Source organism: Variovorax guangxiensis, assembly GCF_003952165.1.
Classification (GTDB): Bacteria; Pseudomonadota; Gammaproteobacteria; order Burkholderiales; family Burkholderiaceae_C; genus Variovorax; species Variovorax guangxiensis.
The window spans coordinates 392622-450292 of record NZ_RXFT01000005.1; the positions used below are offsets into that span (position 1 = coordinate 392622).

Consider the following 57671-nt stretch of genomic DNA (forward strand, 5'->3'; position numbering starts at 1 on the left):
ATGTCGTTGACACCGTTCATAGAGTCCCTCACGGACGGATGGCCCAGAACTCCATGGCCAGACCGGGAAAGTCACCGGCCAGGTGCATCGCCACGCCGCCCGATTTCTCGAGCTGGCGCCACATGTCGCCGCTCTTGTCGAGTTCGAAATAGTGGTAGCCCGCGTTGTACGGAATCTGCCGCGGCGCCACCGGCAGCGGACGCACCACCACGCCCGGCAGCTGCAGCTGCACGAGGTCGCGGATGCGCTCGACCGAGCCGATCTTCACCTGCGTGGGGAAGCGCTGCTGGATGGCGTCGGCCGGCAGGTCGGCATGCACCGCGAGCACGAAGCCCGCGTTGCGCACCAGCACCGGGTCGGGCATGCGGCCTACGCGCACGCCGTGGCTGCGCTCCTCGAGCTCGATGGCGATCGCGCTCTGCTCGAGCACGGCGGAGAGCGAACGCCGGAGCTCCTCGAGCAGCGGGCGAATGCATTCGTTGAGGTTGTCGTGGTCGTAGATCGGCCACAGCACCGGACGGCGCGTAGGCGACGTGTGCGTGGCCAGGTGGCAGGCCAGCTTGAGCCAGTCGACGAAAAGCTCTTCGGGGTGCACCTGCACGGCCTGCTGCGCATGCCAGGTGAGCGCGAGATATCGGTTGACCAGCTCGAGCAGAAGGAAGTCGGAAACTTCGCTCACGCCGCCGCGGCCGGGTTGCGAGAGGCGCGAGGCCAGTGCCTCCGAGCGCTGCGTGAGCAGGCCGTGCAGCTCCGCGATCATGCTGCGCAGCATGGCGTGCGCGGAGGCGTCGAGCACCGGCGGGATGTAGTTGGCGTCGACCACCAGCTTGTGGTCGGTGCGGCGCTCGATCACGCGGACCGCGCCGATGGCCTGCCATTCGGCAGTGAGGGAAGACGCACGGGCAAGGCGCAGGCGTGGTGACGCGAGCTGCAGCACGGCCGGGCCCAAGGCGACGGCATTGCCGTCGTTCACCTCGCGTTCGATCACGCCGAAGCGCGCGGCGGAGCCTTCGTCTTCCGAAAAGATGACTTCCTCGCTGCCGGGCCTGCGCAAGGGCAGCGCGAGAACGATGAGTTCGTCGGTGAGATCGCTGGGCACTTCATAAGGAAGCGGCGCGTCTTCGGCGCCGAACGAGAATGGCGTGCCGTCGGGCATCACGCCCGCGCCGCCGAGCAGCGACACGCGGCCCAGCGCGTAGGCGTCGCGATCGATGTCCAGGTGCAGCCAGCCCCAGTAGGCGCCTTGCAGGCCCGCGGTGCGCCGGGTCACGTACTGCTCGACATAGCGTTCCATTTGCTGGAAGTGCTGTGGGCGCAGGTACATGCCCTCGGACCACACAACGCGATTCGCCAATGCCTGCGGATGAGCGCCGTTCTTTGCGGCGCCCCGATTGCGAACTGTCACCAAAAAGTCCTCCTGGGGAGTGCTCACGCCGGAGCGGGAGATGCGCTGGAGAGCGGCCTCCCGGTCCACTTGTTTTGCTCTCGATGCTACACGTCGAGTCTTACGTTTTGCACCGCATTTCGCTTGTGAATTTCTCGCACTTTGGTACTAGCGAATCAATACCTTCGGTCCAAAGTTAACGACTTGGTAGCAGCTCTATGCCTGTCTTGCGCACAGCGACATGCACGGCCTGCTCGCTCGGCGAGAACTGCCACACCTTGTACAGGTTGGTTTGCTTGGGCTCCTTCAGCGGCAGCACGATGCGCCAGCGAGCGGCCTCCAGCTTGCGATAACCGGCGATGATGCCTATGGCGCGCGAGTCCAGACCGGCCTCGCGCTTGAATACCCGCTCTTCGCCGCTGCGCATGATCGCCTGGTCGGCGTTGACCAGTTCCGTGCTCAGCGTTTCCCTGTCACGGTCTTGTAATGCGAAGTAGTCTGCTGTCTCGAAGTTACCGGAAGATTTCAATTCGAAGACTTTCACCAGGATGGGAGCGGCCTGTCCTCGTCCGTCCGGGTTGACGCCGTCGTCGATCCTGATGGTGACGGCGTAGGGCGTGGGCATTGACTTGGCCGTCGATGCGCATCCGCTGATGAGGCCCGCAAACAACGGTGTGGTTGCGAGTGCGCCTTGTAGCAAGCTTCGTCGATGCATTGAAATCTCCCGAGGGTTCGCGGCTTATATTATCGAAGTCATGCGCCCTTACGATGGTGCATGGCGTGCATGTCGCGACTGAGCGGCACACTATCTCAAGCATTGCCTTTTCATTGCCCTTTGCAAGGTAGGAGAGAAGATTGAAGTCATGTCTGCCTGCTCTGGCGTTAGCTCTTCTTGCGGTCGCCGGTTGCACGACCACACCGCCGCCGGAGCCCGCGCCCCAACCCGAACGACTGAGCCAGCAAGTGGCGCGCACCACGCTCGAGAAGGCGCAACAGGCGTATGACGAAGGCGACTATGCCAAGGCACTCAGCACGCTCAAGAGCGGCGGCGTCTCGGTGTTCGAAGCCGCGGAGCCGGGCACGCGCCTCGATGCGATGAAGCTCGAGGCCTTCAGCTACTGCGTGGCCAACCAGATCCCCGAATGCCGGCTGCAGTTCCGCAAGATCCTCGATGCGTTCCCGACCTTCGAGCTCAATGTGGCGGAGCGCAAGCATCCGGTGTGGGGCCCCGCGTTCGAGGCCGCCAAGCGAATGAAGCGTTGATGAAGAACATCGCGGCCGCACCGGCACCGCGGCGCGAGAAGACCAACACGGAGAAGCCATGCGTTGGACAGTGATCGAACACGCGGGCAGGCCGGTGGCCACGGGCCCCTCGGCATTGCTCGCCGCGCCCGGAGGAACGATCGGACGCAGCCCCGACAACAATCTTGTGCTGCCTGACGAGCAGCGCCAGATCTCGCGCCTGCAGGCCACCGTGCGCTTCGACGACGATGGCGCCGCGGTGCTGCGCAACATGAGCGCGGTGCTGCCCATCAGCGTGAACGGACGCCCGCTTGCGCACGAGCAGGAATCGCGCGTGGCCGATGGCGACCGGGTGACGATCGGCAGCTATGTGCTGGAGGCCTCTAGCGCTCAGCATGCCGCGCGCCCTGTTGCACCACCACCCCCGCCCTTTTCCCCACCACCGGCAGCGGCGCCGGCTCAGTACATGCCACCGCCTCCGATGGCCGCGCCACCGATATCGGCAGCAGGCCCCATCGATGCGCTGCTTCCGTCTTCCGGCGCATCCGACGTCTTCTCCGACCTGTTCGGCGAAGGGGCCCTGCCCATCGGAGACACGCAGCCCACGGTGGCAATGCCATCGCCGCCGCGCCAGGCGGTGCCGGCGCCGCCGCCACCTGCTGCTTTCGCCCCGTCGCCACCCAGCCCGGCTTTTGTTCCCCCGCTGCAGCAGCAATACCAGCAGCCGCCTGCGCCCGCACCCGCGCCTCAGCCCGATCCCTGGGCGACGCTTTCGCAATCGACTCCGCCCACTCGGAGCCCGGGCACGAACGCCAGCTCGTCGCAGATGCCCTCCGCGGCCGACTGGGACGCCATCCTCGCCAACGCACCGCGCCGTGTCGACACAACGCCCGCGCCGATGCCCGACCCGATGGCGCACGAGCCCTTCGAGCTGCCGTCGCAGGCACGCCGCAATCCGGTCGACCCGCTCGCCGAGCTGAATCCCGACGCGACCAGGGACATGTCTGACGTTGCGCTCAAGCGCGGCGTCGATCCACTGTCCTTCTTCGCGTCCGACGAGAGCGCGCATTCGCCGCTCTCCGACCCGCGCCCCACGGCACTGACCCATACCGATCCGCTGCTGCCGGGCGACACGCACCCGGCGGTCGACCTGCTGCACAACAACAGGCCGGCCGCACCGGGCTACAGCCATTCGAACCATGCGCGCGAAGTGGCGGCGCAGTTCCGTCCGCCGAATCCGGTGGCGATGCCGGCACCTGCGCCGGCACCTGTCGTCGAACCGCCGCGAGTGGAAGCAACGCCCTCGCCTCCACCCCCGCCTCCGCCCGCGCCGGTTCCGCCCCCACCACCTCCGCCGCCCTCTCCTCCCGCGCCACCGCCTGCGCCCGTGATGCAGGAGACAAGACCCGAGCCGCCCCTCTTTACGGAGCCGCCGCCGGTGGCAGAACCTGTCCCGGCACCCGAAGCGGCGACGTCAGCACCCTCGCCAGCAAACACGCCGCAGCCCGGGACAGCAGCGCTTCCATCGTCTTCATCGGAAGCCCTCTTCAGGGCTTTCCTCGAGGGCGCCGGCGTTCCGGAAGTCGCCGGCCAGCAGCCGCTCGACATCGAAGCCATGCAGCGGCTCGGCCGCATCATGCGTGCCTTCACCGACGGCACCATCGAACTGCTGTCTTCGCGCGCCATGCTCAAGCGCGAGGTGCGCGCCGAGATCACGATGATCGTGGACGAGGAGAACAACCCCTTCAAGATCCTGCCCAATGGCCGCGCCGTGCTGATGCAGATGTTCGGTGCGCGCATGCCCGGCTTCCTGCCGCCCGAGGCCGCCGTGCACGACGCGCTCGGCGACCTGCAGTCGCACCAACTCGGCATGGTCGCGGGCATGCGCGCCGCGCTGCTCACGCTGCTCAAGCGCTTCGACCCCGCCGCTCTCAGCCGCGACACCCCTCACGACGGCAGCCTCGGCGAGAAGCTGCTGCCCGGCGGCCGCGAAGCGCGCCTGTGGCGCGAGCTGCAGCAGCTGCACACCGAGACCACGGCGGCCGTCGAGGACGACTTCCAGGCCGTGTTCGGCCGGGCCTTCCAGCAGGCCTACGACAAGGAGATGGAACGGCTGAAGGAGATGCGCCGTGCTTGAAGCCACACGCTCTTCCTCGTCCTCCTCCTCGTTCGCCGTGCCGATCTCGACCTCGCAGTTCTCCTGCGTCGGCGAGCGCAGCGGCAACCAGGACGCCATCGGCTACCACCTCGACGAACGCAACGGCTGCTTCGTGGTGAGCGACGGTGTCGGCGGCAACGCGGGCGGCGAGCTGGCCTCGCGCATCGCGGTCGACACCGCACTCGACACCTTCGTCGCTGCGCCCTCGCTGGCGGCCGACAACATCCAGCGCTGCGTGAAGGCGGCGAACGACGCCATCCTTGCCAAGCAGCGCGAGCTGACCGAGCAGAGCCGCATGAGCGCGACCTTCGTGTCGCTGTTCGTCGACCGCATCACCAACCAGGCCTGCTGGGCGCACGTGGGCGACAGCCGCCTCTACTGGTTCCGCCGCGGCGCACTGATGCAGCGCACGGAGGACCACAGCCTGTCGGAGCGCTCGGGCGATGCGGCCGCGAGCCATCAGAACGGCGGCGAGCGGCTGGTGAAAACCAATCTGCTGTACCGCGCGCTCGGTGCGCGCGCGACCGCCGAGGCCACCATCACCGCGCCGCAGCGGCTGGCCGATGGTGATGCATTCCTGCTTTGTACCGATGGGCTTTGGCAGCTGATCTCGCAGCAGGTGATGGAGCGCTCGCTGCAGCTGGCCGACAGCGCGGAGGAATGGCTGGCACTGATCCGCCGCGCGGCGGAAGCCAAGGCCGATGATTCGCAGGACAACTACTCGGCGCTGGCGGTGTGGGTGGGGTTTCCGCAGCAGGTGACGCTGGCGGGCGCGGCGTCACCGCGCAACGGCTGAGCCTCTCGCCTCAGGCCGCCAGCACGAGGATCTTGGGCTGGCTCGGCACGATGCGCATGCCGAAGGCGTTGCCGCCGTTCTGGCGCGTGAGGCTGGTCACGCGTGTCTGCGGCGAACCCTTGATGCGCAGCGTGAACGCGCCGATGGTGTGCCGCGACTCCGACATCACGCGCGGCACCACGACGCCCAGGCCCACGCCGGCGTTGTCGCCGTTGGTCAGCGGGGTTGTGGTCGCGAGGTTGTGCGCGGGCGTGCACAGGTAGAGGATGTTCCAGGCCTTCGGAATGGCGGTGCATCCCAGCGCGAAGTTCGGCCACGGAATGGGAACCACGGGCGATTTGCAGACATCGGGAAATGCGATGTCGATGCCCATGAGCTGGCAGTTGGCAAACATGCGGATTCTCCTTTGCGGGTTCTTTGCGGCTTTCCGGAATGCGGTCAGCCCATGTGGATCTGCTTGGCATCTGCCTTGACGAGATCGCGCGCCGTGATCACGGTGTTCTTGCCGTGCAGCCGGGTCATCTCGCTGGCGCGGTAGTCGATCTGGCCGGCCTGCACCTGGTCGATGCCTTCGGTCATGCGGAAGGCGCTCTTGCTCAGCTGCACCAGGCGGTCCACCACGACCTCGTAGACACGCCCGATCACGCGCATGCTGAACACGGTCGCCCGTGCTTCCTCGCCGCTGTAGTCGAGCCGGCCGATGCGGCAGCGCGCCTCGTCCGCGTCGATCTCGAGCTGAGGCCCGCTCAATGTGGTGCCATGGCCTGCCCGCAGGCTCAGCTGCGTGGCGCTTTCCATGCTGACCGCCCCACGGGCCGAGGCGAGCATCAGGTCGCCATCGACTTCGACGCGCGCCACGCCGGGCTGGGCCTGCTCGGCCACCGCGGTGAGATAAAGGCGGCGTTCGTCGGGCCCGCTGACCAGCACCATGTCGCCGATCTCCGGACGCAGCAGGCAGCTGGCAGCGCGCAGGCAGCGCAGCACGCGGCCGTCGCTCTCGACGCCGTAGATGCCGCCCGGCAGCACCGAGGCGACCACGCCCAGCGCGTTGACCACCCCGCCCGCCGCAGCCGCAGGCGGCGTGCCCTCGACGGCCGCGGCGGGCCTGTGTGTTGTTCTCAGCGAAGCGACTGTCATGAGGAACCTCGTTTCGTCGTCGTCAATGGTTCGAAGCGGCGGCGCGCGGAAAACTCCTCGGCCGCGAAGAGTTCGGGCTCGTTCGCCAGCAGGCCGCCCCGGTCGGGAATGCGCGTGCCTTCGAGCAGCGCACGGTGCACCTTGGTGCGCATCAGCGTAGCACCGTGGAAGTCGGCGTCGTGCAGGTCCGCGTAGGAGAAATCCGCATACGTGAGCCGGGCCTGCGTGAAGCGGGCCTCGCCGCAGCGCGCGCGGTGGAAGATGCATTGCTCCAGGTCGGCCGAGGAGAAATCGGCCTTCTCCAGCTTTGCGTCGATCCAGATGCTCTGCGTGAAGACGCCGGCCGTGCAGGCCGCGCCCGCGAACTGCACGAACGGAAAGAGGCACTGCTGCGCCTGGACGCGCCGCAGGTTGGCGCCTTCCATCAGGGCACCTTTGAAGTTGCAGCGCGCGAGCGATGCGCCTTCGAAATCGCAGTGCCGAAGATCGGCGTCGGTGAACTGGCATGACTCGAAGCGCAGCCCGCGCAGCACCTGCCCCGACAGGTCGCACTCCGTGAAGATGGCCTTGTCGAAGTCGCAGCCGGCGAACACCGCGGTGCGCAGGTCGGCCTGGTAGAAGGTCGCCTTCGGCAGCGCAGTGCCCGTGAAATCGGTGCGCTCGAGCGTGCAGCCGTAGAAGATCAGCGATTCCGACACGGCACCGCGCAAGGACGCGCCATCGAGCGCGCAGTGATCGAAGCTGGCAACGCCGGCATCCACGCGCTGCATGCTCGCGCCCGACAGGTCGCAGCGATGGAAGGTCACGTCCCGGAGCACGGCATCGTCCAGCCCGGCGTCCGCCGCCTCGCAGGCATTGAAGACGCAGTCGGCCAAGTTGGCGGAGCCGAGGGCGGCGCCCTCGAACCGGCATTCGTCGAACACGCTCCCCTCCAGGTTGGCGCCCTCCAGCTCGACGCCGGTGAAGTCGCTGTGCGCGAACAATCCGCCGGAGAGGTCGAGCCCGCGCAGGTCGAGGCCCCGCAGCGACCGCTCCCTGATCTCCTGTCCGCCCTTGACCATGGCCTGCAATCGCGTGGGTGTCATGCGGTCTTCTCTTCGGGCTTGCGCCGTGGCACCGTCTTGACCTGCTCGGTGTAGGCCTCGTCGAAGCGGGTCGTGTCGTCGATCAGGCACTGCCCGAGGTCGGCCTGGAACAGGTTGGCCCGAAGGAAGTCGGCCGAAACCAGCACGGCCTTGTCGAGGTTCGCGGCAATGAGGTTGATGTCCACCAGCGAAGCCGCGGTGAGGTCGGTGCGAACGAACATGCAGTTCATGGCGTCCGCACGGTGCAGCACGGCGCCGCGCATCGATGCGTTCGAGAAGTCGCTGTTGTCCAGCTTCGCCTGCGTGAAGTCGGCTTCGTCGAGCCGCGCGTCGCGCAGGCTGCAGTCGACCAGCGAGGCATCGCGGAAACAGGCATGCCGCAGCACCGCCTCGCCCACGAAGCAGGTGCTGTCGATCCGCGCTGCCGAGAAGTCGATGCCGCCATCGCAGCGGGTGTCGGTCCAGTCGCAGGTCTCGAGCTGTGCGCCGATGAAGCTCAGCTCCTGTACCGCGCATTCGATCCACGATGCCTTGTACAGGCGCGCGCGGTCGAAGCGCACCACCCGCAGTTCGGTGCCGTCGTCGAAATCGACGGCCGAGAGCCTGGCATCCTCGAAGCTGCAGCCCTCGATGCGCGCCTGACTCAGCACCAGGTTGTCCATGGCCGCTTCCGCAAAATCGCAGCCGCTCGCATGGAGCTGGTCGAGCGTGGTTCCGTCGAAGCGGGACCGGCTGAAGTCGGCCGATTCGGCATGCACAAGCGCCATGTTGGCCTTGGCGAAGTTCGCGCCCTGCAGCGAAGTGCGCACGAACATGGCACGCACGAGCAGCGCCTGCGACATGTCGGCGTCGTCGAGGCAGCTGCCGGTGAAGTCCGCGCTTTCGAGCAGGGTCTCGTGCCAGCGCGTGCCGCGCAGGTCCATGCCGGAGAGATCGGCACCTGTCAGGTCCATGCCCGAAAAATCGCGCGAGCCTGCAAGGATGGAGGCGACCTGCTCGCGCACCCGTTGCGCCGCTTCCGAGGGCATGGGGTCGGCGGCATCCTGGTATTGGGCCGTGCGCCGGTAGTTCGCGAGCAGCTTCTCGTCCGCCCCCTCGATCATCCGCTTCATCTGCGCCCTGGCTTCGGCCGTCATCGGGGTCGCCCCGCCCGCATGGTTGTCGCTCGCCATTCGCTCGACGCGCGGCCACATGTCGAAGCGCGGCGGGCCCTTGGGCTTCGTCGAGGCGGCCTCGGCGACGAACGTGGATGTATCGAATCCGGCCTTGCGCGACTCGGGAGCATTGGCCTTTGCCGCACGGTCGATTTCCTCGCGGGCCTCGTCGAGCTTGCGGCGCTGGTCGGCGATCGACTGGCGCATCTTCGCGATGAAGGCGGGCAGCTCGCGCAGCGTCGGCAAGGCTGGGTCGGCGGGCACGGCCTTCTCGTATTCGGAAGTGTCCACGCCGGCCGCGCGGGCCTTCGCGTCCAGCTCGGCACTCAGTTGCTTCGCGCGTGCCTGCATGTTGCGCTTGAGCGGACTCGGCGGCGGCATCGCCGCGTCGAGATCCGGCCACGGGCCGATGATGCGCTCCGGCATCAGCTGCTCGTCGCGCATGAAATAGAGCGCGCGGTCTTCCGACTCGCAGCGCGTGACCAGCGTCTCCCGGTAGCCTTCGAGCGGAAGCGGCGCCTCGACGCCCTCCTCGAGCGCGACCATCGCATGGCTGATGTCGGCCGCGTCGTCCTCGGCGATCGGAGTCACGCCGTGAAAGATCAGGGCAACGCGTTCCAGGTGCGGAAAGAACCAGGCCGTGCTCAAGGCGAGCGGAAAGTCCTCCAGCGCCGCGCCGTCCAGCGGGCGCGGATGATGCGCGCCGCGGACCACGAAGCCGCGCACGCGCCAGTCGGGCAGGCGTCCCGACAGCACGGGATGCACCGGGTGCATGTTGACGATCTCGAACGCGGCGCCCTCGAGGCCGCCTTCCGCCGGGGTGAGCCACTGGTCTTCGGGCGCGACGTTGAAATAGCGCCAATCCATGTCGGAGGCATAGCCGGGAAACAGGTGCTGCTTCCAATGCTCGTCGTAGTTGCGCCCGAGGCGCGCCGCCCTCGAGGGACGGGTTTCGTCCAGGGCACCGAAGCCCGCGGGCGCGCGGACCTCGTCGGGCCGGTTCAGGCGCTGCGCAGGCAGCTCGATGTTCGGCAGGCGCCGCGTGCGAAGCCCGTTGACGACCTCGTCGTGCAGGCCGATGCCGACGGGGTTTTCCGCATGCCCGGGTCCGCCGAAGGCATGGCGCCAGTCGATGGGCATCGCATCGAAGGGCCGCGGCGCGGTGGCCCGGCCGTCGAGCCAGAACCGGTCGCCCGATACGTGCAGCGTCTTGCGCCGGCCCTGCAGCTGCACCGAGACTGCGCACTGGGTCTTGTCCTGCTGGTGGTGCGTGTAGGCGTTGCCCGTGACGAGGAATTCGGGTCCGGCCTTGGGCATGCCCGCATCGAAGGCGAAGTCGTTGCCGAGCTCCGCGGCGAGGGTCTTCCAGATCTCGGGCTCAGGCACCAGGCGCGCGTCGGCGGCGAGGCCGTCCGCCATGGCGATGGCCGTCATCGAAAGCCAGTGGCGCTGGTCCTTCGGAAAGGGGCGGGTGAGCATGCTGACGCGCAGCGGCTTGATGATCTTCATCAGTCGGTACTGGGTATCTCGAGTTGCGTGCGATCTCGGTCGATCGCCACCTGAGGCGGCTCGTCGTCGGAATGGACCACGTGGACCTTGCGCCCCGCAGTGAAGTTGGCGATCAGCTCGGTGTCGATGAAGGTGCGCACGCTGGCGTCGCGGCGCTGGCCGGCGGCGTCGCTGAACGTCAGCCGCAGCTCCGCGGCGGCCATGTCGGCCGCATGACGCCCGCGCATGATGAGGCGGTCGGGCGGGCGCGCGATGCCGAGGATCTCGGCCTCGGTGCGCCGCCCATGGGCGCGCAGCTGCTCCCACAGCTTCTCCTCGCCGCGAAAGCGCGCGCTGGTGACCACGCTGCCGCCGATGAGCAGCACGGCCAGCACGACGGCGGCCAGCGCCACGAGGTCCCCGACGCTCATGCCGAGGATGTCGGCCCACTGCATGCGAGCATCCTTTCGATCCGGGGCGTTGCGCAGCCGGGGTGCGAGCGCCTCATGTGTTGTTCTCCAGCCCGGTGCTGGTCGATTCGGTTCCGCCGGCGTTGGCGGTGACGACGCTCTTCTTCCTCTTCAGCGCCTTGAGCTTGGGCCTGTACTTGGCCTCCAGCCAGTTGACACCGGAGATGTTCACGAACAGGCTCTGGATCAGCCAGTTGATGCCCGAGAACTGCATCTTGTTGCCATACCGGTCGAAGCTCCAGGCATAGGCGAGCGCCTGGCGCTTGGTGCCCTCCATCAGCATGCGCTGCCACCAGTTGTCGGTGTCGCCCTTCATGATCTGGGTGGGCGTGTTGTAGACGCTCACGGTCGCGTTGAGCTTGAAGTTCGTCACGTTGATCTCGGACGTCGTGCTGTTGTAGGTGATGTCGGGAGCGGTAACCGTCTTGGGGCCGGTGACCACCGTGTTGTCGGGACCGAGCACCAGCTTGCCGTCGATGGCATTGATGATCTCCACGCGGCCCGCGCACGTGATGCGGATGTCGGCACCTGTCACGAGGCGCAGCACCGCGCCATTGACGGTGACGATCACGTCGCCGTTGACGGTCTCGTCGATGCCGCCGGTGACCGTGCGCCGCTCGCCGCCGCTGATGATCTCGGTGGCGCCGCCGGTGATGGTGCGCTTCTCGCCGTCCGATACGCTTTCGATCGCGCCGCCGGTCACGGTGCGCGTCTCTCCGCCATCGATGGTCTCCACCGCGCCCTGCGTGATGTGGCGCTCCTCGCCGGACTCGAAGGTGGAAGACTCGTGACCCTTGATCAGCGTGGTGCGCGTGCCGCCGGTGGTGTGGGTCTCGTCGGCCTCGACCTCGGTGTCGAGGTTGCGCTGCGCATGCAGCAGCACCTGCTCGGCGCCCATCCTGTCCTCGAACACGATGGCGTTGGCGTCCGCGGGTGTGCCGCCGGGGGTCGAGCGCGACACGATGCCGCTCTTGGTGGCTTCCGCTGGCAGGTCGAAGGGCGGCATGCAATCGGTGTTGTAGACACGCCCGATCACGATGGGCCGGTCCACGCGCCCGCCGATGAAGTCGACCACCACCTCCTGGCCCACGCGCGGCACGTGCACCGTGCCGAAGCCGTCCCCGGCCCAAGCCTGCGACACGCGCACCCAGGCAGAGCTGTCCTGGTTGGACTGCCCCTGGCGGTCCCAGCGGAACTGCAGCTTCACGCGGCCGTACTCGTCGGTCCAGATTTCCTGTCCGGCCGGGCCGACCACGGTGGCGGTCTGCGGCCCGGTGACCAGGGGCATCGGCGTGCCGCGCGGCGCACGGAAAGGCAGGGCCGCGGGCTGCGCCACGAATCCGAAGCTGTAGCGGCCCCGGCCCTCGTCGCTCGCATAGCCGGCCTCGCGAAGGTCGTACGCCACCGACACCAGCAGGTATTCGCGGTTGTCGGCATCGCGCGGCGCGCCGCGCATCGTGAAGCGCCAGCCGGGCGCCATGCCGCGCACGGTGGCATGGCCGTCGCTGCGCTCCGACAGCGCCTGCGCCTCCTCGAGCCGCACGCGCGCGTAGTGCTCGCCCTGGCCCGGCGCTGCGTAATCGCCCATCCACTCGTACATGTCGTGGCCATCCTGGCTCGCGCCGATCGGCAACTTCCGCACGCTGAACATGTCGGCCCTGGGCATGGTGAAGTTGAAGTCGCCCACCGCATAGCTGCCGGTGCGCAGCTCGGCGCTGGGCTGCCAGGCATCGACGACCTCGAGGTCGTCCCCGATCGGACGGTCGGCCGCGAAGAAGTCGATGCAGCCGTAGTCGGGCAACTCGTCATGGCCGGAGATGTCGTCGGCCATCACCAGCGTGTGCTGGTTCCTCTCGTGCTTGAAGTAGTAGTAGATGCCTTCGAGCTCCATCAACCGGCTGACGAACGCGAAGTCGGTCTCGTTGAACTGCGCGCAGTAGTCCCAGGCGCGGTAGTCGCCGCAGAGCCGGTTCTCGAACACGAAGCCGTAGACGTCCAGCACCTCTGCAATGATCTGCACCGCGCTCTTGCCCTGGAACACGCGGCTGTTGCTCGCCCGGGTGAGATACCAGAGCCACGGACGCACTGTCGCGCGGTAGATGGTGTGGCGAGTCCTTCCGCCCTCGCGCCCCACCACGGTGAAGCGTGCGACATGGCCGTGCAGGAAGCGCGGGGCGCCCGCGGTCCGTATCTCGAGCGCGAGCGGCTTGCCCAGCAGGGACTTCGCATCGATCGAGGCGTTGGCGCTCAGCAGTTCGACCTCGAACTCGAAGAGCTGCGACAGTCCCTCGCTGCCTCGCATCGAGCGAAACAGCAGCTGGTCGTCACCCAGCGGGGTATGGGCGCGGACGATTCTGTCCATGGCGGCTTTCCTTTCCTGCGGCTTCGGCGGATCGGCTCTTCACTTCCGGTTCGTGGCCTTGTTGAGGGTGAACTTGATGCCCGACGGCTGTGCGATCTTCAGCCCGAAGATGTGGCGCTCCTTCGTGAGGGTCTTCATCGCGATCGGCGCGTCGATGATGAACTGGAGGGACCAGTTCGCGAACACGACGTTGAGCATGGTGTTGGCCACCGAGAGCTGCACCTTCGCGCCATAGACGTCGGTCGCCCGCAGGAAGAGCCGGAAGCGCTTGTAGGTGATGCCGTTCCACAGCTTGTAGAGCCACGACTGGTCCGCCGCATTGCTGGTCTGGCTCGGCGTGTTGAACACCGACACGTTCGCATTCAACGTGTAGTTGGTGGTGTTGATGATGTAGTTGGTGGCGTTGTAGGTCATCGTCGGCGCGGACACGGTCTTGGTGCCGGTCACCGTCGTCAGGTGCGGCCCTATCACGAGCTTGCCGTCGAGGGCATTGATGATCTCCAGCCGCCCGCTGCCCGTGATGCGGATGTCGGCGCCCGTGACCAGCCGCACGGCCGTGCCGTTGACCACCAGCAGCACGTCGCCGTTGACGGTCTCGACGATGCCGTCGTTCACCGTGCGGGTCTCGCCGCCCGTGATGATCTCCGTCGCGCCGCCGGTGATGGTGCGCTTCTCGCCGTCGCTCACCGTCTCCGTCGCACCCCCCGTCACCGTGCGCTCCTCGCCGCCGTCGATGGTCTCCACCGCACCCGCGGTGATGTGCCGCTCCTCGCCCGACTCGTAGGTCGCCGACTCGTGGCCCTTGATCAGCGTGGTGCGCGTCGCGCCCGTGGTGTGCGTCTCGTCCGCCTCCACCTCGGTGTCCAGGTTGCGCTCGGCATGCAGCAGCACCTGCTCGGCGCCCATCGCGTCCTCGAACACCAGCGCATTCGCGTTCGCCGGCGAACCGCCCTTGCTCGAGCGCGTCACCACACCGCTCTTCGTCGCCTCGCCTGGCAGCGAGAACGGCGGCATCTGGTCGGCGTTGTACACGCGCCCCACGATCACCGGCCGGTCGACCCGCCCCCCGATGAAGTCCACCACCACCTCCTGGCCGATGCGCGGCGTGAACACGCCCCCGAAACGCTCCCCCGCCCAGATGTGCGACACCCGCACGAAGCGCGAGCTGTTCTCGTTGCGCTGCCCGTAGCGGTCCCAGTGGAACTGCACCTTCACTCGACCGTATTCGTCCGTCCAGATCTCTTCTCCCTCGGGCCCCACCACCGTTGCGGTCTGCGGCCCGCCGGTGCGTGGCAGCGGCGTCTGGCGTGGCGCGCGAAAGGGCTTGTCCGCCGGCTGCACGACGAAGTCGAAGTCGTAATTGCCCTGCTGCGCGCCGCTCGCATAGCCGCCTTCGCGCAGCGCGTACGACACGGCCACGACCAGGTAGTCCTGGTTGTCGTCGCCGCGCGGGGCGTTGCGCAGCGTGAACCTGCCGCCCGGCGCCATGCCGCGCACCGTGGAGCGGCCCGCGCTCCGCACTGCCAGCGATTGCGCCTCTTCCAGGCGCATGCGCGCATAGTGCTCGCCGTCGCCGGCGGACGGGTAGTCGCCGAGCCATTCGTACATCTCGTGGTCGGCGTTATCGTAGTCGCCAGGCTGGCTGCGCACGTTGATGAGGTCGCCCTTGGGCGTGGTGAAGTTGTAGTCGTCCACCACGTAGCGGCCGCTTCGCAGGTCCTCGGCGGGCTGCCACTCGCGGATCACTTCCATGTCTTCGGTGATGTCGCGGTCGGTGGCGAAATGGTCGATGCAGTCGTAATCGGGCAGCGGCTCGTGCGCGCTCAGGTCGTCGGCGAGCACCAGCGTGTGCCGGCCGTTCTCGTGCCTGAAGTAGTAGTAGATGCCCTCGAGCTCCATGAGCCGGCTCACGAAGGCGAAGTCGCTCTCGTTGTACTGCGCGCAGTACTCCCACTGGCGGTAGCTGCCGCACAGCTTGTTCTCGACCGGAAAGCCGTAGCCGCCGAGCACCTCCTCGAGGATCTCCACCACCGTCCTGTCCTGGAAGATCTTGCAGTCGCTCGAACGCGTGAGATACCACAGCCACGGCCGCACCGACGCCCGGTAGATGGTATGGCGCTCGGTGTCGCCCTCGCGGCCGATCGCGCAGAACTGCACCACATGGCCGTCCAGGAACCGCGGCTTCTGCCCGACGGTGAGGATCTCGAGCGTCAACGGTTTTCCCAGCATCGACCTGAGGTCGACCGTGGGATTCCGGCTCAGGAGATCCACCTCGAACTCGTACAGCTGCGACAACCCCTCGGTGCCCCGCATCGAGCGGAACAGCAGCTGATCGTCCCCCAGGGGGGTATGCGCGCGTACGACTCTGGCCATGAATGTCTCCTTGTCCTCTTTCTGCCCTGCCCTTGCGCCGGAAGCTGCCGGCGGATTCTTCTTAGAGCGCCCCGCGCTTCAGTTCGTGCGGACCCAGAATGCCCCGTAGGCCAGGCGCAGGGCGCCTTTCGACAGGTGCTTGCCCACGATCTTCAGGTCGGCGAACGCGATCTTCTTCTGCCAGATGTTCTCGTTGGAGTTGACCACCGCCATGTTGACGAAGAGCCCGTTGATCGAAGTGAAGGTCCCCACCGACAGCATCACCTTGACGGCGTAGAAGTCGTAGGCCTGCGCCGTGAACTGGGACTTCTTGACCCACGACGCGTGATAGTTGGTCTCTCGCCAGTGGAAGTGGTCATCCGTGTTCACCGTGTGGTCCGGCACGTTGTAGACGATCACGTTGGCGTTCAGCGTGTAGTTGCTCGTGTTGAGCGTGTAGTTGGTCGAGTTGTGCACGATCGTGGGGGCGTGCACGATCTTGGGCCCGGTGACCACCGTGGTATCGGGACCGAGCACGATCTTGGTGTCGACGGCATTGACGATCTCGATGCGCCCGCCGCCCACGATGCGGATGTCCGAACCGCTCACGAGCCGGATCGTGCTGCCGTTCACCGTCAGCTGCACGCTGCCGTTGACGGTCTCGACGATGCCGTCGTTCACCGTGCGGGTCTCGCCGCCCGTGATGATCTCCGTCGCGCCGCCGGTGATGGTGCGCTTCTCGCCGTCGCTCACCGTCTCCGTCGCACCCCCCGTCACCGTGCGCTCCTCGCCGCCGTCGATGGTCTCCACCGCACCCGCGGTGATGTGCCGCTCCTCGCCCGACTCGTAGGTCGCCGACTCGTGGCCCTTGATCAGCGTGGTGCGCGTCGCGCCCGTGGTGTGCGTCTCGTCCGCCTCCACCTCGGTGTCCAGGTTGCGCTCGGCATGCAGCAGCACCTGCTCGGCGCCCATCGCGTCCTCGAACACCAGCGCATTCGCGTTCGCCGGCGAACCGCCCTTGCTCGAGCGCGTCACCACACCGCTCTTCGTCGCCTCGCCTGGCAGCGAGAACGGCGGCATCTGGTCGGCGTTGTACACGCGCCCCACGATCACCGGCCGGTCGACCCGCCCCCCGATGAAGTCCACCACCACCTCCTGGCCGATGCGCGGCGTGAACACGCCCCCGAAACGCTCCCCCGCCCAGATGTGCGACACCCGCACGAAGCGCGAGCTGTTCTCGTTGCGCTGCCCGTAGCGGTCCCAGTGGAACTGCACCTTCACTCGACCGTATTCGTCCGTCCAGATCTCTTCTCCCTCGGGCCCCACCACCGTTGCGGTCTGCGGCCCGCCGGTGCGTGGCAGCGGCGTCTGGCGTGGCGCCCTGAACGGCAGCGTGGTGGGCTGCACCACGAAGTTGAAGTCGTACCCGCCCGATTCGGCGCCGGTTGCGTAGCCGCCTTCGCGCAAGGCATAGGACACGGCAACGATCAGGTGTTCCCGGTTGTCCTCACCGCGCGGCGAATTGCGCATCTTGAAGCTGTAGCCGGGGGCCATGCCGCGCACGGTGGCATGGCCGGCGCTGCGCTGCGCTAGGGCCTGCACTTCTTCAAGCCGCACTCGCGCGTAGTGCTCGCCGTCGCCGGGCGACGGATAGTCGCCCAGCCATTCGTAGATCTCGTGGTCGGCGTGATCGTGCTGCCTCGGCAGGGCCCGCACGTTCGACAGGTCGCCCTTGGGCGTGGTGAAGTTGAAGTCGTTCACGGTGTAGCTGCCCGAGCGGATCTCCTCGCTCGGCTGCCATTCGCGGATGACCTCCAGGTCCTCGTCGATGGCGCGGTCGGCCGCGAAGTAGTCGATGGTCTCGTACCCAGGCATCGGCTGGTGCGCGCTCAGGTCGTCGGCAAGCACCAGCGTGTGCTGGTTCCTGTCGTGCTTGAAGTAGTAGTAGATGCCCTCGAGTTCCATGAGCCGGCTCACGAAGGCGAAGTCGCTCTCGTTGTACTGCACACAGTACTCCCACTGCCGGTAGTTCTCGCAGAGCTTGTTCTCGTAGGCGAAGCCGTAATCGGAGAGCACCTCCTCGATGACTTCGACCACCGACTTGCCCTGGAAGATCTTGTTGTCGCTCGACCGCGTCAGGTACCAGAGCCACGGGCGCACGGTGGCGCGGTAGACCGTGTGACGCGAGGTGCCGCCTTCGCGCCCCACCGCGGCGAAGCGCACCACCTGGCCATTGAGAAAGCGCGGCGAACCGGCCACCGCCGTCTGGATCTCGAGCGCGAGCGGCTTGCCGAGCATCGCCTTCAGATCCAGCGACGCGCTCGGACTCAACAGGTCCACCTCGAACTCGAAAAGCTGCGACAAACCCTCCGTGCCCCGCATCGAGCGGAACAGCAGCTGGCTCTCGTCCAGTGGCGTGTGGGCTCGAACGACTCTGGCCATGGGGGTTGTCTCCTTCTATTTTTTTACGCTTCGGAAAATTCGTAGCGGAAGTCGTCGTCCGCGGCGCTGAGCTGCACGCCGCTCAGCTTGCGCGCGCTGACGGTGGCACCGATGACTTCCTCGCTCAGGCGAGGAAGGATGGTGTGCGTGAGGATCGCGTCGATCATCCGGCCGCCCGATTCGATGGCGGTGCAGCGGCGTGCGACGAGCTCGACGGCGCTGTCGTCGTAGGCCAGTGCGATGCCGTGGTTCGCCTGCAGGCGCGTCGCGATGCGATCGAGCTGGAGGCGGATGATGCGATGCAACGCCTCTGCGTGCAACGGGTAATAAGGCACTACAACGAGGCGGCCCAGCAGCGCGGGCGCGAACACCTTGAGCAGCGGCTCGCGCAGCGCGGCGGCCAGCGGCTCGGGGTCGGGGCGCAGGGTCGGGTCTTCGCACAGCTGCATGACCAGGTCGGTGCCGACGTTCGAGGTCATGATGATCACGGTGTTGCGGAAGTCGATGTGGCGGCCTTCGCCGTCTTCCATCCAGCCCTTGTCGAAGACCTGGAAGAAGATCTCGTGCACGTCGGTGTGCGCCTTCTCGATCTCGTCGAGCAGCACCACGCTGTAGGGCCTGCGGCGCACGGCTTCGGTGAGCACGCCGCCTTCGCCATAGCCCACGTAGCCGGGCGGCGCGCCCTTCAGCGTGGAGACGGTGTGCGACTCCTGGAACTCGCTCATGTTGATGGTGACGAGGTTCTGCTCGCCCCCGTACAGCGCTTCGGAGAGCGCCAGCGCCGTCTCGGTCTTGCCGACCCCCGAGGGGCCGCACAGCAGGAACACGCCGACGGGCTTGTTGGGGTTGTCCAGCCGCGCGCGCGCGGTGCGGATGCGGCGCGAGATGGTTTCCAGCGCGTCGGGCTGCGCGACCACGCGCGCCGAGAGGATCTCGCCGAGCCTGAGCACCGACTGCGCGTCGTCGCGCACCATGCGGCCGATGGGAATGCCGGTCCAGTCGGCCACCACGGTGGCGACGGCCTGCGCGTCGACGGCCGCGAGGATGAGCGGGGATTCGCCCTGCAGCTGCGAGAGCTTGTCCTGCGCCTCGTTGAGCTCGGCGCGAATCTCCTCGGGCGTGCGTTGGGGTTCGGCGGGAGGCGTGTCGGGGTCCGCATCGACATCGGCGGCGGCTTCTGCATCCCCGGGTTCTTCCGCTTCTTCTGCGTCCGGTGCGCCTGATTGGGCTTGCGGCACTGCCGCCGGCGAGAGCTGCTTGCGCAGCGCGACGATGCGCTCGACCAGCGCGCTTTCTTCCACGCGCCGCTTCTCCAGCACCTCGAGGTCGGCCTTCGCCTGCTCGACCTGCGCCGCGATGTCTTCCACGCGCTGGTGCTCGCCCACGCCGATGGCGGCCTCGCGCCCCGCGATGCCCGACTCGATGCCCAGTACCTCGATGCGGCGCTGCAGGTCTTCGATGGCGGCGGGCAGCGCATGCTGGCTCAGCGCCACGCGCGCGCATGCGGTATCGAGCAGGCTCACGGCCTTGTCGGGCAGCTGGCGCGCGGGAATGTAGCGGTGCGACAGGCTCACGGCCGCCTCGAGCGCGGCGTCGAGGATGAGCACGCCGTGATGCTTCTCCAGCTCCGCCGAGATGCCGCGCAGCATCAGAACCGCCTTGGGCTCGGTGGGCTCGTGCACCTGGATGGTCTGGAAGCGCCGCGTGAGCGCCGGATCTTTCTCAATGTACTTCTTGTATTCAGACCAGGTGGTCGCGCCGATGGTGCGCAGCCGGCCACGTGCAAGCGCGGGCTTGAGCAGGTTGGCCGCGTCGCCGGTGCCTGCCTGGCCGCCCGCGCCCACCAGCGTGTGCACCTCGTCGACGAAGAGCACGATGGGCTTCGGGCTCTTCTCGACTTCGTCGATCACCTGGCGCAGCCGCTGCTCGAACTCGCCCTTCACACCCGCGCCGGCCTGCAGCAGCGTGGGGTCGAGCACCCACAGCGACACGTCCTTCAGCGAGGGCGGCACGTCGCCCGCGGCGAGGCGCGAGGCCAGGCCTTCGACCACCGCCGTCTTGCCCACTCCGGCCTCACCGGTGAGCAGCGGGTTGTTCTGGCGGCGACGCATCAGGATGTCGATGATCTGGCGGATCTCGTCGTCGCGGCCATAGACCGGATCGAGCTCGCCCGCGCGTGCCTTGGCGGTAAGGTCGCTCGCGTACTTGGCGAGCGCGGAACCACCGGCTGCGGGGCCGTCGCCCTGGTGGTGCGCCGCGGCCGGCGCGCCGCCTGCTGTGCTGGCCGCAGCGGCATCGAAGTCGTCTTCGGGCGAGCCTTCGGTCCACGAGGCAAGTTGAGCCACCAGCACGTCGGGCACGATCTTGTCGAACTCGCGCGAGATGCCCGAGAGCACCTGCCGCAGCCCCGGCGTCTTGATGATGCCCGCGAGCAGGTAGGCGCCGCGGATCGAGGTGGCCTCGAAGCGCAGGCTCGCATAGACCCATGCGCGCTCCACGGCGTTGTCGACGTGCTCGGAGATGTCGCTGATCGACGTGGCGCCGTGCGGCAGCCGGTCGAGGGCGCGCACCAGGTCCTGCTCGACCGCGTCGAGGTTGAGCCCCGCGCGCCTGATGATGCGCAGCATGTCGCTGTCCTGCTGCTGCAGGATCTGGTGCAGCCAGTGCACCAGCTCGACGTAGGCGTTGCCGCGCAGCTTGGCGAAGGCGGTGGCGGTCTCCAATGCCTTGTAGAGCATCGGATTGAGCTTCGAGAACAGGGAGACGCGGCGGATGTCGGTCATGGATTAAAGCTAACCCCCAGTCTTCGCGCACTTCGCGTCGCTACGCCAACCCCCTTGCAGGGGGCAACTCCTGTGGCCCGGCAGAGCCGGTTCCACGGTGTTTCGCGAAAAGACCGTGATGTGGTCATGTCGTCGGCGTCTCGCGCGAAGTTGCGGAAGAGCGGGTAAGGAATGCATCGGTAGGAGCCGCCGATGCGGAACGGGAAAACAATGCTTCGGGCTGGAACAGCATGTCGCCGGCGTCGGTGTCGGACATGCGCGTGCCCAGCCAGCTGCCCCAGCCCAGCCGCTGGTTGCTGTTGAGCCGCATGCCGTGCGCGTCCTGCTTCTTGAGCACGAGCCGCAGCTCCCACGCGAACTCGATGCCGACGTACTGGCGCACCCAGTCGACCACCTGCTGCAGCCGCTTGCTGCCCGGCAGGAACTCGCGGTACTGCTCCTGCGAGAGCGGACCGAGTTCGAGGCGGAACTTGCTCTGCGCGTCGCGCACCGCGAGGCCGATGGTGGCGCCGCCTCCGAGCCGGTGGTTGCGCCCGAGCGTGCCGATGCGGCTGACCTGGCGCTCGTCGATCATCACCCAGTCGCTCACGAACTCGTCGATGCGCACCGGCACGTCGAAGTAGAGCCGCATGATCTGGATCAGCCCTTCGGGGTTGCGCGTCTGGCGAACGAGGTGGCCCGCCATGAAGGTGCGCGCATGGTCGGCGATGCGGTCGCGCTCCTTGAGGCCGGGCTGGCCCATGTTCATGAGGCTCGCGACGTAGTCGACGAAGCGGTGGCCATCGGTGCGGTCTAGGCTGTTGACCGACTGGGCGTCGGCCCAGGCCCGGTAGAACAGCAGGATGAGCCTGTGGTGGAACAGGTCGGCGAACGCGCTGATGGTGTTGTCGGCGTGGTGCCGCTTGCGCTCGCGCGCGTACTCCGTCAGGTGCAGCGGCAGCGGGCCGTTGGGGCCGAACAGGCCGAAGCCGTAGATCGATATGCGCGGCGGCCCGTCGCCGTCGGCCTCGACGCCCGAGACGTTCGATGGCGCGAAGGCCATCGAGGGCTCCTGCCCGAGGCGCAGCGGCTCGTCGAGCGGGCGTGGCGCGCGGCCCAGCAGCGGATGGTCGTCCTGCGCGTCCAGGCGGCGCAGCAGCATGAAAAGGTCGTGCTCAAAGGGCTGCTCGAGCAGCCTGGCCCAGAGCTCCGGGTCGGCCTGCGCGATGCCGCGCGCGGGGGGCAGGCCTGCTCCTTGCGCGGACGCTTGGAGGACCTCGTGATCGACGGCGATCTCTGCCGCGTCCGGCACCATGCCCTGCGCATGTCCGGCCGAAGCGGCTTCCTGCTGCTCCTGGTGCTGCTGCACCGCGTCGGTGAAGCCCGTTTCGCTCATACGGCGGGGCGGCGTCCCACGCGCGGGGTCCAGCGCGCGATTTCGCCGCGCTGCAGGCTGGCCAGCGCGAATTCGGTGAACGCGTTGAGCGATACGTGGCGGCTGAAGAACTGCTCCAGCACCGCGCCGAAGAGATACGGGCTCGCGCCCGAGAACGCGACCTCGTCGATCTTGAGCGCGATCTCCACGCCGCGCCCGAACACGATCGGGCCGGGCTCGGGCAGGCGGCGGAACACCGGCGCCAGCGCCATCGAGCGCACGCCCTGGATCTGGCGGCGCACCGAGGGGTCGGCGAGGTTGCCGTACAGGTCGAGCATCTCGCGCAGCGCGGCCGCGCCCTGCGTGGGGTCGACGTCTGTGAGGCTCAGGTAATTGAGGCCCAGGTGGCTGATGAGGCGCCAGGTGAGCGCGCCCTCGGCCAGCGCCGGGTAGGGCCGCGAAGGCCCGCGCAGGATGCGGATGGAGCGTACGGGCGCGGACACGCGCAGCGTGAAGTCCGATTCGAGCCCGGTCGGCAGCAGCAGCGGCAGGTCGCGGTTGGTGCACAGCGCGTCGAGCGTGATGTGGCGCAGGCTGTGCGGGAACGGCGCGTCGTGCTGGTCGACGAGCGACACATAGACCTCGCTGCCGGTGTAGCTGGTGCGCGTACCCTGCGCGCGCGCGCGGTCCGACACGAGGCGCGGTTCGCGGCGCAGCGAGAAGTAGGCGCCGAAGTCGCCATCGTCGGCTGCGAAGGAGCCGAGGAAGGGCCGGAATTCGCGCTCCTCCGAGCCGTTGGCCATGTGGCCGGTGACGCGCTCTACCGTGAAGATCTCGAAGTCGCGCGGACGGGTGCGGTCGATCACCGCATGGTGCTCGTGCTGGCCCGGCCCCACCGGAATGCGGTCGCTGCGGCGCGGCACGAGGTTGATGATGGGCGTGCAGAACAGCGAGAAATGCTTGGCGTCGACCAGGCGTTCGAGGTCGGCATCCGCGCGGTCGAGCAGGATCACGATTTCCATCGTCGTGCCGCCCATGGCCGCGACCGCCGCACGCAGCTTGTTCACGCTGAAGAACAGGTAGCGGTCTGGGAAGGCGAAGTACTCGTGCAGCAGGCGGTAGCCCTGGAACGAACGCGCGTCATAGGGCAGCAGCGCCTGGTCGGGCTCGAAGCCCTCGTGCCTGATGGCGTCGTCACCCAGCGGCACGATGCGCGCCGTGGTGCCGGGCCCGCTGCGGCACACCACGCCGACGCTGTGGTGCGTCGCGAGTTCGAGCATGCGCAGCGCATGCAGCTCCGCGCCCGAGAGGAAGAATTCGAGCCGGTCCAGCGGCATGTCGGCAAAGCGCGCGCCGCCCACTGCTTCGAGCTTGATGGTGATGGCGCTCTTCGCCTGCCGGGCGACCATGGGCATCGCATGCGCGATCTCCGCCGGCACCGGGCCGATGCCGGCCTCGGCGATGCGGATGGGCCACAGCGTGACGGCATGGCCGGTGCGGAACTCGCAGGCCGTCTGCTCGCCCTTGATCATTCGGCCGCGCAGGATGGTGTGGCGCGGCAGTTCGTAGCCGGCCTTCAGCGAGCCTTCGTTGAGGTTGCCGTCGATCTGCACCACCGCCATGGCAGGCAGCGGCGCGAGGAAGTTGGGGTAGACCACTTCGAGCAGCCGCTGCGAGAAGCGCGGGAACTCGGCGTCCATCTTGAGCTGGATGCGCGCGGTGAGGAAGCTGAAACCTTCGAGCAGCCGCTCCACGTACGGGTCGCTGACCTCGATGCCTCGCATGCCGAGGCGGCCCGCAATCTTCGGGTAGCGCTGCGCGAACTCGGCCCCGAGCTCGTGCATGTAGGTGAGCTCGCGGTTGTAGTAATCCAGCAGCCGGGCATCCATCAGAGGCCTCCGGTAGGCCGAAGGACCATGTGCCCGCTTTCGAGATCGAGTTCGGAACGCAGGATGAATTCGATGGGATACGGCACCGACCACAGGGTGCCGCGGATCTCCAGCGCGAGCAGGTTGTGGTGCTCGAGATCGGTCGCATCGGTCACGCAGCGCACGTCGATGCTGTCTTTCATGATGCGCGGCTCGAAGTCGATGATGGCCGCGCGGATGGCGGCCTCGACATCGGCGAAGTCGACTTCGGACATGCGCCCGCCGGCCCAGCCGCGAACGCCGAAGTTCAGCACCGAGCGGCGCGCGCGCGGCATGGTGTTGATGTTGTGCTCGGCGCCGAAGTTGGTGGTGTTGAGCAGCCACTGCAGGTCGCGCAGCACCGAGTCGCGCAGCAGCCTGCCGCTCATGAGGAAGGCCCCCGCGCGCTCCTGTCGGGTCTGCGGCGCCTTGTCGGTGAGGCGGTCGAGCAGCACCGGCTGCAGGCGGTCGCGCGCGACGCTTTCCTGCTGGTCGCCGTCGGTGTCCATCATTCCGCTCATCCGGCGCTGCCCTCGCGCGAGAACTCGATGAGGCGCAGGTCGAGCAGCGAATGGTCGCCGGCCTCGCTGATCAGCGTGCGCTGGCCCAGGCCTGCGTACTGCTCTTCGCCGGCCAGCGGCAGCCAGTCGGTGCGGCGGCCCAGCGCGGCCTCGTCGTCGAGGCCCTCGATCTGGCCCGGATAGCGCACCGGCACCAGGCCGTTGAGCGCGCGGCCGTCGTGCAGTTCGAATTCGGTGGGGGCCCACAGCAGGTCGACGAGGTGCTGCGGCCGGGAAAACTTGACGCGGCGCACTTCCGTCAGCGGCAGCCATGCGTAGCCCGAGGGCGTGAGCAACTCGAACACGGTACCGATGCGCACGTCGCCGTCGCAGAGCCATTCGAAATCGCTGTGCTGCACCGGCTCGCCATCAAGCGCCTGCACGGCACGCGAATCGGAACGGTCGACGCTGGTGAGCCTGCCATGCAGTGCGGGCGCGGCCTGCCGCGCGCTTTCGCGCAGGGCCGCGGCTTCCTCGGCACGATCCGCTGGCAGGGCTGCGGCGGCGATCAACTGCTCGACCCATTCGGCATTGCCGCCGACGATGGCCGGAGCACGTCCGCCCGACCAGAACTCGCTGCGGTGGCGTTCGCCCGAAAGCGCCATCGAGCAGGTGACGCTGGCGGGCGTGAAAGTGGGATCCAGCTTGGTGGCGAGCTTGAGCTGGTCTTCGGCCCGCTGCCACTCTCCACGCAATGCGAGAAAGTGGCACAAGGCAAGACGCAAGCCTGCATTCTGGGGATTGGAGCGGATCTGCCGCTGTACCCATTCGGTGTGCTCGGCCACTGAGCGCTCGCCCAGTACTGCAAACCCATCGCCCATGAAGCTTCCTCGCTGACTTGCTGGCACGCGGCGCGAACGTTGAGAAGGCCGCCGTGCGAAGGACGGCCGTGGAGGCCGTCGGGAAAAACGTCGCGGCCGGCCCGAAAGGCCGGCCGCGCATCGGGAAAAGGAGATCAGGACTCCTTGTTTTCCTTGATGTTCCAGGCCAGGACCGTCTCGGCGCCCTTGCCGCCCTTGTCGGTCTGTTCCCAGTACTGCTGCTTCACCTTGGCGGCCTGGAAGGCGTACTGCACGAACACGGCGTCCGAGCCCTGTTCGGCGGTGTACTGCACCGAGGTCACCAGCACTTCTTCGAGCGTGACGCGCGTGTACTCGATCTGCGAGCCGCCGGCCTTGCACACCGACACTTCCACCTTGCCCAGGTGCTTGCCGCTTGCGCAGTTCTTCATGACGGACGGTGCCGCCTTGTCGATGCGCGCCAGAACCTGCAGGTCGTTGAAGCTGGCCTTGCCAACGCCACCGCCACCGCCGCTGACCATGTTGCCAGGCTGCGTTGCTCCCCACGCAAACGACTTGATGTCCGTCCACTCCTTGTGGTTCGAGTCCTTCGATTCGCCGTTTGCGCCTTCAACGCGCATGAACATGTCTACTGCCATGATTTAAACCCCCAGAGTTATTTGCGCCCGATTCCGGGACGCCGTTGAATTAGCTGCTGTCCTTCTTGTTGGATGGCAGCTTCGAAACCAGCCGCAACGACACCGTCAGCCCTTCGAGCTGATAGTGCGGCCGGAGAAAAAACTTGGCGGCGTAGTAGCCGGGGTTGTCCTCGATGGCTTCCACCTGGACTTCCGCCGCCGCCAGCGGCTTCATTGCCTTCGTGTCCTGCGACGAGGTGCCGGGGCTGCCGTCGACGTAGTTCATGATCCAGTCGTTGAGCCAGCGCTCCATGTCCTCGCGCTCGCGGAACGAACCGATCTTGTCCCGCACGATGCACTTCAGGTAGTGCGCGAAGCGGCAGCAGGCGAACAGGTACGGCAGGCGTGCCGCGAGGTTCGCGTTGGCCGTGGCGTCGGCGTCGTAGTACTCGGCCGGCAGCTGCAGCGACTGCGCGCCGATGAAGGCCGCGAAGTCGGAGTTCTTGCGGTGCACCAGCGGCATGAAGCCGTTCTTGGCGAGCTCGGCCTCGCGCCGGTCGCTGATGGCGATCTCGGTCGGGCACTTCATGTCCACGCCACCGTCGTCGGTCGGGAAAGTGTGCGTGGGCAGGTTCTCGACAGCGCCGCCCGATTCCACGCCACGGATCGACGTGCACCAGCCGTACTGCTTGAACGAGCGGTTGATGTTCACGCCCATCGCATAGGCCGAGTTGGCCCAGGTGTAGCGGTTGTGGGCTGCGGAGTCGGTCTCTTCCTCGAACTCGAACTCGTCGACCGGGTTGGTGCGCGCACCATAAGGCAGGCGAGCCAGGAAGCGCGGCATGGCCAGGCCGATGTAGCGCGCGTCTTCCGAGTCGCGCAGCGAGCGCCATGCGGTGTGTTCGGTGTTCTGGAAGATCTTGGTCAGGTCGCGCGGGTTCGAAAGCTCCTGCCACGAATCCATCTGCATCACGGTGGGCGAAGCGCCGGCGATGAAGGGGCAGTGCGCGGCCGCGGCGATCTTGGCCATTTCGCCGAGCATCTCGACGTCGGGCGGGCTGTGGTCGAAGTGGAAGTCGCCGATCAGTGCGCCGAAGGGCTCGCCGCCGAACTGGCCGTACTCGGCTTCGTAGATCTTCTTGAAGAGCGGACTCTGGTCCCAGCCGATGCCCTTGTGGCGCTTGAGCGAGCGAGCGACTTCACGCTTGGATGCGCACATCACGCGGATCTTCAGCTGCTCGTCGGTCTCGGTGTTGTTCACCAGATAGTGCAGGCCGCGCCATGCGCCTTCGAGCTGCTGGAACTCCTCGTGGTGCAGGATCTGGTTGATCTGCTCCGAGAGCTTGCGGTCGATCTCGGTGATGATGGCCTGAACGGTGCGGTACGCATCGTTGGAGACCGTGACGGTGCTTTCCAGCGCCTGCACGGCCAGCGTCTTGACGGCGTTTTCCACCGCCTCGCGGGCCTGGTCGGTCTTGGGCTTGAACTCGCGCTGCAGCAGGTTCGAGAACTCGTTCGGCTCCAGCGTCTCGACGGAAGCCGGTGCGCGCGCGGTGGTCTGTTTGGGGGCGGTGCTCATGATGATGGCGGTCCTTGCTGCTGCTCGCGCTTATTCGGAAGACGTGCCGGGCGTGCCGGGCGTGCCGGCCTTTTCGTTCGCGGCTTCCACTGCCTTTGCAACGGCGGGGTTCGGGGCCGATGCCAGCGACTTCAGCAGTGCCGGGTTCTGCAGCGCCTGCGCGATCAGCTGTTCGGCGCCGTTCTTGCCGTCCATGTACGACAACAGGTTCGACAGTTCGGTGCGCGCCTCGAGCAGTTGCTGCAGCGCGCCGACCTGGCGGGCGATGCGCGCGGGCGAGAAGTCGTCCATGCTGTCGAAGGTGATGTCGACGTTCATCTGGCCGTCGCCGGTGAGCGTGTTGGGCACCTGGAAGGCAACGCGCGGCTTGATGGCCTTCATGCGCTCGTCGAAGTTGTCGATGTCCACCGCCATGAACTCTCGCTCGGCGAGGTCGGGCATCGGGTCGATCTGCTTGCCCGCGAGATCGGCGATCACGCCCATCACGAAGGGCAGCTGGATCTTGCGCTCGCTGCCGTAGATCTCGACGTCGTACTCGATCTGCACACGCGGCGCGCGGTTGCGCGCAATGAACTTCTGACCACTGTTTCTGACACGGTTGTCTGCCATAAGCTTCCTCTTGAATCTGTAATGCGTGTGGGTACGACCCCCGGCCGGCCTCTCGGCTCGCGGGGCCCGCGACGGCCTCCGCCTGTTACTCCGCGCTGCCCCCGTTCAACGGACGTCCTGCAAGGCTCTCTATCTTTTGCAATCCCTCTGGCACGAGCTCTTCGATGATCTGGAAGAAGTTGAGATCCAGCAGCCGCTGCGCCCTGCGTATGAGCATGGGCGCCGGATGGCTGGGCTCCGTGCGTTCCATGAACTGGCAAGCCTTCTCGAGCAGCACCTGCACATCTTCACGGCTCGATATTTCAATATCCTTAATAAATACCTGACGTAGGCCGGTACCGACATTTGCCGCAGTACCGCCAACAGCACCATTCGCCACGGTCCCGGCCGCACCGCCCTCTTGCGCAACGGCTCCGGCGTGGGTTTCGCCGGCCACTGCCTCCTCGACATGCGCCTGCTCCGGCAACAGTTGGGCAACGGTGCGCAACGAACGCTCGAGCCGCGAGAAATCGGGCGCCCAGCTCTGTCCCAGCGCGCGCTCGCAGGTCTCGCGAATTCGCTGCAGCAACTCCAGCGCCGCGCGCAATGCCACCACAGGTGGCGCCGCCTTTTCCTGCGCGCGCCGCACCGCGTCCTTCAACCGGCCGATACCGCCGGGGTAATCGATCTGATGATCGGTCTTGCTCGAATCGAGCAAGGCCTCGACCTGGCGCAGGCTCATCGACGCGCCTGCGCCTTCGTCGAGCAGCCGCGCATCGCGCACGCTGCGTCCCAGTCCTTCGGCTTCGGCCAATGCGGCCAGCGCATTCATGCGCGGCAGCGGGTCTTCGAAGCCGTCGTCGACGACGCGCGGATGCACGTCGTCCCAGAATCTCTGAAGCACGACGTCGACGAGTTGCAGACCTTCTACATACCCGGGCAAGCCTCGGCTCTCGGTCCAGGCCAGCGTGAGAGGCACCAGCACGCGCAGGTCTCGCGTACGCGAGCACAACTGCTTCGCGATGCGTTCCACACGGGCCCAATCGGGCGGCTCGGCGGGGATGATGGTCGAGCCGAACTGCTGTTCGCGCTTGCCCGCCGTCGCCTGGTGCAACGCCATGAAATCGGGGTCGTATTCCAGGTCTTCACCGCAAGGTAGCGGGCCCTCGACGGGCTCCTGCAATAGATCGATCTCGCTCTGCGCCAACCTCTACTCCCCTTGTTCAAACGTTTCTTAACAGCAGCAATCTTGAGGGGAACAAGTGATGCGGTCAACAGCAACAGATTGCAACACGACTCGTATGAATTACTAAGGAGTACACCCCTTTTTGAAACTCATACAGAACGCCTACATGCCAATCAGAGCAAACCGCGCGCAGCCAGATTGCGCATCAACGCACTGATACCAAAAGTCCACATCGGCGCCTTGTCAGAATGCATCACGCGATTCACCAGGGCACCGAGTTCCGGTGCGGCAATGCGCACGCGGTCTCCCACAACGTGCGTGAATCCTTGCCCAGGCCCGTGACGATCTTGTGTCGGCGCGAACATCGTTCCGAGAAACAACATGAAGCCGTCCGGATAAGCGTGATTGGCTCCTATCGTCTGCGCCACGAGGTCGAGCGGGTCGCGGCTGATCTTCGACAGCGAACTCGAGCCCTCCAGGGTGAAGCCTTCGGGCCCCGTCACTTCCAGCTCGACGGTGATGCGCCTCACGTCAGCAATACCGAAGTGTTCATCGAACAGGCGAATGAACGGGCCGATCGCACACGACGCGTTGTTGTCCTTCGCCTTGCCCAGCAGCAGCGCGCTTCGGCCTTCGAAGTCACGAAGGTTCACGTCGTTGCCCAGCGCCGCGCCCAATGTTTCGCCGCGGCTGTTCACCGCGAGCACGACCTCGGGCTCCGGGTTGTTCCATGCGGAGCCCGGATGAATGCCTACATCGGCGCCGGTACCGACGGCTGAAAGTACGGGCGCCTTGGTAAAGATCTCCGCGTCGGGCCCGATGCCGACCTCCAGATACTGCGACCAGGCGCCCTGCGCTATCAGCACTTCCTTGACCTTCATCGCCTCGGGCGAGCCGGGCACGATGTCCGCGAGGTTGTCGCCGAGCACGCTGCCGATGGCCGCTCGCGTGGCTTCCGCCTTCGATGCATCGCCGCGCGCCTGCTCCTCGATCACGCGCTCGAGCAGGCTCGCAACAAATGTGACGCCGCTCGCCTTGATGGCCTGCAGGTCGCAAGGGGCGAGCAGCCAGGGCCTGCCCGTGTCGCGCGCGGCCTCGTCGCTGTTGGCAAGGGCTTCGTCGAGCGCGGCGATGCGCGGCGCGCTCCTGAGTGCGGCGCGAACCGCTTCCGCAGGTGGTGTGTTGCCTTCGAGCAGATCGCTCATGGTGGGAGCGAGCTTCGACAGGTCGTGCAGGCCACCTTCGTGAACTGCGACCAGCACGGGGCCCACGCCCGGGTGCCAGAGGCGGCCGACGAGCGTGGCGCGTCCGGCGTCGCGGGGCAGGCTGGAAGAAGTGGAAAGATCGAGCGGCATGGCGTGGTGTCTCCGTGATGAATGTGGCTGCTACGTTGCATCGTAGCGGCGCACGCAGAAAACAGCCCGCTCGGCCGGCTCGGCACTCCTTGTCTACGGCCTCAGTGCCCCGGCGTCGCGCGCACGCGCGCCACCTCGGCAGGCAGGTCGGTCCACGCGGGCTCCTGCGGCGCGAAGCGTGCGCGCATGTAGCCGGCAAGCTCGGCGATCTGCCGGTCGTCGAGCACATCGCGGAAGCCGGGCATGAAGCCGATGTCGCGGCTCGCCGGCTCGCGCACGCCGTCGAGGATGGTGCGCAGCAGGTTGTCCGGCCGCGCGCTCGTGAGGTTGCTGTTGAGCGCGAGCGGCGTGTTGACGCCGAGCAGCGTGGGCCCGTTGCCGTCGTGGTGGCAAGAGGCACAGGCACTGTCGAACATGCGCTGTGCGGGGCCCAGCAGTCGCCCCTGCGTGCGCGCCGCGTTGCCCACAACCTGTTGCGCGACAGCGGCAGGATCCGCGGCCGGCGCGGGGTTGAACGAGCCCAGATACGTGGCCATCGCGCGAATGTCCTCGTCCGGCACCTGCGCGAGCTCGCGCACAACCTCGGCCATCGGCCCGCCCGCGACGCCGTGCCGCTGCGTGTGGCCGTTGCGCAGGTAGCGATACAACTCGTCGGCATCCCACGGCACCGCCGACTTCGATGCGAGCTGCGTGAGCGCCGGCGCCTCCCAGCCATCGACCATCGCGCCCGACAGGAAGGCACTGCCGCCCTGCTCCGCGCCCAGCGCATTGCGCGGGGTATGACAGGCGCCGCAATGCCCCAGGCCGTTGACCAGATAGGCACCGCGATTCCACTCCGCGCTCTGCGTGGCCACGGGCTGCATCGGCGCCGGGTCATGGAAGAGCGCGTTCCAGCCGGCCATCAGCGGGCGAATGCTGAACGGAAACTTGAGCTCGGACTTCGGCGTTTCCGCCCGCACGGCGGGCAGCGACATGAAGTACGCATACAGCGCCTGCAGATCGTCGTCGCTGGCCTTCGCGAAAGCGGTGTAGGGGAATGCGGGATACAGGTAGTGTCCGTCGCGCGAGACGCCCTCGCGCATCGCACGCTGGAAAGCGCTGAAGGACCAGCGGCCCAGGCCCGTCTCGGCATCCGGCGTGAGGTTCGTGGTGTAGAGCGTGCCGAAGGGTGTGTCCATGGCGCGGCCGCCCGCGTTGGCCATGCCGCCGGGTGCCGTGTGGCACACGGCGCAATCGCCGACCGAGGCGAGCACCCGGCCACGCTCGATGGTGGCCTGGCTGTAGACCGGCGCGGTGAGCGACACCGGCGCGATGGCCGATCGCCAGCCGAGCAGGCCGGCGATGACGCCGATGCCACCGACAACCAATGCAGCACCAGTGGCCCACAGCCCCTTGCGCCGAGGCCAGACCACATTGCTCCTTCCGGCACCGGGGGAAGGCCCGGATGGGGGCACGACGGCATCACCATTCCCACGCAGCTCGCCTCCCCCGCCATCTCCCGGAGGAGCCGGAGGCAGCAAGCCCTTGTTCAATTCCGCGAGCACCGTCTCCGGCGTGAATGGCGGCGCCCTGAAGCGCACGCCCGTCGCATCGAAGATCGCATTCGCGATCGCCGCAGTGCCCGGCACCGACGACGACTCGCCCGCGCCCAGCGAAGGCTCGCCGGGCCGCGGCATGTGCATCACCTCGATCACAGGCACTTCGCGGAAGTTGATGATCGGGTAGCCGCCCCACTCGCGGCTGGCGACCACGCCGGAAGGCAGGACGCCAGGCAGCTGCGCACCCGTCGCCGCATCCTGCTGCTGCTGCTGCTGTTGCTGCGGCGCGAATTCCACGCGCTCCTTCAGCGCGCGGCTCGTCGTCTGGATCACGTTGCCGTGCACCTGGTGCTCGACGCCCGCCGGGTTTACCAGCACCCCCGCGTCGTGCCCCACCACCACGCGGCGCACATGCACCTCGCCCGTCTTGCGGTTGACCTCCACGTCGGCCACCCACGCGGCCCACGCCGCGCCGAAGCCCGGCCACTTGCTGTGGATGTAGCGTGCGTACGCAAAGCCCTGCCCGAAGAGGATGTCGCCGCCCTCGCCGAGCCCGCCGTCGGCGTTCTCCTGCGGCCCGGTGCGCATGCGCCAGCCGGCCTTCTGCGCGGTGGCCTGCACGAGCTCGACGGCGCGCGGGTCTTCCAGGTAACGCAGCCTGAACTGCACCGGATCGACACCCGCCGCCGTCGCCAGTTCGTCGATGTAGGACTCGTGCGCGAACGAACTCGGCAGCGCCGACACGCCGCGCAGCCACGAGGCGCGCACGATCGGCGCCATGTCGTTGACCTTCACGCGCAGGTTGTCGTAGCTGTAGGGCGGGCGGGCGGTGCGGTCGCCCATCTCGAAGGCCTGCGCCACCGGCTCGATGGTACGCGTGAGCAGCAGCGCCAGCGTGGGCGCGCCGTTCGAGGGATACGAGGTTTCGAAATCGTAGGCGGCGACGTTGCCGTCGGGCATGAGGCCGCCGTCGATCTCCATGAGCTGCGCCGCGCCCTTGGGCTCCCACGCGTGTTCCTGCTCGCGCGTGAGCTGCACTCGCACCGGCGCGCCGACGGCGCGCGCGAGCAGCGCGGCATCGGCGGCCACGTCGTCGGCGCCGTTGCGGCCGTAGCAGCCCGCCGCCTCCATGCGGACCACGTCGACCTGCACGTCCTCCACGCCCATGAGCTTCGCGAGATCGGCGCGCAGCACGTGCGGGTTCTGCGAGCCGGTCCAGCAGCGCAGTTGCATGCCGCTGCCGTCGGCGGGCTGCCAGTCGGCCAGCGCGCACGAAGGGCCGATGGAGGCATGCATCTGGTAGGGCCACACATAGGTGCGGCGCATGGGCTGCGCGGCCGATGCGATGGCGCCGTCCACGTCGCCTTCGTCGACCAGCAGACGCTGCGTCGAGGGGTTGTCGCGCAGGGCCTGGGCGAGGTCGCCCAGGTCGGGCATGCCGGGCCACGGCTTCCACTTCACGCGCAGCTCGCGAAGGGCCTGCTCGGCGTGTTCCTCGCGCTCGGCCACGATGCCGACGAAGTCGCGGATGACGACCACTGCGCGAATGCCGGGAATGTGCGCGATCGACGATTCGTCGACCGACTCCAGCGTGTTGCCGATGAACTCGCCGTGGTCCGCGCCGGCATACGGCGGGCGCACCACACGGCCGTGCAGCATGCCAGGCACCCGCATGTCGTGCACGAACACGAGCTCTCCCGCGAGCTTGGCCGGGATGTCGACGCGCGCCTGCCGCGTGCCGACCACGCGGTAGTCGGCCGGGTCCTTGGGCTTCGCCTGCGGATCGAGCCTCAGCACGGTGCGCTGGCCGGCGACGAGTTCGGCATAGCTGACGTGCCGGTCGGGCAGCTCGGCGACGCGCACCACGCCATTGCGCATCTGCAGCGCATCCACGGCCACGCCCAAGCGCTCGGCAGCACGCGCCAGCAGCCATGCACGCGCCTGCGCAGCCGCCAGCCGCAAGGGCTGCGCATGAATCTGGATCGACGCGCTGGCGATGGTCGCGCCCTGGTTGGGCGCGCGCGCGGTGTCGCCGAGCATCACGCGCACGCAGGGCATGCCGAGGTCGAGTTCCTCGGCCACGATCTGGCCCAGTGCGGTCTGTATGCCGGTGCCCAGGTCGACGTGCCCGTTGAGCGCCGAGGCGCTGCCGTCGTCCCATACCGCGAGCAGGACCTCGTCGCCCTCGACGGGGTTGCCGGCGACGAATGCCGGCTGTCCCTTGGCGGGCACCGGCGCGGCCGGCGTCTCGCGTACCACCAGCAGCACGCCGTCTGAGGCGAGGAATTCGGCGCGCGTGCGCGGAAGATCGGCGCGGCGCGTCATGTGGCGGGTTGCTCGCGCATGCGCACTGCCGCGCGCTGCACCGCGTCGAGGATCTCGATGTGCGTGCCGCAGCGGCACAGGTTGCCCGAAAGCTCGCCGCGGATGCGCGCCTCGCTGGCCTGCGGGTCGCGCGCCAGCAGCGCAGCCGCCTGCATCACCATGCCGTTGAGGCAGTAGCCGCACTGCGCGGCCTGCGCATCCTCGAAGGCGGCCTGCACCGGATGCCAGCTGCCGCGCGAACCCAATCCTTCGAGCGTGGTGATGGCGCGCCCCGCCACGCCGTGCGCCGGAATCACGCACGAGCGCGCGGCCACGCCATCGACGTGCACGGTGCATGCGCCGCACTGCCCCAGCCCACAGCCGTACTTGGGACCGTTCAGCCCCAGGTCGTTGCGCAGGAGGTGCAGCAGCGTCGCCTCGCGCGGAACTCCTGCTATCGATTGCGCCCGGCCGTTGACCAGCAGGCGCAGCGGCTCAGCGCCGCAACTGGCCGTCACGGGCGTATATCTCCAGATCGACGAAGGTCGAGCCGTTGTGGTTCTTCGCGCTGTACTCGATGGGGAAGTCGCCGAAGCGCGTGCTGCCGATGCTCTCGAGGCCGGCGATGAAGCTGTCGCGCGTGGGCGTCTTGCCGGCGCGGCGCAGGCCCTCGACCATCACGCGCGCGACGATGTAGCCTTCCAGCGCGGTGTAGCTGTCGATCTTCTCGCCGAACTCGGCGCGGTCGCGCTGGTAGTCGGCCACGATCGGCACCCGCAGCGCCTGCGGCGGCGGCACGATGCTGGCCGTGACCAGGCCCGCGAGCTTGCCTTCGAGCCGCTTGGCCGAGCCGGCCGCGTCGGTGATGCCGACGGAGAGCGTGTACAGCGGTGCGCCCACGGCGTTGGCGCGGTAGTCGCGCATGAACACTTCGACCATGCGCCCGGCCATGATCATCACGACCGCGCCCGGCTTCGCGTCGGCCAGGCCGGTGACGACCTGCCTGGCGTCCTCGGCCGTGATGGCCAGCGGGAAGGTCTTGAGCACCTTCACCTTGTAGTCGGCCGCCAGCTCCTCGCAGGTGGCGAGGTTCGACTTGCCGAAGGCGCTGTCCTGGTAGACCACCGCGATCGACTGGATGCCGATGGTCGACAGGTGGCTGATGATCTTGCGCAGCTCCAGGTCGTAGCCCGCGCGCACGTGGAACAGATAGCGGTTGACCTTGGTTCGGAACGACGTGGTGCCCACCAGCGGCGCGAACATCGGCACGCCGGCCTTCTCCGCCAGCGGCATCGCCGCCGCGAGGTTGCCGGTGGCCACGTAGCCGGTGAGCGCGAACACCTTGTCCTCGTCGATCAGCTTGGCGGTGTTGACGGCCGTCTTCGCGGGATCGTAGGCATCGTCGTAGGTGACGAGCTCGATCTTGCGGCCGTTCACGCCGCCCGACTTGTTGACGCGGTCGAAGTACAGCTTGATGCCCGCGCGGTAGTCGATGCCGAAGTCCTTCGCCGGTCCGCTGAACACGGCCGACTGGCCGATGCGGATGGTGGTGTCGCTCACGCCGTTCGTGCCGTTGTCCGCGCGCGCCGCGCGCAACAGGCCGGGACCGAGGGCCAGGGCGGCGCCGCCCGCGACCATGGCGCGCCTTGTGATGGAAAGTTTCATGCGTCGTGGATCCGTGTGTTGCCCGTTCTTGTCGTTCTTCTTCACGGCGGCGCGCTCAGGCGGCCTGGATGTCGGCCGACTGGATGCGCTTGACGCCCTTGGCCGTCATCTGCTTCCAGGCCGCCGCCAGCGAGCCGTTGAGGTCAATGCCGCGCGTGGCGTCCTCGATCACGTAGGCCTCGAAGCCGGCCTTGCGCGCGTCCATCGCGGTCCAGGCCACGCAGAAGTCGGTGGCCAGGCCGGTGACGAACACGGTCTTGATGCCACGCGCCTTCAGGTAGCCGGCGAGGCCCGTGGCCGTCTTGTGGTCGGCCTCCTCGAAGGCCGAGTAGCTGTCCATGTCCTTGTGGAAGCCCTTGCGGATGACGAGCTGCGCAGTGGGCACCTTCAGGTCCTTGCCGAGCGCGGCGTCGTCGGTGCCCTGCACGCAGTGGTCGGGCCACAGCACCTGCGTGCCGTAGCTGAGCTTGGTGGTCTCGAAGGGCTTCTTGCCGCTGTAGGTGCTGGCGAAAGATGCGTGGCCCGCCGTGTGCCAGTCCTGCGTGACCACGATGTTCTCGAACGCCGGCGCGAGCGCGTTGATCACCGGGATGACTTCGTTGCCGCCCTTCACCGCGAGCGTGCCGCCGTCGAGAAAGCAGTTCTGCACGTCGACCACGATCAGCGCCGCCTTGGCGCCGGGCTTGATCTTGCCGGCCGCGAAGGCGTTGAAGCCGAGACTGCCGAGGCCGCTGGCCAGCCCGAGGCCGGCGGCGGATTTCACGAGGGTTCTGCGATGCATGGCGTGGACTCCGGTGGGTTGAAAGAAAGAAGGCTCAGACACTCAGATAGGCGCGGCGGACTTCGTCGTTGGCCGCAAGCTCGGCCATGGTGGCGTGATAGCGGATCTGCCCCTTCTCGAGCACATAGGCCCGGTCGGACACCAGCTCGGCGAAGTGCATGTTCTGCTCCGACAGCAGGATGCTCACGCCCTGCGCCTTGAGCTCCAGGATCATGTTGGCCATCTGCTCGACGATCACCGGCGCCACGCCTTCGGAAGGCTCGTCGAGCAGCACGAGGTACGGGTTGCCCATCAGCGTGCGCGCCACGGTCAGCATCTGCTGCTCGCCGCCGCTCATGCGCCCGCCGGGGCGGTTGGGCATCTCGCCGAGGTTGGGGAAGAGCTTGAACAGGCGCTCGGGCGTCCACAGCGGCGCCTCGCTGCCGTCGGCCCAGCGGCGCGCAGGCTGCTTGCCGACTTCGAGGTTCTCCATCACCGTGAGGTCGGTGAACACGCGCCGATCTTCGGGCACGAAGCCCAGGCCCAGGCGCGCCGCATGGTGCGGCTCGCTCTTCGAGATGTCGTGACGCAGGAAGCGCACCGCGCCGCGGCGCTTGGTGAGCATGCCGATCAGCGCCTTGAGCGTGGTCGACTTGCCCGCGCCGTTGCGGCCCATGAGCGCGACCACTTCGCCGCGACGCACTTCGAGATCGACGTCGTAGAGGATCTGCGCGGCGCCGTACCAGGCGCACAGTGCCTTGGCCTGCAGGAGAGGTTCATGCGTGCTCATACTGCTTCTCCGATGGCTGCGGCCTTCTCGGCGATCTTCTTCTCGAATGTCTTGCCGGTGCCGAAGTACACCTCCTGCACCTTGGGATGGTCGCGGATCTCCAGTGGCTTGCCCTGGGCGATGAGGCGCCCGCGCGCCAGCACGATCATGCGGTCGGCGTACGCGAACACCACGTCCATGCTGTGCTCGGTGAAGAGCACGGCCATGCCGCGCTGGATGACGAGTTCCTTGGTCAGCGCCATGAGGGAGTTGCGCTCCTTGGGCGCCATGCCGGCGGTGGGCTCGTCCATCAGCAGCAGCTTGGGCGAGTTGGCCATTGCGATGGCGAGCTCGACGCGCTTCACGTCGCCGTAGGCCAGCACGCTGCAGGGCCGGTCGGCCTGCGACTTCATGCCGACCTGGTCGAGCAGCGCCAGAGCCTCCTCGCGCTTGTGGTCGGCGGCACGGCGCCATGTGGAAAAGAGCTTGCGGTCGTGCGACAGCAGCGCCATCTGCACGTTCTCGACCACGGTGAGCGAGGCGAAGGTCTCGGCGATCTGGAAGGTGCGGCCCACGCCCATGCGCCAGATCTCGCGCGGCTTGCGGCCCACGAGTTCCTGGCCGTCGAGCGTGATGGAGCCCTGGTCTGCCTTCAGCTGGCCGTTGACCATGTTGAAGGTGGTCGACTTGCCGGCGCCGTTGGGCCCGATGAGCGCGAGCAGTTCGCCCGGCGGCAGCTCGAAGCTGATGCCGTCCACGGCCTTCACGCCGCCGAAGGACTTGCCGAGGTTCTCGACCTTGAGGAGCGTGTTGCTCATGCCTTCACCTCCTCGAGCTTGGCCTTGGCTTCGGTCTTTTCGGCTTCACCTTCCTTCGGCGCGCGCCAGCGGTCCGCAAGCTGCTTGATGGAGCCCGCGATGCCCTGCGGGAACAGCAGCACCAGGATCAGGATGATGGCGCCGAGCATCGCGCGCCAGTAGTCTGTGTTGCGCGCCACGGTGTCGTGCAGCCAGGTGAAGGTGACGGCACCGACCACCGGGCCCGCGAGCGTCTGGATGCCGCCGAGCAGCACCATTACGAGACCGTCGACCGACTTGCCGACCGACAGCGTCTCAGGTGAGATGCTGCCCTTGGAGAAGGCGAAGAGCGCACCCGCCAGGCCCGCCACGGTGCCCGCGATGATGAACGCCACCCACTGCATGCGCTTGACGTCGATGCCGATGGCGTCGGCGCGCAGCACCGAGTCGCGGCCCGCGCGCATCGCGTAGCCGAATGGCGAGAACAGTACGCGCCGCAGCCACCACACGCCGAGGCCCACGAGCACCAGTGTGAGCCAGTAGTAGGCCTGCTTGTCGGAAAGCCACTCGGAAGGCCACACGCCGGTCAGGCCGTTGCTGCCGCCGGTGAAGCTGTCCCACTGATAGGTGATGGCCCAGGTGATCTGCGCGAAGGCGAGCGTGAGCATCGCCAGATACACACCCGACAGCCGCACCGCGAACCAGCCGTAGACGAAGGCGCCGAGCGCCGCCACCAGCGGCGCGACGATCAGCGCGAGTTCCATCGGCAGGTGCAGCGCGCGCACCAGCAGCGCCGCACCGTAGGCGCCGAGGCCGAAGTACGCCGCATGGCCGAAGGAATGCATGCCGGCCGGCCCCATGATGAAGTGCAGGCTGGTGGCGAAGAGGGCCGCGATCATCAGGTCGATCATCAGCACCGTGGTGTAGGGCGAGTTCACCGTCAGGAACGGCAGCACCGCCAGCACCAGCGCGAACACGGCGGCCGCCACCACATAGGCCCTGCCCGGGCGGCGCAGCGGCTCCTCCTGCATGCCCACGTAGCGGCTGGGTGCCTGCGGGCGGCCGAACAGGCCCCAGGGGCGCCACACCAGCACGATGGCCATCACGAGGAAATCGACCATCAGCGTGAGCTTGGAGAACGAGACGTCGATGCCGAAGATCTGCACCACGCCGAGCCATATGCACACGGCCTTGATCTCGGCGATGAGCAGCGCGGCCATGTAGGCGCCGGGCAGCGAGCCCATGCCGCCGACCACCACGACCACGAAGGCGGCGCCGATGGTGTTCAGGTCCATCTCCAGCGTGGCGGGTTCGCGCGGCAGCTGCAGCGCGCCGCCGAGGCCCGCGAGCAGCGCGCCGAGCGCGAACACGGCCGTGAAGAGCCAGGCCTGGTTGACGCCCAGCGCACTGACCATCTCGCGGTCCTGCGTGGCGGCGCGCACCAGCGTGCCGAAGCGCGTGCGGGTGAGCAGCAGCCACACGAGGCCGAGCACCACCGGGCCGATGACGATCAGGAACAGGTCATAGGAAGGAAACTGCCGCCCGAGGATCTCGACCGAGCCCTTGAGGCCGGGCGCGCGCGGACCGAGCAGTTCGTCGGGGCCCCAGAGCCACAGCACCGCATCCTTGATGACGAGCACCAGCGCGAACGTGGCCAGCAGTTGGAACAGCTCCGGCGCCTTGTAGATGCGGCGCAGCAGCAGCACCTCGATCAGCGCACCGAGCACGCCGACCGCCAGCGCGGCGATCAGCAGCGCAGGCCAGAAGCCCAGGCTCGAGCCCAGCTTGTCGACGAGCGTGTACGCGAGATAGATGCCCACCATGAAGAACGAACCATGGGCGAAGTTGACGATGCGCGTCACGCCGAAGATCAACGAGAGACCGGCCGCCACGAAGAAGAGCGAGGACGCGCCGGCCAACCCGTTGAGCAACTGAACAACGAAGCCAGAGAAGCTCATAAGGACCCTGAGGAAACTGGAGACGTCCGCATCCGCGCCCTCATGCGAAAAGGCAGCGAATGCGGTGGAGGTGCCGTGCGGTCAGTCCGCAGGGCGCATCTTTTTCACTTCTTCGTCGGACGGCTGGAACTTGGCTCCATCGAGGTAGACGTAGTCGACCATCACGCCCTTGCCGCCGTCGTTCTTCGTCTTGCCGACGTAGGCGCCCATGGTGGACTGGTTGTCCTGCGCGCGGTAGCTGATCTTGCCGAAGGGCGTGTCGACCTGCAGGCCCTTGAAGGCGGCCACGAGCTTCTCGGTATCGGTGCCGCCGGCCTTCTTGATGCCGGCCGCGATCGAGTGGATGGCGCTGTAGCCGACCACCGAGCCCAGGCGCGGGTAGTCCTTGAACTTGGCCTGGTAGGCATCGAGGAAGGCCTTGTGCTCGGGCGTCTTCACGCCGTTCCACGGGTAGCCGGTGACGATCCAGCCGTTGGGCGCCTCGTCCTTCAGCGGGTCGAGGTACTCGGGCTCGCCTGTCAGCACGCTCACCACCTCGCGGTCCTTGAAGAGGCCGCGCGTGTTGCCTTCGCGCACGAACTTGGAGAGGTCGGCGCCGAAGAGCACGTTGAAGATGGCGTCGGGCTTGGCATCGGCCAAGGCCTGCACCACGCTGCCCGAGTCGACCTTGCCCAGCGGCGGCGCCTGCTCGGCGACGAACTCGACGTCGGGCTGCGCGGCCTTCAGCAGCGTCTTGAAGGTGGCGACCGACGACTGGCCGTATTCGTAGTTGGGGTACACGAGCGCCCAGCGCTTCTTCTTGAGCTTGGCGGCCTCGGGCACCAGCATCGCGACCTGCATGTAGGTCGAGGGACGCAGGCGGTAGGTGTACTTGTTGCCGTTGCTCCAGACGATCTTGTCGGTGAGCGGCTCGGCGGCGAGATAGAAGAACTTCTTCTGCTTGGCGAAGTCGGTCAGCGCCAGGCCGGTGTTCGACAGGAAGGCGCCGGCCAGCACGTCGATCTTCTCGCGCGAGATGAGCTCCTCGGCCACGCGCACGGCGTCGCCGGGGTTGGCGTTGTCGTCGCGGCTGATGAGCTCGATCTTCTTGCCGTTGATGCCACCCTTGGCGTTGATCTCGTCGACCGCGAGCTCCATGCCCTTCTTGTAGGGCTCGAGGAAGGCGGGCTGCGCCTTGTAGCTGTTGATTTCGCCGATCTTGATCACGCCCTGCGCGTGCGCGGGAACGAGGGCCGAAGCCAGCGTGACGACGGAAGCGGCGCAGAAAACATGGCGCAATGGATTCATCGAGAAGCTCCTAGGGGTTAAGGCAGAAAGAATTCGAGTTGTATGGGCGCGGGGCTCTGGCTGGACGATGCGGCGCGTCTCAGCGCAGCCCGTCCTCGCCCTTGATTTCGGAGACCTGCAGGCCCCCGATGCGCGGCAGCGGACGGCCGCTGTCGGTGACGGCCACGGCCACCACGATCTCGTTGGCGCGCGGCGCGTCGCTCACGCGGGCTTCCACCGCGTCGAAGTGGCTGCGCACGAAGGCGGCGTCCTTGTGGCCCAGCGGCACGTCGATGGCGGTGCCCAGCGTGCCCTGCTTCTTGGCCGATGGCACGAGCGCGGCGCCCTTCTCCACTGCAACGCGCAGCGGCGCGCCCAGCTTGGGATGCAGGATGGCGGCGGCATGCTCGAGCTCGCCGCGCTCGCCGACGATGGCGGCCTTGCCGTAGCTCTGCGCCTGGCCGGGCTCGATGCCCAGCGCCTTCACGGCCTTCTGGCCCAGCAGCGCGCCGAGTTCCTCGCCGATGGCGATGAGCTCGTCGAGGTTCTCGCTGTAGCGGCCCGCGTAAGGGTTCTCGATGACGGCGATGGCGACGGCGCGGCGCGTGGGCGGCGTGATGTCCTTGCCCATTTCCTTGCGGGTTTCATCGACCTGGACGACGAGCTTGCGGATGTTGGCGGTCATGTTCTGTGTGTTCCTTGTCTTGTCTCTGTGTGGGTCTTCGCGGGTCAGCGCAGGCCGTCCCACTTGCTGATGTCTTTCGCGAGCAGCCCACCCACGCGGGCATGGATGCGGTAGCCGGTGCTCATCGCGAGGATGAAGACGATCTCGTCGGCCGCAGGCGCGCCGGGCACGCGCACCTCGATGGCGTCGAACTGGCCGCGCACGTAGCTGGCGTTGATGTTGGTCAGCGGCACGTCGAGCGTGGCGCCGGGCGGGCCGACCTTCTTGGTCGAAGGCACGATCGAGAGCGCGTTGCCGGGCTGGCCGGTTTTTTCCTCGGCCTTGCCAGCGGTGTAGGCGGCGCGGCTGCCCTTCCAGCCGAGCAGTTCGCGCATCGCGTAGCCGCCGGGCACGTGCCACAGCGCGCCATGCTCCAGTTCGCCATCGGCGCCGACGATGGCGCCCTTGCCGTAGGTGGCGATCTGCTCGAGCGGCACGTCCATGGCGGCATGCAGCCGGTGCGCCATGTCGACGCCCACCGGGTCGAGCAGCGCCATCATCGGCAGGATGTCGGGCTCGTAGCGGCCCGCGAACGGATTGGTCAGCACCGCGCCGATGGCACCACGCACCAGCGGGGTGTCGGCGCGCGGTCCGAACTCGTGGTGGATGTGCTCGACCTGGGTGAAGACGCGGCGGATTTCGATCATGAAAAAGAACCTTGCTTTTCGTTAAGCAAATACTGAACCAACGGATTTCGGCGACTCTGCATCGAGCGCCTTCGAGCATAAGGGTTCGACAAGTCTCCACTGCCCCTGGCAAACGAGTAGAGCGGCCCATACGAGCCCTCCTTTTTGCAGGACCTTGGCGCATATCGCGCCCGTATCGAGTGCGCTGCGCACCTGCGCGGGGGCCAGCGCGGGCACGTCGACGGTGACGAGTGTGTCGCCGAGGTCGCTGTCGTCCTTGCACTCGCTCGCCGGGCGGCGCGCGATGGCCTCGTCGTCCACGTCGACGGCGTTGGCGATCACTGTCGCGGCGGCATCGGCCTGCGCTGCGGTGGCGGCCAGCACCGTCACGCTGTCGGCGATGCCCAGCGAGAAACTGCGCCCGCGCCAGCCGCTGGTGGCGACGCCGCGCACGGGCTGGTCGGCGCGCAGCTCGAACTGGCCGTCGGTGGTGAGGACGCCGCCTTCGCCGGCCAGATGGCCGCGCAGGTCGAAGCGCGCGATGTCGGCGAACACGCCCACGCGCGCGGACTGCCCCGGCGCAAGATGCAGCGCGATGTCGCCGCCGTTGTTGATCCACGCGCGCTCCACGCCGGGGCGCTCGTAGAACGCGATGAGTTCCTGCGCAACCGAGCCGGCCACCGCCGCCATCGGCGTGATGAACATCGGCGAAAAAGCGGCGCAGGCATCCCACATGCGGCGTGCCACCACGTTGCGCGGGCGCATCTTGTCCACGACGGGCAGGCGCAGCAGCGGCAACTCACGCACGAGCTCGTCGAGCACGTGGACGAAGCGCGCCCACGCCGCGTCGTGCGCGGCGGCCACGGCGTACGGGTCGCCATGCGCCTCGGCCACGATATCGATCGGGCCGTGGTTGAAATGCCAGCGACTCTTGTCGAGCGCTGTGCGTTGGGCGGACATGATCAGCCCAGCATCGGGGCGTGGCCCAGGGGCCACGGGTTGGCGTCGTCCACCGCGAGCCATTGGCGCGCGAGCGGTGCGCCGTCTTCCTGCCATGCACCGCGAGCGAGCGCCTGCTCGAGCGGGAAGATGTGTTCGACGTGGCCGCCGAGCGCCTCGTAGTCGTCGCGCCGCATGCTGAATTCGATGGGCGCGACGATGGCCGGCGTGGGCACGGTGCCGAAGCTGTTGTCGGGCATGCGCATGACGTCGGCCATCACCGTGATGCCGCCGCCGGGCCACACATAGGCCGGCGCGCCGCCGCAGGTGACGTTGACCAGCGCGCGCTTGATGGCGCGCGTGAGCAGCACGGGGTTCTCGGTGACGCCCGCGCGCAGGCTGCCACCCGCACCGCCGAGGAACAGCACCGTGCACAGCGACGGCTCGCAGTTCTCGCCGATGCGGTCGACGATGCGCTTCACCTCGGGCGGCATCGGCTGCTCGACGGGCTTGAGCGCGTCGTCGAGCACGTACCACTGCGCGTGCTCGCCGGTGGTCGATGTCATGAGCAGGCGCAGGCCGGGGCGGGCGACGCCCTCTTCCCAGCCCTCGATGATCGCGAGCGGATCGGCGATGTCGGTGCCGCCCCAGCCGTTGCCCGGGTTCGCCACCTGGAAGTAGCGCCCCGGCGTGGACTTGCGCCCCAGCATCTGGATGCCCGAGGGCGCCATGTCGAGGCAGCGGCCCGCCTGGTGCTCGGTGAGCACGCCGGTGATGTGGTCGTCGACCACGACCACCTCGTCGGCCACGCCGGCGAACTGGCGCGCGAAGATGCCGACCGCGGCCGAGCCGCAGCCCACGCGCATGCGCTGCTCTTCCACGCCGTTGACGATGGGCGCCTTGCCGGCCTGGATGACGAGGGTGGAGCCGCCGTCGATGGTGCACTCCACCGCCTTCTTGTTGCCCAGCAGCTGCATCAGCTCGGCCGTCATGCGGCCTTCCTTCTTGCTGCCGCCGGTGAGGTGGTGCACGCCGCCCAGCGAGAGCATCTGCGAGCCGTATTCGGCCGTGGTCACGTGGCCCACGACCTCGCCGCGGTAGCGCACGTTGGCCTGCTCGGGGCCGAGGAAGCGGTCGGTGTCGATCTTCACCTTGAAGCTGCAGTAGCTGAAGATGCCTTCGGTGACGACGGTGACCATGTCCACGCCCTGGGCCCTGGAGGCCACGATGAAGGGGGCGGGCTTGTAGTCGGGATAGGTGGTGGAGGAGCCCACGCCGGTGACGAAGACTTCGTCGGCGTGCAGCAGGTCGCCGTTCCAGTCGGGGCTGGCGGGGGCCTCTTCGGCGCCGGGCCGGTTGAAGGGCACCAGCGCGGGCTTCTCGCTCTCGACCGTGCGGCGCAGCAGCACCACGGGATCGACGCGCACCAGCACGCCCTCCTTGTTGGCGTAGCGGTCGCAGGCGCCGGTGCGGCCGTCGGAGATCTGGCAGAGCACCGGGCAGGCGTTGCACTCGACCTTGGCCGAGCTCATGCGCTCGTTGCGCGGCGGCGCCTTGCCGAAGGCGCTGCTGCCGGCTTCGGCCACCACGGGCATGTCCATGCCGGGGAGGCCATCTGTCTTGGTGTGTTCTGTCATCGGGGCGATCTCGTGGGCGTTCGGTGGTGAGCGAAAGGCAAATCCAGGCTGCCGGGGTTTGCAACAAACGTGCCGTCCGCCCGCTTGTGCATCGACTTCCGTTTGTGTAGCATTCCCTACACTTTCATGTTGCATTCACTACATTAAAGGTCAATGTAGCAAACGGGCCCGATGCTTGCAATGGTGTTTTCTCGCGGTGTTCATCGGGGTTTCTCCGACCAACGACAATGGAGGGTTCGGAGCCGGCCGGCGGCTTTCGCCCCAAAGGCGTGCGCGCAGGCTCAGCCAACCTCCCCTGTTACCAACCAACTCTTGAGTTCCGTATGAGTGCATTCAGCGAAGAACGCGTCCTGAGCGTCCACCACTGGACCGATCGCCTGTTCACCTTCACCACCACGCGCGACCCGGCCCTGCGCTTCTCGAACGGTCATTTCACGATGATCGGCCTGAAGGTCAACAACAAGCCCCTGCTGCGCGCCTACAGCATCGTGAGCCCGAACTACGAGGAGCATCTCGAGTTCCTGAGCATCAAGGTGGAAGACGGCCCGCTGACCTCGCGCCTGCAGCACATCCAGGTGGGCGACACCATCATCGTGGGCCGCAAGCCCACCGGCACGCTGCTGATCGACTACACGCTGCCGGCCAAGCGCCTGTACCTGTTCGGCACCGGCACCGGCCTCGCACCGTTCATGAGCATCATCCGCGACCCGGACACCTACGAGAAGTTCGAGCAGGTCATCCTGGTGCACGGCGTGCGCCAGGTCGACGAACTGGCCTACCACGACCTCGTGACCGACCACCTGCCCAAGCACGAGTTCCTGGGAGAGATGATCGCCAAGCAGCTGCTGTACTACCCCACGGTCACGCGCGAGGAGTTCCGCAACCAGGGCCGCATCACCGACCTGATCGAGAGCAACAAGCTCACCGACGACCTCGGCCTGCCGCCGCTGAACGTCGAGGAAGACCGCGTCATGCTGTGCGGCAGCCCCGGCCTGCTGGTCGACCTGAAGCACATCCTGGAGGCTCGCGGCTTCAAGGAAGGCAACACGTCGACCCCCGGCGACTACGTCGTCGAGCGCGCCTTCGCAGAGAAATGAAAGCCCCCCGGCTTTTCACTCGCCGCGCTCGTGTAACTCCACCCCCCATGGGGGAGGCGCGGTCCGCCTTGGGGCGGCCCGGCGGCGACCGCCTCGCCCTTCACTCCGGCCGCTGATGGAACGCAAGGCAGTCACCAAGCCGCAGCGCCGCACGGGCGTGCGCGAGGCGGCTGCCCAGGCCACGCGCGACAGCATCCTGAAGGCCGCGACCAAGGTCTTCGCCAGGTATGGCTACGACGGCGGCAGCGTGGAGAAGATCTCCAAGGCCGCGAAGTCGTACGACCGGATGATCTACTACTACTTCGGCAGCAAGGAAGGCCTCTTCATCGCGGTGCTCGAAGGCATCTACCAGCGCATGGACGACGCCGAGGCCGCCATCGCGCTCGACGCCTCGCGGCCGGTGGACGCGCTCACCGAAGTCATCCGCTTCGTGCTGGGCTATTACCGCAAGAATCCCGAGTTCGTCACGCTGCTGAACACCGAGAACCTGCACAAGGGCCGGCACATTTCGAAGTCGCTGCGCGCACGCGAATACTCGTCGCGCGCGGTGGCGATCATCGAGGAGATCCTGGCGAGCGGCGCCGCGCAGGGCCTGTTCCGCAAGGACCTGGTGGCGCGCGACATCTACCTGCTGATTGCCTCCACCGGCTACTTCTACACCTCCAACCGGCACACGCTCACCGCCTTCCTCGGCGAGCCGCTGGAGTCGCCCGAGGCGATCGCGCACTGGGAAGACTTCGTGATCGAGACCGTGCTGCGCACCGTGCGCGCGGACGAAGTGCAAGACAACACCCCACCCCACGAGGAAAACACGAAATGGCAGAAATCGCAGCCGGCGGCAAGTCGGGCAAGGTCGTCATAAGGAACATCGGACTGCTGCTCTCGGGCGACATCGACAAGCCCATTCTCGATGCCGACACCATCGTCGTGAACGACGGCCTGATCGTCGCGATCGGCAAGGAAAAGGACTGCGACCTCGAAGGCGCCGTCACCGTCATCGACGCGAAGAAGACCTGCGTGGCGCCCGGCCTGATCGACAGCCACGTGCACCCGGTGTTCGGCGACTGGACCCCGCGCCAGGGCCAGCTCGGCTGGATCGACTCCACCATGCACGGCGGCGTGACCACCATGATTTCCGCCGGCGAGGTGCACCTGCCCGGCCGCCCCAAGGACATCGTCGGCCTGAAGGCCCTGGCCATCACCGCGCAGCGCGCCTTCGACAACTTCCGCCCCGGCGGCGTGAAGGTGCTGGCAGGCGCGCCCGTCATCGAGAAGGGCATGGTCGAGAGCGACTTCAAGGAACTCGCCGAGGCCGGCGTGGGCCTGCTCGGCGAAGTGGGCCTGGGCTCGGTCAAGGCCGGCTACGAGGCCAAGGAGATGGTGGCCTGGGCGCGCAAGTACGGCATCCAGAGCACGATCCACACGGGGGGCCCGTCCATTCCCGGTTCGGGCCTGATCGACAAGGACGTGGTGCTCGAGGCCGACGCCGACGTCATCGGCCACATCAACGGCGGCCACACCTCGCTGCCCGAGGCGCACGTGTGCGAGCTGTGCGAGAAGAGCTCGCGCGCCATCGAGATCGTGCACAACGGCAACGAGAAGGTCGCCATCGCGGCAGCGAAGGCCGCGCTGGAGCTCAAGTGCCCGCACCGCGTGATCCTCGGCACCGACGGCCCGGCAGGCTCGGGCGTCCAGCCGCTGGGCATCCTGCGCATGGTGGCGATGCTGTCGTCCATCGCGAACATCCCGGCCGAGCTGGTGTTCTGCTTCGCGACGGGCAACACCGCGAAGATCCGCAAGCTCAACTGCGGCCTCGTCGAGGTGGGCCGTGCCGCCGACTTCGTCTTCATGGACCGCGCGCAGCATTCGCCCGCGCCGGGCCTGCTCGAGAGCGTGCAGCTCGGCGACATCCCGGGTGTGGGCATGGTGATGATCGACGGCATCGTGCGCTGCGGCCGCAGCCGCAACACGCCGCCGGCGACGGAGATTCCGGTGGTCGTCTCGGGCGCGCACTGAGCGCGCCGCACCGCCGGCCTCAGCCGTTGCGGTGCGACCGGAAGACGAGATAACGCGCCGACAGGAAGTTGGCGCTCATGCCCGCGAGGCTGCCCAGCGCCACGCCGAGCGCCGCGGCCCAGCGGCCTTCCACCCAGTGCAGCGTGAGCACGTAGGCACCGTAGTTGAGCACCGCGCCCGCGGTCATGGTCGCGAGATAGCCCAGGTATTCGCGCCAGATGGAACGGCCGGCCGCCGCACTGGCCGCGAAGGTGTAGCGGCGGTTGAAGGCCCAGGTGGTGGTCGCCGCCGCAAGGAACGACACCACGCGCGCCGCGTACCAGCCCAGCAGCGGCGCCAGCAGGTACAGCACCACCACGTCGACCACGAGCCCGATCACGCCGACGGCGGCGAAGACGAGGAACTCGCGGCCTATCTTCATCGTGGGCCGGCCGCCAAGCCGCGCGACACCCGTTCGCGCACGCTCGGAATCGCGAGGTAGCTCAGCCGCTTGGCCTCACGTCGGCCCAAGGTGATGGCTTGCATGATGACGCCGCACACGAAGGACAGCATCGCCGCCAGCATCGCCCCGGTGGCCAGCACCGCGGTGGGCAAGCGGGGCACCAGCCCGGTCTGCACGTAGGTCATGAAGACCGGCACGACCAGCGCGACCGACATCAGCGCCAGCAGCGCGCCGATGATCGAGAAGAACTGCAGCGGCCGTTCGCTCACGAACAGCTTGCAGATGGTCTTGAGGATGCGCCAGCCGTCGCGGTAGGTCGAGAGCTTGCTCACCGAGCCTTCTGGACGCGTGCTGTAGGCGGTGGCTTCCTCCGCATAGGGCATGCGCAGTTCGAGCGCGTGCACGGTGAGTTCGGTCTCCGTCTCGAAGCCCCGCGACAGCGCCGGGAACGACTTGGCATAGCGCCGCGAGAACACGCGGTAGCCCGAGAGCATGTCGGTGAGCCCGCCGCCGAAGAGCTGCGCCACCGCGCCCGTGAGCATGCGGTTGCCGAAGCGGTGGCCCGCGCGGTAGGTGTGCACGTCCTGGCCGTCGTCCACGCGGCTGCCGACCACCATGTCGAGGTTGTCGTTCACCAGACGTTCGACGAGGCGCGGCGCGGCGCCCGCGTCGTAGGTGGCGTCGCCGTCGGTCATCACGTACACGTCGGCGTCGACGTCGGCGAACATGCGCCGCACCACGTTGCCCTTGCCTCGCAGGGCCACGTGGGTGACGGTGGCGCCGGCCGCGCGCGCCACGGCGGCCGTGTCGTCGCTGGAGTTGTTGTCGAAGACGTGGATGTCGGCTTCCGGCAGCGCGGCGCGAAAGCCCCGAACCACCTGTTCGATGGCCAGCGCCTCGTTGTAGCAGGGAATGACCACGGCGACGCGCAGGCCGCAGCCGCCGTTGCCTCCGAGGCCTTGCCGGGTACTGGTGGAGATGTCTGCCGCGTCGTTCATGGTGCGACGGGAAGGATACGGTAGACGCGGCTGCCGTCCTTCTGGTATTCCACGGCGAAGTACTTGTCGAAGTCGATGCGCGCGGTGAAGACCGGCACCACCGAGTCGGGCAGCACGATGGCAACGAAGCCCATGCCCGAGAGCTTGCGCGCGAGATCGCCGCCCGACAGGCGCCCGAAGTCGGTGTAGCGCCAGGGCCCGAGGGTGTCGCCCCAGATGGGGTTGGGGCCGTAGTAGATCGCCTCGTTCAGCGCGATCTGGTAGACACGACCCTTGGCGTTGCGCCGCAGGTAGTCCATGGCCGCGTAGCCCGGCACGTGCTTGCGCAGCACGGCTTCACGGGCTTCCGGCGTGGTGGCGATCAGCGCGACCTTGGTGGCCGTCTGGCGCACGGAAACCGCGGCCAGCACCGCCAGCAGCAGCACGATCGCCCAGTCGCCCACGCGGGCCGGGGTACGCGCGGTGACGGCGGCGGGCGGAACGTCGGCTGCCGCACCCTTGCCCCCGGCCAAGCGGCGAAAGCCCGCGGCGATCCAGCCGAACACCACCTGCCAGCCGATGGCCGCGATGGCCGCCAGCAGCGGGAACGAGGCCGTCAGGTAGCGCGGATAGCGCGAGGTCGCGACCCAGACGACCACCGAGTACAGGCAGAACCAGCCGGCCGCGCGCACCGCCGCGGAGCGCTTCCACAGGGGGCTGAACGGCGCGAAGAACACCGACCACAGCAGCGCGTTGGGCAGCTCGGCATGCACGCGCACGTCGGCCACCTGCTGCACGTAGTCGGCCGGCGTCCATTCGGTGAAGCCGAACACGCGCGCGCCGATGGGGTTGAAGGGGTCGCCGGTCATGATGGCGTTGCGTGCGTACCAGTACACGCAGGGAATCAGGAAGCAGGCGAACATCAGCGCCCAGGCCTTGAGGCTGCGCTCGTGGCGGAAGACGAAGGGCGCCACCAGCGGCAGGAAGACCAGCGCCTGGTACTTCGAGCCCGCGGCCACGCCCAGGCAGAAGGCCGCCAGGCCGAGCCAGCGGATGCCACCGTGCACAGGCTTGCCGATCTCGGACTCGCGCCACCACCACAGCGCCACGCAGGCCGAGAGCACGAAGAGCGCCACGCCCATGTCGATCAGCGCGTTGGAGTAGTCGCCGAGCCCCAGCCAGATGGCCGCGCCGATGCACGCGGTGAGCCGGCCGGCATGCAGCATGCCCAGGCGGTAGACCATGACCACCGACAGCGCTCCGGCCAGGCCATTCAGGAAGTGCGGCAGCACGTCGTCGCCCAGCTGCAGCGCACCGGCATACAGCAGGTTGTAGTTGTACGGGAACCAGGGGTAGCGCAGCCAGTCGTGGATGCCCAGCGAGCCTTGCTCGGCGACCTGCCGCGCATAGGGCAGGTGGTACATCAGCTCGTCGAAGGCGATGGGCGGCGCAAGCGGGGCGGCCAGCGCTGGAAGCACGACCAGCGCCAGCGCGATCGCCGCGACGCGCTCGACGTAGCTCCACGGCGCCGCGGGCGGGTTCGCGAGCAACAGCGTGCGCCGCTCGCGCAGCCATGAGGGCAGCTGGAGCGCCGCGGCCGCCACGCCCACTGCGACGATCGCCGCGGTCGCGCCGGGCCTGAAGGCTCCGAAGATGGCCAGGGCCTGGAAGGCGCAGATGAAGATTCCCACGCCCAGGGCCACGGCCATGGCGGCTTCGAGCCCCGCGTCGCGGCGCGGCGGCGGCGCCAGGCGGCCCAGCAGCGCGCGTCCATAGCCCCAGCAGCCCGTCACGAAAACCGCCAGGGCCGCGTAGTGCGCGGCTGCAAACATCAGCTTCTGAATAACGACTCCCGGTGCCGGACGGCCGCGCCGGCCGGCAGGTTCAAAGGTTGGGCGCGAGCAGGCGTTCGAGGTCGGCTTCGCTTTCCTTGCGCCGCGCGGCCTGGTCCTGTAACTGGTCGTGTCCGATCTTGCCGACGTTGAAGTACGTCGAATCGGGGTGGCTCAGGTAGAACCCGCTCACGCTGGCGGCGGGCATCATAGCGAGGCTTTCCGTCAGGCTCATGCCAATGTCCGCGCAGTTCAGAAGGTCGAACATGGGCTTCTTCACGCTGTGGTCGGGGCAGGCCGGGTAGCCCGGCGCGGGGCGGATGCCGCGGTACTCCTCCGCGATCATCTCGTCGTTGCTCAGGCTTTCGTCGCTCGCGTAGCCCCACAGGTCGGTGCGCACGCGATGGTGCAGCGCCTCGGCGAAGGCCTCGGCCAGCCGGTCGGCAAGGGCCTTGAGCATGATGGCGGAGTAGTCGTCGAGGTCGTCGACGAAGTACTTCTCCTTCTTCTCCACGCCCAGGCCTGCGGTCACGGCGAACATGCCGACGTAGTCCTTCACGCCGCTGTCCCTGGGCGCGACGAAGTCGGCCAGGCAGCGGCTCGGGCGCATCACGCCGTCGATCTCGTGCTTCTCGGTCTGCTGGCGCATGCCGTACCAGGTGAGCGCCACCTCGCTGCGCGATTCGTCGGTGTAGAGCTCGATGTCGTCGTCGTTCACGGTGTTGGCGGGCCAGAAGCCGACCACGCCGCTCGCGCTGAGCCAGCGGCCCTCGATGAGACGCTTGAGCATGCGCTGGCCGTCGGCATACACGCGCACGGCCTCGGTGCCGACGATCTCGTCCTTCAGGATGGCCGGGAACGGGCCGGCGAGGTCCCAGGTCTGGAAGAACGGGCCCCAGTCGATGTACTTCGCGAGCTCGGTCAGGTCGAAGTTCCTGAACACGCGCCGGCCGATGAACTTCGGCACCGGCGGCAGGTAGTTCGCGAAGTCGATGGGCGTCTTGTTGGCGCGCGCCTTGGCCAGCGGCCACAGCGGCACCTGCTTCTTGTTGGCGTGCTGCTCGCGCACCTTGACGTAGTCGGCGTTGATCTCCTCGATGTACGCGGCCGCCTGGTCGCTCAGCAGGCTCTGCGCCACGCTCACGCTGCGCGAGGCGTCGGGCACGTAGACCACAGGGCCTTCGTAGTGCGGCGCGATCTTCACCGCCGTGTGCACGCGGCTGGTGGTGGCGCCGCCGATCAGCAGCGGAATCTTGCGGATGCGGAAGTGGTCGTCCTTCTGCATCTCGCCGGCCACGTACTGCATTTCTTCGAGGCTCGGCGTGATGAGGCCCGACAGGCCCACGATGTCCGCGCCCTCGACCTTCGCCTTCGCGAGGATCTCGTGGCACGGGACCATCACGCCCATGTTCACCACCTCGAAGTTGTTGCACTGGAGCACGACGGTGACGATGTTCTTGCCGATGTCGTGCACGTCGCCCTTCACGGTGGCGATGATGATCTTGCCCTTGGAGCGCACGTCGCGCCCGGCCGCCTCGTCCTGGCGCTTCTCTTCCTCGATGTAGGGAATGAGGTGCGCCACGGCCTGCTTCATCACGCGGGCCGACTTCACCACCTGCGGCAGGAACATCTTGCCCTGCCCGAACAGGTCGCCGACCACGTTCATGCCGTCCATCAGCGGACCTTCGATCACGTGCAGCGGACGGCCGCCCCTCGCGAGGATCGCGCGGTAGGCCTCTTCGGTGTCTTCGGTGATGAACTCGGTGATGCCGTGCACCAGCGCGTGCGACAGGCGCTGCGCCACCGGCACGGGCTGCTCGGGCGTGCCGCGCCATTCGAGCTTCTTGCTGTCGTCCTTGGCCGCGCCCTTGGCGCTCTCGGCGATCTCGACCAGGCGCTCGCCGGCGTCGGGGCGGCGATTGAGCACCACGTCCTCCACGCGCTCGCGCAGATTCGGCTCGACCTCGTCGTACACGCCGACCATGCCGGCATTGACGATGCCCATGTCCATGCCCGCCTTGATCGCGTGGTACAGGAACACGGTGTGGATGGCCTCGCGCACCGGGTCGTTGCCGCGGAAGCTGAAGCTCACGTTGCTCACGCCGCCCGACACCTTCGCGCCCGGCAGGTTCTGCTTGATCCAGCGCGTAGCCTCGATGAAATCGACCGCGTAGTTGTCGTGCTCCTCGATGCCGGTGGCAATCGCGAAGATGTTCGGGTCGAAGATGATGTCCTCGGGCGGGAAGCCCACCTCGTCCACCAGGATGCGGTAGGCGCGCTCGCAGATCTCGATCTTGCGCGCGTAGGTGTCGGCCTGGCCCTTCTCGTCGAAGGCCATCACCACGGCGGCGGCGCCGTAGCGCTTCACCAGCTTGGCCTCGTGCTTGAACTTGTCGACGCCCTCCTTCATGGAGATCGAGTTGACGATGCCCTTGCCCTGGATGCAGCGCAGGCCCGCCTCGATGACCTCCCACTTCGAGCTGTCGACCATCACCGGCACGCGCGCGATGTCGGGCTCGCTGGCGATGAGGTTGAGAAAGCGCACCATCGCGGCCTTGCTGTCGAGCATGGCCTCGTCCATGTTCACGTCGATCACCTGCGCACCGTTCTCGACCTGCTGGCGCGCCACCGCCAGCGCTTCTTCGAACTGGCCGTTGAGGATCATGCGCGCGAAGGCCTTGGAGCCCGTGACGTTGGTGCGCTCGCCGATGTTGACGAACAGCGTGCCTTCGCCGATGGAGACCGGCTCCAGGCCTGAAAGCTTCATGGGAGGCGGCATTGGGGAAGACATGGTTGGACTCGGAGGCAAAAGCGGTTATTCGTGCGCGGGTTGGGGGAGTCTATCGCCCTCCCATACGCCGCAGGTGCTGCAGGAGTAAGTCCGAATCATGAAAGGGAAAGTCCGGATCGATCCGGCCCGGTCGGTTTCGCAGAATGAAAAGTGCACGCTCGTTCGTTTTTTGCGTGCCCCCACCCTACCAACCGACACAGGGAGTTCCGATGATTCGAATGAAGAGGAATGCGGCTTCGAGGACCGAGGCGACGGGCAGCAAACAGGGCGGCGCGGCCCGGCGGGCGGGCGGCGCGCTGCTGGTGTGCGGCATGCTGGCGCTCGCGCCCCTGGCGCAGACGGCACAAGCGGCCAACACCAGCGCGCAGACGGCCTATCCGATCGTGCTGGTGCACGGCATGCTGGGTTTCGACACCATCGCCGGCATCGACTACTGGTACGGCATTCCGGGCGAACTGCGCGCGCAGGGCGCCAAAGTCTTCGTCGCCGAGGTGGCGGCCACCAACAGCAGCGAGGTGCGCGGCGAGCAGCTGCTCAAGCAGGTCAAGGACGTCCTGGCGCTGACCGGCGCGAGCAAGGTCAACCTGATCGGCCATTCGCACGGCGGCCCCACGGCGCGGTACGTGTCGGGCGTGGCGCCGCAACTGGTTGCCTCCGTCACCACGGTGGGCAGCCCGCACAGGGGCAGCAAGGTGGCCGACGTGCTCGGCAACACGCTGCCGGACGGCAGCATCAGCCGCGCCGTGGTGGTGAGCGTGGTCAACGCGTTCTCCAGCCTCATCGGCATTCTCTCGGGCAACAACACGCCGCAGAACGGGCTGGGTGCGCTGGATTCGCTCAACACCGCCGGCTCGGCGAAGTTCAACGCCAAGTTCCCCGACGGCGTGCCCACCACCGCCTGCGGCAACGGCACCGAGCTGGTCAACGGGGTGCGCTACTTCTCCTGGTCGGGCACCCAGCCGCTGACCAACGTGTTCGACGCCTCCGACTACGCGCTGTCGCTGACGAGCGTGGTGCACGGCGAGCCCAACGACGGGCTCGCATCGGCCTGCAGCTCGCACCTGGGCACCTACCTCGGCAGCTACAGGCAGAACCACCTGGACGAGGTCAACCAGATGCTCGGCCTGCGCGACCTTTTCTCGGTGAGCCCGGTGACGCTGTACGTGAACCAGGCGGCGAGACTGAAGCAACTCGGCCTCTGAGGAGACGATGCCCCGCAAGCTCCTGCTGCCGCTCGCGGCGGCCGCGGCGGTGCTGGCCGCGGGCACCGCGTGGTGGCTGGCCGGCGGCGAGGAGGCTCCGGCTCCCGCGGTCGTATCGGCAGCCCTGCCGGCCACCTCGTCGGACCTTCCCGATGTCTCCAGATCCGCGCCAGACGCAAGCCCCCACACCCCCGATCCGCTGCTGACGCCCGCCCTGCTGCGCACCTTCGAGCAGATGCTCGACGGCAGCCAGGCTCGCGACAAGGAAGGCCTGATGGCCGAGATGCGCGCCAGGATCGACAGGTACCTGCCGCCCGAATGGCGCGTGCGCGCGCTCGGCCTGCTGGAGCGCTACATCGACTACCGCAACGCGCTGGAGGCCCTGCCGGCCGCCAACATCGGCGACCCGGCGGGGCTGCGCCGGATCCTCGATGCGCGCGCCGGCATCCGCTCGCGCTACTTCGCGCCCGAGGAAGTCGAGGGCCTGTTCGGCGCCGACGAGAAGTTCGACCGCTTCAGCGTCGAGAAGCTGGAGATCGAGCGCAACGCCAGCCTCACCGCCGAGCAGAAGCGCCAGGCGCTGGCGAAGACCGAGGAGACATGGCTCACGCCGGAGCAGCGCGCCGATCGCGTCGCCTCCGTCGCGCAACTGGCCGTGGGCGAGCAGACCGCCGAACTGGAAGCACGCGGCGCCAGTCCGCAGGAGCGTTTCGAGGAGCGCTCCAAGCAGTATGGCTACGAGGCGGCGCAGCGTCTCGCGACGCTCGACCGGCAGGAGCAGGACTGGCAGAGCCGCCTGTCGCGCTACGCCGCGGCCGACGAGGCCGCGCGGGCACAGCTGCAGGCGGAACTCTTCACGCCGCAGGAGGCGCTGCGGCTGCAGGCCGCGCTCGAGATGCGGGCGGCCGAGCAAAAGAAAAAGGCGGCCACGCCGCCTTGATCCTCTCTGCCCGGGCGGCCCTCAGGCCGCCACCGGCACCTTCGCCGCAGCCGAAGCCGGCAGGCCGAACACGCGGTCGAAGGCCCAGTTGAAGACGAAGGTGTAGACCAGGAAGAACACCACCAGCCCCAGGTCCATCACCAGCGCCTGCCAGAGCGTGACGCCCAGGCCCCAGGCGAACATCGGCACCAGGAAGGCGATCAGGCCTCCCTCGAAGCCGATGGCGTGCGCGATGCGGCGGCGCAGGCTGCGTCCGCGCACGACCTGGCGCGACTCCCAGCGCTCGAAGAGCGAGTTGAAGACCAGGTTCCAGATCACCGCGATGACCGAGGCCGCCACCGCCATCGCGCCCGAATGGCCCAGGCCGGCATCCGTCATCAGAGCCAGGCCCGCGCTGGCGGCCACGATGGCGATGCCTTCGTAGAGGCTGATGTAGACGATGCGACGCTGAATCCCTTGCATGGCTTTCTCTCTGTGTTCGTTGATGCGATGACTGGACTTTATTTGTCCCGGGCTGATATAAAAAGTTAACTTGTTTCAGTTTTATTGAAAGATCGGCGCCATGGCCTTTTCCAGCGACAACGTCGAAGTC

At 67.6% G+C, this 57671-nt stretch carries 47 protein-coding genes (2 of these 47 cut by a window edge); 9 read left to right on the forward strand and 38 right to left on the reverse strand.

Going from position 1 to position 57671, the window contains the following annotated elements; translation table 11 throughout:
* The 3 genes from EJP67_RS14870 to tssJ form a co-directional block, all read right to left on the reverse strand.
* Positions 1-20, reverse strand: partial view of a DotU family type VI secretion system protein gene (locus EJP67_RS14870; protein WP_126022474.1) — the 5' end (the start) only. It extends 1366 nt beyond the left edge of the window; only the first 20 of its 1386 coding nucleotides appear in the window; it begins with the start codon at positions 18-20; its stop codon lies off the left edge, out of view.
* Positions 21-28: 8 nt separating this feature from the next.
* The gene (gene tssK, locus EJP67_RS14875) at positions 29-1324 is read right to left on the reverse strand and encodes a type VI secretion system baseplate subunit TssK (RefSeq protein WP_240650671.1); all 1296 of its coding nucleotides are present in this window, start codon (positions 1322-1324) and stop codon (positions 29-31) included.
* Positions 1325-1580: 256 nt separating this feature from the next.
* Positions 1581-2099, reverse strand: coding sequence for a type VI secretion system lipoprotein TssJ (gene tssJ / locus EJP67_RS14880; RefSeq protein WP_093206787.1), 519 nt, complete (start codon positions 2097-2099; stop codon positions 1581-1583).
* Positions 2100-2347: 248 nt separating this feature from the next.
* Here tssJ and EJP67_RS14885 point away from each other — a divergent pair, with 248 nt between their 5' ends.
* Genes EJP67_RS14885 through EJP67_RS14895 form a run of 3 tightly spaced genes read left to right on the forward strand, consistent with a single transcriptional unit; the run spans position 2348 to position 5580 of the window.
* Positions 2348-2647 (forward strand): TssQ family T6SS-associated lipoprotein, encoded by a 300-nt coding sequence (locus EJP67_RS14885; protein ID WP_240650661.1) that lies wholly within the window; start codon positions 2348-2350, stop codon positions 2645-2647.
* 58 nt (positions 2648-2705) lie between these two features.
* The gene (gene tagH / locus EJP67_RS14890; protein ID WP_126022477.1) at positions 2706-4763 is read left to right on the forward strand and encodes a type VI secretion system-associated FHA domain protein TagH; all 2058 of its coding nucleotides are present in this window, start codon (positions 2706-2708) and stop codon (positions 4761-4763) included.
* Positions 4756-5580: a PP2C family protein-serine/threonine phosphatase gene (locus tag EJP67_RS14895; protein ID WP_126022478.1), complete on the forward strand. Its 825-nt coding sequence runs from the start codon at positions 4756-4758 to the stop codon at positions 5578-5580. The genes tagH and EJP67_RS14895 overlap by 8 nt, the downstream gene beginning before the upstream one ends.
* 10 nt (positions 5581-5590) lie before the next feature.
* Here the strand turns inward: EJP67_RS14895 and EJP67_RS14900 are convergent, their stop codons facing one another.
* The 30 genes from EJP67_RS14900 to EJP67_RS15045 form a co-directional block, all read right to left on the reverse strand.
* Positions 5591-5974 (reverse strand): DUF4150 domain-containing protein, encoded by a 384-nt coding sequence (locus tag EJP67_RS14900; RefSeq protein ID WP_126022479.1) that lies wholly within the window; start codon positions 5972-5974, stop codon positions 5591-5593.
* Between the two features lie 44 nt (positions 5975-6018).
* Positions 6019-6717: a DUF3540 domain-containing protein gene (locus EJP67_RS14905; protein WP_206169500.1), complete on the reverse strand. Its 699-nt coding sequence runs from the start codon at positions 6715-6717 to the stop codon at positions 6019-6021.
* A complete protein-coding gene (locus tag EJP67_RS14910) occupies positions 6714-7802 on the reverse strand; it encodes a pentapeptide repeat-containing protein (RefSeq protein WP_240650662.1) in 1089 nt (362 codons plus the stop codon). The genes EJP67_RS14905 and EJP67_RS14910 overlap by 4 nt, the downstream gene beginning before the upstream one ends.
* Positions 7799-10465 (reverse strand): DUF2169 family type VI secretion system accessory protein, encoded by a 2667-nt coding sequence (locus tag EJP67_RS14915; RefSeq protein ID WP_126022480.1) that lies wholly within the window; start codon positions 10463-10465, stop codon positions 7799-7801. The genes EJP67_RS14910 and EJP67_RS14915 overlap by 4 nt, the downstream gene beginning before the upstream one ends.
* Positions 10465-10899, reverse strand: a complete 435-nt coding sequence (locus EJP67_RS14920) for a hypothetical protein (RefSeq protein ID WP_126022481.1) — start codon at positions 10897-10899, stop codon at positions 10465-10467. The genes EJP67_RS14915 and EJP67_RS14920 overlap by 1 nt, the downstream gene beginning before the upstream one ends.
* A gap of 49 nt (positions 10900-10948) precedes the next feature.
* The gene (locus EJP67_RS14925) at positions 10949-13276 is read right to left on the reverse strand and encodes a type VI secretion system Vgr family protein (protein WP_126022482.1); all 2328 of its coding nucleotides are present in this window, start codon (positions 13274-13276) and stop codon (positions 10949-10951) included.
* 39 nt (positions 13277-13315) lie between these two features.
* On the reverse strand, positions 13316-15649 hold the full coding sequence (locus EJP67_RS14930; RefSeq protein ID WP_126022483.1) for a type VI secretion system Vgr family protein: 2334 nt from the start codon (positions 15647-15649) through the stop codon (positions 13316-13318).
* A gap of 78 nt (positions 15650-15727) precedes the next feature.
* Positions 15728-18070 (reverse strand): type VI secretion system Vgr family protein, encoded by a 2343-nt coding sequence (locus EJP67_RS14935; protein ID WP_126022484.1) that lies wholly within the window; start codon positions 18068-18070, stop codon positions 15728-15730.
* Between the two features lie 23 nt (positions 18071-18093).
* Positions 18094-20853, reverse strand: a complete 2760-nt coding sequence (gene tssH, locus EJP67_RS14940) for a type VI secretion system ATPase TssH (protein WP_126022485.1) — start codon at positions 20851-20853, stop codon at positions 18094-18096.
* Between the two features lie 124 nt (positions 20854-20977).
* On the reverse strand, positions 20978-22228 hold the full coding sequence (gene tssG / locus EJP67_RS14945) for a type VI secretion system baseplate subunit TssG (RefSeq protein WP_126022486.1): 1251 nt from the start codon (positions 22226-22228) through the stop codon (positions 20978-20980).
* Positions 22225-24096 carry a type VI secretion system baseplate subunit TssF gene (tssF, locus tag EJP67_RS14950; protein WP_126022487.1) on the reverse strand — a complete coding sequence of 624 codons (1872 nt, stop codon included), beginning with the start codon at positions 24094-24096 and terminating at the stop codon, positions 22225-22227. Before tssF ends, tssG begins: the two co-directional genes overlap by 4 nt.
* The gene (gene tssE, locus EJP67_RS14955) at positions 24096-24623 is read right to left on the reverse strand and encodes a type VI secretion system baseplate subunit TssE (RefSeq protein ID WP_126022556.1); all 528 of its coding nucleotides are present in this window, start codon (positions 24621-24623) and stop codon (positions 24096-24098) included. Before tssE ends, tssF begins: the two co-directional genes overlap by 1 nt.
* An 8-nt stretch (positions 24624-24631) precedes the next feature.
* Complete coding sequence (locus tag EJP67_RS14960) at positions 24632-25495, reverse strand: type VI secretion system accessory protein TagJ (RefSeq protein ID WP_126022488.1); 864 nt, start codon at positions 25493-25495, stop codon at positions 24632-24634.
* A gap of 134 nt (positions 25496-25629) precedes the next feature.
* On the reverse strand, positions 25630-26112 hold the full coding sequence (locus EJP67_RS14965; protein WP_126022489.1) for an Hcp family type VI secretion system effector: 483 nt from the start codon (positions 26110-26112) through the stop codon (positions 25630-25632).
* Positions 26113-26161: 49 nt separating this feature from the next.
* A complete protein-coding gene (gene tssC / locus EJP67_RS14970; protein ID WP_019658415.1) occupies positions 26162-27670 on the reverse strand; it encodes a type VI secretion system contractile sheath large subunit in 1509 nt (502 codons plus the stop codon).
* 30 nt (positions 27671-27700) lie between these two features.
* Positions 27701-28279 (reverse strand): type VI secretion system contractile sheath small subunit, encoded by a 579-nt coding sequence (tssB, locus tag EJP67_RS14975; RefSeq protein WP_126022490.1) that lies wholly within the window; start codon positions 28277-28279, stop codon positions 27701-27703.
* Positions 28280-28364: 85 nt separating this feature from the next.
* Positions 28365-29465 carry a type VI secretion system protein TssA gene (gene tssA, locus EJP67_RS14980; RefSeq protein ID WP_126022491.1) on the reverse strand — a complete coding sequence of 367 codons (1101 nt, stop codon included), beginning with the start codon at positions 29463-29465 and terminating at the stop codon, positions 28365-28367.
* Between the two features lie 152 nt (positions 29466-29617).
* A complete protein-coding gene (locus EJP67_RS14985; protein ID WP_126022492.1) occupies positions 29618-30799 on the reverse strand; it encodes a fumarylacetoacetate hydrolase family protein in 1182 nt (393 codons plus the stop codon).
* A gap of 101 nt (positions 30800-30900) precedes the next feature.
* A complete protein-coding gene (locus EJP67_RS14990; protein WP_126022493.1) occupies positions 30901-34662 on the reverse strand; it encodes a molybdopterin cofactor-binding domain-containing protein in 3762 nt (1253 codons plus the stop codon).
* Positions 34659-35159: a (2Fe-2S)-binding protein gene (locus EJP67_RS14995; protein WP_126022494.1), complete on the reverse strand. Its 501-nt coding sequence runs from the start codon at positions 35157-35159 to the stop codon at positions 34659-34661. Before EJP67_RS14995 ends, EJP67_RS14990 begins: the two co-directional genes overlap by 4 nt.
* A complete protein-coding gene (locus tag EJP67_RS15000; protein WP_240650663.1) occupies positions 35137-36306 on the reverse strand; it encodes an ABC transporter substrate-binding protein in 1170 nt (389 codons plus the stop codon). Before EJP67_RS15000 ends, EJP67_RS14995 begins: the two co-directional genes overlap by 23 nt.
* 55 nt (positions 36307-36361) lie before the next feature.
* Positions 36362-37087: a bifunctional nicotinamidase/pyrazinamidase gene (gene pncA / locus EJP67_RS15005; RefSeq protein ID WP_126022495.1), complete on the reverse strand. Its 726-nt coding sequence runs from the start codon at positions 37085-37087 to the stop codon at positions 36362-36364.
* 34 nt (positions 37088-37121) lie between these two features.
* Entirely contained in the window at positions 37122-37856 is a 735-nt protein-coding gene (locus tag EJP67_RS15010; RefSeq protein ID WP_126022496.1) for an ABC transporter ATP-binding protein, read from the reverse strand.
* Complete coding sequence (locus tag EJP67_RS15015; RefSeq protein ID WP_126022497.1) at positions 37853-38653, reverse strand: ABC transporter ATP-binding protein; 801 nt, start codon at positions 38651-38653, stop codon at positions 37853-37855. Before EJP67_RS15015 ends, EJP67_RS15010 begins: the two co-directional genes overlap by 4 nt.
* Positions 38650-40590, reverse strand: a complete 1941-nt coding sequence (locus tag EJP67_RS15020) for an ABC transporter permease (protein WP_126022498.1) — start codon at positions 40588-40590, stop codon at positions 38650-38652. The genes EJP67_RS15015 and EJP67_RS15020 overlap by 4 nt, the downstream gene beginning before the upstream one ends.
* Before the next feature lie 81 nt (positions 40591-40671).
* Positions 40672-41877: an ABC transporter substrate-binding protein gene (locus EJP67_RS15025; protein WP_126022499.1), complete on the reverse strand. Its 1206-nt coding sequence runs from the start codon at positions 41875-41877 to the stop codon at positions 40672-40674.
* Positions 41878-41956: 79 nt separating this feature from the next.
* Positions 41957-42541 carry an amino acid synthesis family protein gene (locus tag EJP67_RS15030; protein ID WP_126022500.1) on the reverse strand — a complete coding sequence of 195 codons (585 nt, stop codon included), beginning with the start codon at positions 42539-42541 and terminating at the stop codon, positions 41957-41959.
* Between the two features lie 44 nt (positions 42542-42585).
* The gene (locus tag EJP67_RS15035; protein ID WP_126022501.1) at positions 42586-43227 is read right to left on the reverse strand and encodes an amino acid synthesis family protein; all 642 of its coding nucleotides are present in this window, start codon (positions 43225-43227) and stop codon (positions 42586-42588) included.
* Between the two features lie 21 nt (positions 43228-43248).
* Positions 43249-44166 carry a UPF0280 family protein gene (locus tag EJP67_RS15040; protein WP_126022502.1) on the reverse strand — a complete coding sequence of 306 codons (918 nt, stop codon included), beginning with the start codon at positions 44164-44166 and terminating at the stop codon, positions 43249-43251.
* Positions 44167-44168: 2 nt separating this feature from the next.
* Positions 44169-45782: a 6-hydroxynicotinate reductase gene (locus EJP67_RS15045; RefSeq protein WP_126022503.1), complete on the reverse strand. Its 1614-nt coding sequence runs from the start codon at positions 45780-45782 to the stop codon at positions 44169-44171.
* 323 nt (positions 45783-46105) lie between these two features.
* Between EJP67_RS15045 and EJP67_RS15050 the strand changes: the two genes are divergently transcribed.
* The 3 genes from EJP67_RS15050 to EJP67_RS15060 all read left to right on the forward strand — a co-directional run bounded on the left by EJP67_RS15050 (position 46106) and on the right by EJP67_RS15060 (position 48895).
* A complete protein-coding gene (locus EJP67_RS15050) occupies positions 46106-46879 on the forward strand; it encodes a ferredoxin--NADP reductase (RefSeq protein ID WP_126022504.1) in 774 nt (257 codons plus the stop codon).
* Between the two features lie 115 nt (positions 46880-46994).
* Positions 46995-47741 (forward strand): TetR/AcrR family transcriptional regulator, encoded by a 747-nt coding sequence (locus EJP67_RS15055; protein ID WP_126022505.1) that lies wholly within the window; start codon positions 46995-46997, stop codon positions 47739-47741.
* Positions 47696-48895: an amidohydrolase family protein gene (locus EJP67_RS15060; RefSeq protein ID WP_126022506.1), complete on the forward strand. Its 1200-nt coding sequence runs from the start codon at positions 47696-47698 to the stop codon at positions 48893-48895. The genes EJP67_RS15055 and EJP67_RS15060 overlap by 46 nt, the downstream gene beginning before the upstream one ends.
* 19 nt (positions 48896-48914) lie before the next feature.
* Here the strand turns inward: EJP67_RS15060 and EJP67_RS15065 are convergent, their stop codons facing one another.
* The 4 genes from EJP67_RS15065 to metH are packed head-to-tail and all read right to left on the reverse strand — an operon-like array spanning position 48915 to position 54937.
* Positions 48915-49316 (reverse strand): GtrA family protein, encoded by a 402-nt coding sequence (locus tag EJP67_RS15065; protein WP_126022507.1) that lies wholly within the window; start codon positions 49314-49316, stop codon positions 48915-48917.
* On the reverse strand, positions 49313-50335 hold the full coding sequence (locus EJP67_RS15070; protein WP_240650664.1) for a glycosyltransferase family 2 protein: 1023 nt from the start codon (positions 50333-50335) through the stop codon (positions 49313-49315). The genes EJP67_RS15065 and EJP67_RS15070 overlap by 4 nt, the downstream gene beginning before the upstream one ends.
* Positions 50332-52146 (reverse strand): ArnT family glycosyltransferase, encoded by a 1815-nt coding sequence (locus EJP67_RS15075; protein ID WP_126022508.1) that lies wholly within the window; start codon positions 52144-52146, stop codon positions 50332-50334. The genes EJP67_RS15070 and EJP67_RS15075 overlap by 4 nt, the downstream gene beginning before the upstream one ends.
* A gap of 52 nt (positions 52147-52198) precedes the next feature.
* Positions 52199-54937 carry a methionine synthase gene (gene metH, locus EJP67_RS15080; RefSeq protein ID WP_126022509.1) on the reverse strand — a complete coding sequence of 913 codons (2739 nt, stop codon included), beginning with the start codon at positions 54935-54937 and terminating at the stop codon, positions 52199-52201.
* A 311-nt stretch (positions 54938-55248) separates the two neighbouring features.
* Between metH and EJP67_RS15085 the strand changes: the two genes are divergently transcribed.
* Together EJP67_RS15085 and EJP67_RS15090 are read left to right on the forward strand one after the other, a co-directional pair.
* Positions 55249-56139 carry an esterase/lipase family protein gene (locus EJP67_RS15085; protein ID WP_126022559.1) on the forward strand — a complete coding sequence of 297 codons (891 nt, stop codon included), beginning with the start codon at positions 55249-55251 and terminating at the stop codon, positions 56137-56139.
* Between the two features lie 7 nt (positions 56140-56146).
* Positions 56147-57079 carry a lipase secretion chaperone gene (locus EJP67_RS15090; RefSeq protein WP_126022510.1) on the forward strand — a complete coding sequence of 311 codons (933 nt, stop codon included), beginning with the start codon at positions 56147-56149 and terminating at the stop codon, positions 57077-57079.
* Between the two features lie 21 nt (positions 57080-57100).
* Here the strand turns inward: EJP67_RS15090 and EJP67_RS15095 are convergent, their stop codons facing one another.
* Positions 57101-57541, reverse strand: coding sequence for a PACE efflux transporter (locus EJP67_RS15095; protein WP_126022511.1), 441 nt, complete (start codon positions 57539-57541; stop codon positions 57101-57103).
* 100 nt (positions 57542-57641) lie between these two features.
* Between EJP67_RS15095 and EJP67_RS15100 the strand changes: the two genes are divergently transcribed.
* Positions 57642-57671, forward strand: partial view of a LysR family transcriptional regulator gene (locus EJP67_RS15100; RefSeq protein ID WP_126022512.1) — the 5' portion only. It continues 912 nt past the right edge of the window; the window shows 30 of its 942 coding nt (coding positions 1-30); its start codon is at positions 57642-57644; its stop codon lies off the right edge, out of view.

Coding starts and splice junctions, on each gene's coding strand:
- EJP67_RS15085 (WP_126022559.1), top strand. CDS start 55,249: ATGCTGGCGCTCGCGCCCCTGGCGCAGACGGCACAAGCGGCCAACACC.
- EJP67_RS15035 (WP_126022501.1), bottom strand. CDS start 43,227: ATGATCGAAATCCGCCGCGTCTTCACCCAGGTCGAGCACATCCACCAC.
- EJP67_RS14900 (WP_126022479.1), bottom strand. CDS start 5,974: ATGTTTGCCAACTGCCAGCTCATGGGCATCGACATCGCATTTCCCGAT.
- EJP67_RS15015 (WP_126022497.1), bottom strand. CDS start 38,653: ATGAGCAACACGCTCCTCAAGGTCGAGAACCTCGGCAAGTCCTTCGGC.
- EJP67_RS15010 (WP_126022496.1), bottom strand. CDS start 37,856: ATGAGCACGCATGAACCTCTCCTGCAGGCCAAGGCACTGTGCGCCTGG.
- EJP67_RS15060 (WP_126022506.1), top strand. CDS start 47,696: ATGGCAGAAATCGCAGCCGGCGGCAAGTCGGGCAAGGTCGTCATAAGG.
- tssF (WP_126022487.1), bottom strand. CDS start 24,096: ATGGATGCCCGGCTGCTGGATTACTACAACCGCGAGCTCACCTACATG.
- tssG (WP_126022486.1), bottom strand. CDS start 22,228: ATGAGCGAAACGGGCTTCACCGACGCGGTGCAGCAGCACCAGGAGCAG.
- EJP67_RS14935 (WP_126022484.1), bottom strand. CDS start 18,070: ATGGCCAGAGTCGTTCGAGCCCACACGCCACTGGACGAGAGCCAGCTG.
- EJP67_RS15000 (WP_240650663.1), bottom strand. CDS start 36,306: ATGAAACTTTCCATCACAAGGCGCGCCATGGTCGCGGGCGGCGCCGCC.
- EJP67_RS15055 (WP_126022505.1), top strand. CDS start 46,995: ATGGAACGCAAGGCAGTCACCAAGCCGCAGCGCCGCACGGGCGTGCGC.
- EJP67_RS14985 (WP_126022492.1), bottom strand. CDS start 30,799: ATGCCGCTCGATCTTTCCACTTCTTCCAGCCTGCCCCGCGACGCCGGA.
- EJP67_RS15070 (WP_240650664.1), bottom strand. CDS start 50,335: ATGAACGACGCGGCAGACATCTCCACCAGTACCCGGCAAGGCCTCGGA.
- tssJ (WP_093206787.1), bottom strand. CDS start 2,099: ATGCATCGACGAAGCTTGCTACAAGGCGCACTCGCAACCACACCGTTG.
- tssK (WP_240650671.1), bottom strand. CDS start 1,324: ATGTACCTGCGCCCACAGCACTTCCAGCAAATGGAACGCTATGTCGAG.
- EJP67_RS15090 (WP_126022510.1), top strand. CDS start 56,147: ATGCCCCGCAAGCTCCTGCTGCCGCTCGCGGCGGCCGCGGCGGTGCTG.
- EJP67_RS15030 (WP_126022500.1), bottom strand. CDS start 42,541: ATGACCGCCAACATCCGCAAGCTCGTCGTCCAGGTCGATGAAACCCGC.
- tssB (WP_126022490.1), bottom strand. CDS start 28,279: ATGGCAGACAACCGTGTCAGAAACAGTGGTCAGAAGTTCATTGCGCGC.
- EJP67_RS14930 (WP_126022483.1), bottom strand. CDS start 15,649: ATGGCCAGAGTCGTACGCGCGCATACCCCCCTGGGGGACGATCAGCTG.
- EJP67_RS14965 (WP_126022489.1), bottom strand. CDS start 26,112: ATGGCAGTAGACATGTTCATGCGCGTTGAAGGCGCAAACGGCGAATCG.
- EJP67_RS15065 (WP_126022507.1), bottom strand. CDS start 49,316: ATGAAGATAGGCCGCGAGTTCCTCGTCTTCGCCGCCGTCGGCGTGATC.
- EJP67_RS14925 (WP_126022482.1), bottom strand. CDS start 13,276: ATGGACAGAATCGTCCGCGCCCATACCCCGCTGGGTGACGACCAGCTG.
- EJP67_RS15020 (WP_126022498.1), bottom strand. CDS start 40,590: ATGAGCTTCTCTGGCTTCGTTGTTCAGTTGCTCAACGGGTTGGCCGGC.
- EJP67_RS14915 (WP_126022480.1), bottom strand. CDS start 10,465: ATGAAGATCATCAAGCCGCTGCGCGTCAGCATGCTCACCCGCCCCTTT.
- EJP67_RS15095 (WP_126022511.1), bottom strand. CDS start 57,541: ATGCAAGGGATTCAGCGTCGCATCGTCTACATCAGCCTCTACGAAGGC.
- tagH (WP_126022477.1), top strand. CDS start 2,706: ATGCGTTGGACAGTGATCGAACACGCGGGCAGGCCGGTGGCCACGGGC.
- EJP67_RS15075 (WP_126022508.1), bottom strand. CDS start 52,146: ATGTTTGCAGCCGCGCACTACGCGGCCCTGGCGGTTTTCGTGACGGGC.
- EJP67_RS15050 (WP_126022504.1), top strand. CDS start 46,106: ATGAGTGCATTCAGCGAAGAACGCGTCCTGAGCGTCCACCACTGGACC.
- EJP67_RS14905 (WP_206169500.1), bottom strand. CDS start 6,717: ATGACAGTCGCTTCGCTGAGAACAACACACAGGCCCGCCGCGGCCGTC.
- EJP67_RS15045 (WP_126022503.1), bottom strand. CDS start 45,782: ATGACAGAACACACCAAGACAGATGGCCTCCCCGGCATGGACATGCCC.
- EJP67_RS15040 (WP_126022502.1), bottom strand. CDS start 44,166: ATGTCCGCCCAACGCACAGCGCTCGACAAGAGTCGCTGGCATTTCAAC.
- EJP67_RS14920 (WP_126022481.1), bottom strand. CDS start 10,899: ATGCAGTGGGCCGACATCCTCGGCATGAGCGTCGGGGACCTCGTGGCG.
- EJP67_RS14910 (WP_240650662.1), bottom strand. CDS start 7,802: ATGACACCCACGCGATTGCAGGCCATGGTCAAGGGCGGACAGGAGATC.
- EJP67_RS14960 (WP_126022488.1), bottom strand. CDS start 25,495: ATGGGCGATGGGTTTGCAGTACTGGGCGAGCGCTCAGTGGCCGAGCAC.
- tssC (WP_019658415.1), bottom strand. CDS start 27,670: ATGAGCACCGCCCCCAAACAGACCACCGCGCGCGCACCGGCTTCCGTC.
- metH (WP_126022509.1), bottom strand. CDS start 54,937: ATGTCTTCCCCAATGCCGCCTCCCATGAAGCTTTCAGGCCTGGAGCCG.
- EJP67_RS15025 (WP_126022499.1), bottom strand. CDS start 41,877: ATGAATCCATTGCGCCATGTTTTCTGCGCCGCTTCCGTCGTCACGCTG.
- tssH (WP_126022485.1), bottom strand. CDS start 20,853: ATGACCGACATCCGCCGCGTCTCCCTGTTCTCGAAGCTCAATCCGATG.
- pncA (WP_126022495.1), bottom strand. CDS start 37,087: ATGCATCGCAGAACCCTCGTGAAATCCGCCGCCGGCCTCGGGCTGGCC.
- tssE (WP_126022556.1), bottom strand. CDS start 24,623: ATGGACACCGACGGCGACCAGCAGGAAAGCGTCGCGCGCGACCGCCTG.
- EJP67_RS14990 (WP_126022493.1), bottom strand. CDS start 34,662: ATGACGCGCCGCGCCGATCTTCCGCGCACGCGCGCCGAATTCCTCGCC.